Consider the following 57671-nt stretch of genomic DNA (forward strand, 5'->3'; position numbering starts at 1 on the left):
GGCGATGGTACTGCACTCGAGAGGGTGTGGGAGAGTAGCACGCCGCCGCTTCACATGTTGGGCCTCCCGGTCGAGCCTTTGGCTCCCGGGAGGCCCCTTTTTTTATGCTCTCTTTTCGGGGTTCCCGGCGGGCGTCGCTCCGGGAACCCCCATTTTTTATCCCTGAACACAAGTAGAGCTCAAGCGTTTTATCGCAATGGGTTTATAGACTGGGCAACTATGCATTACTTCGTACCCAAACGTTGCACCGAGTCGAACAAGATTATGTATCACGACAAGGCAACGGCTCAGCAGGCCGCCGACCAGAGTTGGCGCGAACGCGGCACTGAGCTTTGGGTATACCGTTGCGATTTCTGCGGTACTTGGCATCTCACGCATCGCGATCCACAATCCAGCTACATGCATGTTCCGCTTAACCAGCAGCTCAAGCCACATTCCCGCAAGAAGGGCTACAAGCCCCGCAGAAGGTAATAGCAGAGCAATAGCAGGGCATAACAGGACAATACCGAGAATAAGGCAACATATAAAACCAAGGCCCGGCGGATTCATTGCAATCCACCGGGCCTTGCTGTATCAACCTCAAAGATACGTGTATACGGTCTACCGCTCCAAACGGAAGCCCTGTCGCTTCGCCTGCACGGCAACGGCCTTGGCGTTCACGCCCTCGTCGATCGCATTTGCCGCAATCTGGTCGCTGAACGCGTCCACCGGCCGTTCGGTATCGCGCAAATCGTAATACTTGTGCACTTCGGCGTCGAACGAATCCAAGCCGGACAGCAGCTTCTCATCGCTACTTGGATACTCGTTCTCGAAGAACTGCATGGAACGCGGCATACGCGGCTTGACGGCCGGCTCCTGATCGGGCTTGCCGATCGCAATGCCCAGCACCGGGTACGTGTATTCGGGCAGATTCAGTAGGTCGATCAGCGCGGGAACATCGTTGAGCAGCGAGCCGAGAATCACGCAACCCAAGCCGAGCGAGTACGCGGCCGTCTCCATCGCGTGCAGTGCCAGAACCGCGTCGTTCTGCGCCTGCGTGAAACGATAGCTGCCATTGAGCGTGAACGCGTCGGACGCCACTTCCACGCCCTTACGTGCGGCGATCGCGGCATTGCGATGCTCGTCCAGCACGAACACGTACAGCAGCGGCGCGGTCGCGATATACGGCTGCCCGCCGATTTCGGCGAGGCGCTTCTTGGCGGCTGGCTCGGTGACGCGGATGGCGGACCAGTCGTTCAGGAACTGGCTGCTCGCCGCATGCTGCGCCACGGTCTCCAACGTTTCGACGACGTCGTCCGGCAGCGGCTTCGGCTTGAATTTACGGATGGAACGACGCTCCAGCAGAGTGTCGACGGTTGCGTTATGAAGAATGTTGCTCATACCGCCATTGTTGTCCGCGCGGCGCGATTTTGCAAGGGAATCGGGCTAAATCCGTCTCCCTGTGAGAACATATCTACTTGAGACTGCTTTGCGATATTTGCGACGTATTTACTTGCGATGCGCCTGCCGTGCGTGCCGCCTGTCCACAATCGCCTTCGACCCGCGGCCGGACAGTTGCGATACGAGCGCGCCGAAACCGGCGGAAACCACGGCGAATACGATGCCGAGCGCCGCTTCCGCAGCCTCGTTCTTGGTACCGTCGGCACGGACGGCCTTGCGGCCGACGCTTTTCTTCCACACCATCTCGAACGCCTTGCCGAGCACCAGTCCGGCCAACGTGGGCACGACGGACTTGAAAATCTTATCGCCAAATGAATCGGGATCGTTCAGTCTCTGGTCGCGCATCGCATTCACCTTCTCGTCGACGGTGTGCAGGGCCGCCACCACGCGGTCCGCACTGGATTCCATATTCGGCATTTCACTCATGAAACCAGTGTAACGCGTCGGAAAACATGCCGGAATATGTGCGGGACACGTGGCGGAATGGGATGAAAACGCAGCTTGCGTCGGCTAGAGTAGAGACATGACTGAAACTCAACTGGGAGGCAATGCCGCTTCCGCAATCACCCCCGGCCGCTTGGTGCTGCTGCGTCACGGGCAGACCGTGTGGAGCGAATCCGGACAGCACACCGGCCGCACCAATATTCCGTTGACTGACATTGGCTGCGATCAGGCTCGTGCCGCCGGCGAACGGTTGCGTGAGGCGTTTCCCCAGGGTTTCGCGCAGGGGTGCATGTTCGCCAGTCCGTTGCGCAGAGCCCAGCAGACGGCGCAGCTGGCCGGATATGGCGATTTCGATGTGCTCCCTGAAATCGCGGAATGGGATTACGGCCGTGCCGAAGGGCGTACGCGCCAGGAAGTGAGTGCGGTGGGCGGTTTCGCTTGGGATGTGTGGCGCGACGGTCCGCAGGCACTTCCCGAATCGTTGGAAGGCGATTGGATTGAAACTTTGCCGAACGGCGAGCAGGTGCCCGTGCACAACGGTCCGGGTGAGACGGTGGAGGAAGCTGCGGCGCGCACACGTGAGGCGATCGCCACGGTCAAACCGTTGCTCGACGCTGGAAACGATGTGCTGCTGGTGGCGCATGCGCACGTTCTTCGTATCTTGACGTCGCAATGGCTCGGTGTTGATCCGCATTTCGCGCGGTTGCTGCGATTGGACACTGCGCATTATTGTGTATTAAGCCAATATAAAGGTGACAATGTCATCGAACATTGGAATTGCTGAATTATTGAACGGAACTATTTGATATCGCTGAATATTATGGCGGTCCCTCCTTGGAACCGCCTCTTTATTGCATGCATGACTTGCCACTTTGCTGCGGCGTGTCGCAAACGCTTGCATAAAAGTATGCTCTCTAAAAGTATTGAAAATAAATGATTTTCGGGATTTCTTTCGATGGTATGACGTCTGACTTTTGAATTCATTTTGCCTACGTTTGCAAAAATCGGGGGAATGCGGCATAATAGTGGTTGTTAGGAATCGTGATGACGCGATACCGCAAATTGTTTCCCAACGAGAAGCTGGGAACAGGAATGGAAGAGAAAGGTTCGATGATGAATCGTACTATTAAGGCAGCAGTTGGAATGGTCGCTATCGCGGCAATGTCTGTTGGCACGTTGGCTGCTTGCGGTGGTTCTAGCTCAAGTTCCGATAACGGCAAGGGCAAGGTGTACTTCCTTAACTTCAAGCCGGAATCCAGCGACGAATGGAAGAAGCTGGCCAAGGATTACACCAAGGAAACCGGTGTCGAGGTCAAGGTCCAGACCGCTGCTTCCGGTACATACGAACAGACTTTGAAGTCCGAGATCGCCAAGTCCGAGGCTCCGACCTTGTTCCAGGTCAACGGCCCTGTCGGCTACCAGAACTGGTCGTCCTACACCGAAGACATGTCCGATACTGAGCCGTACAAGCAGCTTATCAACAAGGATGTCGCCCTCAAGGATGGGGATAAGGTCGTCGGTGTTCCGTATGCCATGGAGACTTATGGCCTGATCTACAACAAGGATCTGCTGGCCAAGTACATTGCCACTGACGGCGCCAAGATCAAGAGCGTCGATGACATCGACAACTTCGATACCTTGAAGGCCGTGGCCGATGACATCCAGGCTAAGAAGGACCAGCTTGGTGTCAAGGGCGCGTTCACCTCCGCCGGTTTCGATTCCAGCTCCGACTGGCGTTTCAAGACCCATTTGGCTAACCTGCCGCTTTACTATGAGTTCAAGGATGACAACGTCACCAAGCAGCCGGAGACCATCAAGGGCACCTATCTGCCGGAATATAAGAACATCTTCGATTTGTATCTGAAGGACTCCACCACCGAGCCGACCCAGCTGAGCTCCAAGACCGGTGATGATTCTACCTCCGAGTTCTCCCTCGGCGAGGCTGCGTTCTATCAGAACGGCACTTGGGCATGGACCGATCTGCAGAAGGCTGGCATGAAGGCCGACTCCCTCGGCATGCTCCCGATTTACATCGGCGTCAAGGGCGAAGAGAAGCAGGGTCTGGCCACCGGTTCCGAGAACTACTGGTGCATTAACTCCAAGGCTTCCGACGCGGATAAGAAGGCCACCAAGGACTTCCTGAAGTGGGTCGTCACCAGCAAGACTGGCATCAAGTCTCTGTCCAGCGACATGGGCTTCACCACTCCGTTCAAGTCCTTCAGCGATGTCAAGTCCGACAATCCGCTGGTGCAGGCCGCTGTTGAAGATCAGAACTCCGGCAAGACTGCAGTCTCTTGGAACTTCACCATGATGCCGTCCGAAGAGTGGAAGAACAAGCTTGGTTCCGCCCTCCTTGAGTACGCTCAGGGCACCGGCGACTGGAACGCAGTCAAGAAGGCGTTCGTGGACGGTTGGAAGACCGAGTACGACGCTGTTCACTGATCACCGCTTGATCAAACCAATAACTGAATAGAACAACTGCGGCCGAGAGTTTTTCCTTTCCTTCTCTCGGCCGCAGTTGGTTGTGACGACATACACGAAGGGCCGTCATCGTAATTACTTGCGATGACGGCCCTTCGTGTATGTCGCTACGTTCGCTGTATGTTGCCGGAAAATCAGCTATGCAGACGAGCGGTGGTCGAACGGACGATCAGCTGCGCGGGGAACGTCTTGAACGGTTCGTCGAGCGGCTGCTTCTCGATTAGCGCGAGTGTCATGCGGGCCGCTTCGCGGGCCATCTCGACAGGGGTCTGACGGATGGTGGTCAGGCCGAGGTCGCGCGCGTAGACGCTGTCGTCGTAACCGATGATGGAGATGTCGTTCGGCACGGTGAAACCGTTGCGTTCCAGCTGGAACAGCAGCGGCACCGCGATGCCATCCTCCTGGCAGGCGATGGCCGTCGGCATGTGGTCGAGGCTGAGCAGCTGCGTCACGACCTTGCTGATCCTGTTCCTGCCAGCGTCGGTGACAAGCACGCGCGGTTCGACGCCGTTGGCCTGGCAGCATGCCATGAACGATTCGTAACGGCCCTGCACGCTGAAGTGCAGCGTCACTTCGCGGTCGGAACGGATGTAGACGATGTCGCGGTGGCCAAGCGTCATCAGATGGCGTGCGGCGAGTTCCGAACCCTGCTTGTCGTCGATGCGGACGGCGGCGTTGAAGCCGCGTTCTTCCGGCAGGCTTGAGTTGATGCCGATGATCGGCACGTCGATCGACCTGAGCTGTTCGATTTCGTTGCTGGCGATGTCGAAGGAAATGACGATCACGGCGTCGACGTTGCGGCGCACCGGCAGCATGTCGAAGAACTCGCTGCGTTCCTCGGTGCTGGACATCTGGTAGATGGAGATGTCGTAGCCCTCATCGTGGAAGACCTCGTTCAGACCTTCGATGATGGAGGAGCTGAACCATAGGTTGAGCCGGCCTGAGACGAGTACCGCGATACGCAGCGCACGGCCGGTTTTCAAGGCCGCGGCAGAACGCGAGATGGAGAAATTCAGCTTGTCCGCGGCCTTCATCACCTTGTCTCTGGTGGCTTTCGACACCAGGTCAGGGCGCGTGAAGGAACGAGAGACGGTGGAAATGGACACGTGCGCGAGTTGCGCAACATCCTGAATGCTACTGCTTTTCATCGAGTCCCCTGTACAGTGATTGCTTGAATAATGTAATGCTACCTCCCCTCACCATTAAGACCGTGTTCTTGTCCAATTTGCAACTTATTCATTACAAACGTTTTCATAAAGCGGTGGTAGTTGGGCATTGCGTGGAATATAAGCGTTCTCTAGAGATGGTTTTGGTGACAACGTTTCATATTTTGCCGTGCGTGACATACGAAAATGACAACGTTTGACATTTGCAGTCATGCCGTTTATCATGACTGATGTAAGCACTGGAGAAACAGGAAACAATGCTGTGGATGGTTCCTCTGGGGAATGGAATTCCCGCCCGCGTTGACGCGGTACGCGGAATGGAGAAGGAAAGAAAGCAGGCAGGCTATGATCAGCATGGCTGGCAAGGCGATACGAAAGTGGTGGGCGCTCTTCGCGCTGCCAACGTTCGCCGCGTTCATCATCGGGTTTGTGATCCCGTTCATCATGGGTGTGTATCTGAGCTTCTGCAAGTTCACCACCGTCACCGACGCCGAATTCGTCGGTCTGAAAAACTACAAGAGGGCTTTTGCCGATAAGGAGTTCCTGCACGCGCTGGGCTTCTCGACGGCACTGACCATCATCACGACGATCGTGATCAACGTAGTCGCGTTCGCCATCGCATACATGCTGACCAAGGCCATCAAGGGCTCCAACATCTTCCGTTCGGTGTTCTTCATGCCGAACCTCATCGGTGGCATTATCCTGGGCTACATCTGGATGCTGCTGCTCAACGGCATTCTCGCTCACTGGGGCCGCGCGTTGACGTATAGCGCAACCTACGGCTTCTGGGGCTTGGTCATCTTGGTGTGCTGGCAGCAGATCGGCTATATGATGATTATCTACATCGCAGGCATGCAGTCGCTGCCGACCGACGTGCTCGAAGCGGCTTCCGTGGACGGCGCAAACGGCACCCAGACCATGTTCAAGATCATCATTCCGCTGATGATGCCGTCGATCACCGTATGCTCGTTCCTGTGCGTCACCAACGGCTTCAAGCTGTACGATCAGAACCTTGCATTGACCAACGGCGCTCCGTCGAACATGTCTGAAGGTCTGGCAATGAACATTACCCGCACGTTCTATGGCCGTATGGGCTGGGAAGGCGTCGGCCAAGCGAAGGCAGTGCTGTTCTTCATTCTGGTGGCCATCGTGGCGCTCATCCAGAACAAGCTCACCACGAGCAAGGAGGTGGAGGCATGAACTCCGGAGAAAAAGTCAAGCACGGCGCACTGTGGTCCGTACTGTTCGCGGTGGTTTCGCTGGCGTGGATCTTCCCGATCGTGCTGGTGATCATCAACTCTTTCAAGCAGAAGGCGTATATTTCTCGTAACGCGTTCTCCCTGCCGACCGGTAAGGCGTTCGTTGGACTTGAAAACTATACGCGTGGCCTCGAAACCACGAACTTCTTCGCCAGCTTCGGCTGGACCCTGCTCATCACTGTCGGTTCCGTGGCGCTGATTCTGGTGTGCACTTCGATGTGCGCATGGTGGATCGTCCGCGTGAACAACTGGGCTGCAAAGCTGCTGTACACGTTGTTCCTGTTCAACATGATTGTACCGTTCCAGATGGTCATGTTCACCCTCTCCAAGCTGGCCGATATGCTCAAGCTCAACACCCCGTGGGGTCTGTGCTTCGTGTATCTGGGCTTCGGCGCTGGTCTGGCCGTGTTCATCTTCACCGGTGTGGTTAAGGGCATTCCGGAATCGCTGGAAGAATCCGCCATGATCGACGGCGCTTCCGTGCCGCGCATCTTCTTCCAGATCGTGGTGCCGATCATGAAGCCGTCCATTGTGTCCGTGGCTATTCTGCAGGCCATGTGGATTTGGAACGACTACCTGCTGCCGTACCTGACGCTCGATTTGAGCAAGTACAAGACCATTTCCGTGGCGGTGCAGTATCTGAAGGGCGGCTATGGTTCCGTGGATATGGGCGCCATGATGGCATGCCTAGTTATGGCCATCATCCCGATCATCATCTTCTACCTGATCTGCCAGAAGTACATCGTGAAGGGTGTTATGGCTGGAGCCGTTAAGGGCTGATCTTCGATCAGCCCTTAGGGAACAGCGCAGTGCGCTGTTCCCAGGCTCCAGCCCGAGCGGCTATGCCGCGAGGGTAACGTTGAGCCCGCGCGTAGCGCGGTCCTTAATTGCAGGGCCGAAGGCGGCGCGGTGAAGGGCTGATTTTCACCCAGAAAAATTTAAGGGACTGATGCGAATCAGTCCCTTTTTTCGTGCCTAATTACTTGCTGATGTACTTGCGGAAGACATGCTCGAGAATCGGCGAATGCAGCATCAGCATCGTGCCATACCCCAGTATGAGCAGCAGGAACAGGCCCTGCGGCATGTAAACCCAGCTGGCCACGAGCAGCGCCACGTACACCGCGTCGATCGCAACCAATGCCAACGTGTGGCCGATGTTGCTCACGCCGAACACAAAAGCGTTGCCAAGCGTGCGCCAAAACGAGTTCTCGAACCGTGCCTGCAACGCCCACACCCATTCAAAACCGATGAGCCACACAATCGTCAACGCGAATTTCGGAATGAGCAGCGGCGTGATCTGCAGCACGATCCACGAGTAGACGCACAGCGTGCCGGTCGTGCCGAAAATCAGCCAATAGCCGGTCGATTTCGCAAAATTCGAACGGAACGACTTGAAATAATTGCGCGTCGCCGTGCCTTCGCCGGACAGCGTGCGACGGACGGCGTCGTGGCCGGCGGTCAGTGCCGCGCCGATCGTGATGATCGGAATGCTGGTGACGAGCATCAGAATGTTGATCCAGATCACGTCGACGGCGTCGCTCAGGCCGCGCATAAAGCCGGAATCGGGGGAGAGGAACTTCATAATCGCCTTTCGTATGGCATCCGTATAGCAACGTATGCAAGTCGGATCTTCTTGCGATTCTACTCGACGCACGCCATCTTGCGATTGGCCGGTTTGCGCCGTGCGGTCGATCGTGTGGTCGGTCGGTTTGTGCGGCGCGTTCGGCTGTACGAACGGCGATGCGGCTGACCGGTTTGTGTGGCGCGGTCGGTCGTGCGGTCGGCGACACGATCTGATGGTTTGCGCAGCGCGAACGACGGCACGAACGATCGCACCGCCGGCCGGTCTGCGCAAACGGAAACGCGATTGCCCGCGCGCCCCCGCAGCAGACGCCCTGCAATGCTATCGTTGTCAGCGGTACAACGGTTGCAGGCACAGACGAAAGGGGCATAATGACCGCGAACAACATGCGTGACGATTGGTGGAAGCAAGCCGTCGTCTACCAGATCTACCCGCGCAGCTTCAAAGACGTGAACGGCGACGGGTTGGGAGACATCGCCGGCGTCACCGAGAAAATGGATTACCTGAAGAATCTCGGCATCGACGCGATCTGGCTGAGCCCGTTCTACCCGTCCGACCTGGCCGACGGCGGCTACGACGTGATCGACTACCGCAACGTGGACCCGCGCCTCGGCACCATGGCCGATTTCGACGCGATGGCCGCCGCCGCGCATGAAGCCGGCATCAAGGTGATCGTCGACATCGTGCCGAACCACACGTCCAACAAGCACAAGATGTTCATCGAGGCGCTCGCCGCCGGCCGAGGTTCGGCCGCACGCGACCGCTACATCTTCCGCGAAGGCCGCGGCGAGCACGGCGAGCTGCCGCCGAACGACTGGCAGTCGCTGTTCGGCGGCCCGGCGTGGCAGCAGGTCGATGACGGACAGTGGTACCTGCACATGTTCGCCAAGGAGCAGCCGGATCTGAATTGGAAGAATCCGGACGTGCACGAGGAATTCAAGAAAACGTTGAGATTCTGGTCCGACCACGGCACCGACGGCTTCCGCATCGACGTGGCGCACGGCTTGGCCAAGGACCTCGATTCCGTGCCGCTGGCCGACATGGATCCGGCCGCGGTGCAGCATGTGCTGCCGGCGGACGGCGCGTTCAGCCCGCTGTGGGATCGTCCGGAAGTGCACGACATCTACCGCGAATGGCGTCAGGTGTTCAACGAGTACAATCCGCCGCGTTTCGCCGTCGGCGAGGCGTGGGTGAAGGCCGAATCGCAGCATCTGTACGCGTCCACCGACGAGCTCGGCCAGGTGTTCAATTTCGAGTTCGCCGAAGCCAACTGGTTCGCCGACGAGTTCCGTACGGCCATTGCTGACGGCTTGCGCGCCGCCGAGGAAACGCACGGTTCCACCACGACGTGGGTTATGAACAACCACGATGTGCCGCGCAGTCCGTCGCGTTTCGGTCTGCCGCAGGTGAAGGATGCTCCGTACCACCAGCTGGCGCACGATTGGCTGTTGCGTGACGGAGAGACCTACCGCGAGAATCGTGAGCTCGGCACCCGTCGCGCCCGCGCAGCCGCGCTGATGGAACTGGGCCTGCCGGGTTCCGCCTACGTGTATCAGGGCGAGGAACTGGGCCTGTTCGAAGTGGCGAACATTCCGTGGGATCGTCTTGAGGATCCGACGCCGTTCAACACCCGTCGCAACTTCACCGACAAGGGTCGTGACGGGTGCCGTGTGCCGATGCCGTGGAAGGCTGCCGATTGCGGCGAACCGGCTTCGTGGAGCCCGGACTTCATCACCGGCGGCACGTTCGGTTTCGGCCCGGAGCAGGGCGATTCCGCCGACGCGCACCTGCCGCAGCCGGCCTGGTTCAAGGATTTCGCGGCCGACGTCGAGGCCGATGACAACGGTTCCATGCTGCACTTGTACCGCAAGCTGTTGCAGTTGCGACAGACGGTGCTGACGGCAACCGGAGACACGTCCGCCGACCTGCTGGACATGGGCGATACGGTGGTCGCCTACTCGCGTCCGGCCACGGAAGGCCGTCGATTCCTGTCCGTCACCAATTTCGGCGACGAGCCGATCGCCCTGCCGGACGATGCGGTCGCCATCGCCAATTCCGTGCCGTTGACGGACGATGGCAAGCTGGATAGCGACGCCTCAGTCTGGCTGCTGCTGGGCTGATCGACCGCTGAACCTGGCCGCTCCCAAATCGCCTTGCATATATGAAAAATTCCGGCCCTCCACAAGGAGGACCGGAATTTTGGTTTGTAAGGAAAGGGGAATGGTAAGTCTAAACGCTACTTCTCGCCGTTCATGATGGCGGCAAGCGATTGCACACGCGGCAGATCGAACACCTCATCGGTGTGCACCACCTTGAGGTCCGGGCCTGCCAGCGGCACACGCCAGTTGGAGTATTCACTGGACGTGCCCGGCTGGTTCTGCGTGCGCGTCTCGCCCACGCCATCCACCAGCGCGGCCTGCAGCAGCACGGACGGCGACTTGAGCAGCATCTTGTGCATCGCCTCGACGATTTCCTGGATGTGGCCTTCCACATCGCCCGCCACTTCCGGCGTGATCAGGCCGGACTCCACGAGACGGTCCATCATCGCGTCGCGTTCGTCGGTGGCGGAAGCCTGGAACTCCTCGACCGGGCCGGACAGCAGGTGCAGCTGTTCGCGCAGCTTGACGTGCTCGAACTGCAGGTAGCCGGCGGTCGGCGGCAGGTCGTGCGTGGTGACGGAAGCCAGCGCGTACTTGCGGTACGTGGACGGATCGGCGTACGGGTCGCCGGCGTTGGGGGAGTCGTCCACGCGGGCGAACCATTCCACCATGCAGCCCAGCAGGCCGTGCTCGCCGAGTACCGTGCGTACGTAATCAGGCACGGTGCCCAGATCCTCGCCGACCACCAAACCGTTCACGCGGGACGCTTCAATGGTCAGGATCGCGATCATCGCCTCATAGTCGTACGTAACGTACGCGCCACCGCGCGCGCCTTCGCCCTGCGGAATCCACCACAGACGGAATAGGCCGAGTACATGGTCGATGCGCACCGCGCCCGCGTGCGAGAACATGTTGTGCACCATCTCGCGGTACACGCCATAACCAGTTTTGGCCAGATAATTCGGATTGAACGGCGGCTGGCCCCAATCCTGACCCTGCTGGTTGTAGAAGTCCGGTGGGCAGCCCACGGTTACGCTGCCTACTGCGAAACGTTCCGGATTCCACCACACGTCCGCGCCGAGCGAGTGCACGCCCACGGCCATATCCTGCATGAGGCCGAGTGCCATACCGCTGTCACGGGCGGCGTTCTGCGCGGCTGTCACCTGCTCGTCGGCGATCCACTGCAGCCAGCATTCGAAATCGACCATATCGGCGTGCTCGCGCATGAGCTCCACCACTTCAGGCGAATCGCGGTTCGTGTCCTTGAACCACGTGCCTTCCCACGGCGCGCCCCACACCTGGAACGCCACCGACCATGCGGCGAACGCGCGCAGATCCGGACCCGCGGCCTCCTTGAACGCGTCGAACGCGGCCTGACGCTCGACGGAACGCGGCACGTTGTACACAAGCTGCAGCGCCTGGCGCTTGTGCCACCAAGCGGAATTGATGTCGAGCGGCTCGATACTGTCGTTGGCTGGCGAGACTTCCGCGTGCAGACGCGCCACTTCGGCCTGGTCCGCCTCGTTGAGTTCCGCATATTCAGCGATATCCTGCGGACGGATGTACGTCACATTGAGAAAACGACGCGATTCGGGAAGATACGGCGACGGCTCCAGCGGCGGCACCGGCGCGGTGGCGTGAATCGGGTTGATAAGCATGAAATCGGCATGCGATTTCGTTGCCGCGTCGGACAGCAGCAGCTTCAGATCGCCATAGTCGCCCACGCCCCAGGATTCAGCGGAACGGATGGAATACATCTGTGCCATCCAGCCCCAACGTTGCTTTTCCGCTACTGCTGGCGGCAGTTCGATGCGTGCCGGTGCGCAGATCAGCGCGGCTTCGGCGTGCAGCGGGCCGGCATCGACGGCCAGCGTGTGGTAGCCGGCGGGAATATCGTCCGGCAGCGTCAGTTGCAGCGAGCCGTCATCTGCGTTCGAGCCCGTCAGATACGCGGTCAGATCGCCCGCATATTCCGTGCCGTCTTCCAACGTCAGCTTCAGCGCCACGTCGTTTCCTTTCGCGCGGATTGGCGTGACGGCTTCCTTGCCGATGAACTTCACGACGGTCGGCTCAACAAGTGTGTCTGCGATGCGCTGCTGGGTCGCCGCATAGGAGGCGGTGATCGCTTCGTCGCTGGATGCGTCCACGCCGAGTGCGGCCAATACGGAGACGAGCACTTCGTCGCGGATTTCCACATAGGTGCCGAGCTGGTCGATATACGACGTGGAAATGCCATTGAGCTTGGCGAGCTGGATAAGAGGCCGTGCGATGCGTTCTGCGCTTTCGGTCTGCTGGGTCTGTGTCATAGGTCCCTTCTTTCCGCGCCGTTTGTGACGGCTGACATGCTACATTGCTTGCGATTGCCGCAGCTTCGATGCTGGTGGCATTCGCACCAAAGATAACTATATCACGGTATGATATCGTTTTCAAAGCGTGTTTTGCGGTAAGAGAGTGTTGCTATATTGCGATTTTGCTCTAATTTCAGGAATATAGATAACCGGAATTGTTTTTCCATATTGACTATCGTTTGCAATACGAAGGCGCAGCGCTCCGCATTGCAAACGATTATTCCAACGGGGCATTGCTCGTCTGCTACTCGGCTTCGAGAATTGCAAAGCTTTGCAGACCTAGACGCAGCGAAGTGCCGCTAATTTCGTTTTCGCCGATGCTGAAAATCGTCCGATAACTACCATCTGGTAACTGCAAAGCTTTGCAATCGCGGCTTGGATTGACGGCTATGATCAGCTTCTGCAGGTGGGTGGAACGCTCGAAAACGAACACTCTATCGCGTTCGATTGCATGGAACGTAGCCCCCGACCGTAAGGCGTCGCATTCCCCCTTGACGTGGAGTATGGAGCGCACCGTATGCCACAGTGATTCGGCGTCGGCCTGCTGTGCGGCGACGGTCGGGGCGTCGGCGGACGGGTCGGCGGGCAGGTAGCTGCCACCGGTCACATCGCCAGCCCGAGTGTCCGATTCTGCAGAATCGGACACGTGAAGTGCTCCGGATGCGTCGTTCGCACCCCACTGCATCGGTGTGCGCGAACCGGTGCGCACGTAGCCGCCTTCTTTGCCGGGCAGTGCGCGGTATCGCATGCCGATTTCGTCGCCGTAATACAGGAACGGCACGCCCGGCATCGCGAACAGCGTGCAGTATGCCAGGGCGATTTCGCGCTGCGACAGTCGCGGCGCCACGCGTGCGGTGTCGTGGTTGCAGGTGATGAAATTAAAATTTCCGTCGGCCGTTTCCGCTTCGCGCAGACGCGGCTCGTACTCGTCCAGGAATTCGCTGATCGGCGTGCCGGAATCGGCGTTGAAATAGCTCTTGTCGCCCTTGCGGCTCAACGGGTCGTCCACGTTGCGCAACAGCATGTTGTAGCCGTTGGGAACGCCGTCCCAACGCCAATCGAGATAGAAATCCATGTCGAAGCCGGCGGCCATCGACTCCTCTGGCCGTCCCCATTCCGAAACGAACGCGGCTTCGGGGAAGGCCGGGCGGATCCGGGCGAACATGTACTGCCAGGTGCGGATGGTGTAAGGCTTGCCCTCATCGTCCTTTTTGACGAGGCTGTCGGCCATATCCACGCGGAAGCCGTCTGCGCCACGGGAAAGCCAGAACCGCATGACGTCCACCATCGCGTCGCAAGTGGCCTTCGCGTCCGGACCAAGGGCTGGCTTCTGCCAGCTACGTTCGGGGTGCGCGAAACCGTAGTTGAGCGCCGGCTGGCATTTGAAGAAGTTCAAGATGTAGGTACCGTTGCGGGGCGATTCGCCGCCGATGAATGGCAGTCCGTCGCCACCGGAGATCCATGAGTCTGTCCAGATGTAGCGGTCGGAATAATTGTTTCGCTCGACCTTGCAACTGCGGTGGAACCACTCGTGTTCCTCGCTGGTGTGGCCTGGCACGAGATCGAGGATCACGTGCATGTCGCGCCGGTGGGCGGCGTCGAACAACGCAATGAGATCGTCGTTGGTGCCGTAGCGTGATGCCACCTTTTTGTAGTCGCGCACGTCGTAGCCGGCGTCTTTGAATGGCGAGTCGAAACAGGGATTGAGCCAGATCGCGTTGCATCCGAGATCCTTGATGTATTCCAGTTTTAAAGTGATTCCGGGGATGTCTCCGATGCCGTCGCCATTGGAGTCGACGAAGGACTGTGGATAGATTTCATAAAAAATTGCGTCGGCAAGCCATTTGGGGTGGGGGTGTTTCGCGGGGGGAAGCATGAGGGTGTGTCTCCTTGATATTTCGCGGTTTGCGGTGTTTCTTTGAAACAATCATAACGCTGAATTGCAAACGTTGGCAGAAACGTGCTACACTAACAATCACTGATACATTTTTGGTGGCCCCAGTGTTGTTGGTAATCATCCAAGAACGATGATGTGAACGTATGCAGGGTTTTGGTCCGTACCATTTAACCGGAGATGTTGAGGAACACAAGGTTATGTGAGGAAAGGAAGATCAATGAAGATCGATTGGAAGAAGGCAATCGGACTTACTGCTGCCGTTTCTATGCTGGTTCCGCTCGCTGCGTGCGGTGGCTCCTCCGACGGTGGCGATAAGAACGCTTCCGGCTCCACCGAGGCCGTCACGCTGAGCGTGTGGGCCCCGCAGGAAGACCAGGCCAAGGACACCAACTGGCTGGGCAAGGTCGAAGAGAACTTCGCCAAGGCGCATCCGGAATACAATATCACGTGGAAGAATGACGTGGTCTCCGAAGGCGATGCTTCCAAGCAGGTCAGCACTGATCCGTCCGCGGCGGCCGATGTCTATATGTTCGCTTCCGATCAGTTGGGTGTTCTAATGGACGCCAAGGCCATTGGCCAGCTGGGCACCGACGCTGAGAAGCAGGTGAAGGAACAGAACGGCGACCTCGAAGTCAACTCCGTCACCGGCACCGATGGCAAGCTCTATGGCGTGCCGTACACCGACAACACGTGGTTCATGTACTACAACAAGTCCAAGATCACCGAGGATGAGGCCAAGGACTTCGATACCATCCTTTCCAAGGCCAAGGTCGCGTTCTCCCTGCAGAATTCTTGGTACATCAACGGCTTCTATGATGGCCTGAGCCTGTTCGGCGAGAAGGGCAATGATGCTGACGCAGGCATGGTCTTCCCGAAGGACGGCGCCGATATCACCTCTTATCTGGTTGATGTGGTCGCCAACCCGAACTTCTCCAACGACGATGGCGCTTCCGGCCTCGCAGCCATCAAGGATGGCTCCGCCGACGTGCTGTTCTCCGGTACCTGGTCCGCTAAGGACGTGAAGGAGGCCCTGGGTGACAACTACGCCGCCACCTCTCTGCCGACCTTCACCGTGAACGGCCAGAAGAAGCAGATGAAGTCCTTCGCCGCCACCAAGGCCGCTGCTTACAACCCGAACGCCAAGAACCCGAAGGCCGCCGCTCAGTTCGCGGCTTACCTCGGCTCCACCGAAGCTCAGAAGCTGCACTACGAGATGCGCGCCATCCCGCCGACCGACAAGTCCCTGTCTGATCTGACCACCGACGACGTCGCAGCCAAGGCCCAGGCCGACACCATGGCCAACACCGCCCTCCTGCAGTCCGGTCTGTCTGGCATGAACGATTGGTGGACTCCGGCCGAAACCTTCGGCAAGGCCCTGGTCAACAAGGAAATCACCAAGGACAACGCTGCCGCCAAGTACCAGGATTGGGTCAAGCAGGCCGGTGGCAAGATCGCTGAGTGAAATCAGTAATTCTAAAAATCCAATAACTGAAGAATGCAGGTGGTTGGCACTGCCAAATCCCCCCAGCCATCCTGCAGCTTTGAGAGACGCTTCGAGTCGCGGTGTCTCTCTCCACTTTGCATAGTGGCTCACTCCTCCTCCGAGCTTTGCATTCCCGGGCAAGGTTTTTAAATTCTCCTTCCCCTTGTCCGGGAGCAAAGCTTTTTTTATCTTTCAATATCCATATGAGAGGGCAGTCGAAATGACAGCAACAACTCTTTCCCCGCGGGAGATGAAGCGCCTTCGGAAGCAGGGTGCTGATTATGTTTCTCCGTCGCCTTACACGGTAAGGGCGGCGTTCCGGCGTGGTGACCTGTTCACTAAGCTTTCCGCAGTGGTGTTTGGTCTTGGCGATATCGTGCGCAAGCAGTATGTCAAGGGCATTGCCATGCTGGCGCTGGAAATCGCATACTTCGTGTTCATGGCAATCAATGGTGTGGACTATCTTTCCAAGTTGCCGACCTTGGGCACCAATGCAGGCGGCAAGAAGCTGGTCGACGGCTTCTGGGTCTACACCGAACCTGACCGTTCCGTGGTCATCCTGTTGTACGGTGTCGCCACTCTGGTTATCACCGCTGCCTTCATCGGCCTGTGGGTCATGTCCGTGCGCTCTGCATACAAGTCCCAGGTGCTGCTCGAGGAGAACGGCAAGGCTCCGAGCTTCATGGACGATGTCCGCGAGCTGCTCGATGCCAAGGCTCACGTCCTGCTGATGTTCCTGCCCACGCTGGGCATTGCCGTGTTCACTGTGCTTCCGTTGATCTTCATGATTTCCATGGCATTCACCAGCTATGACCACAAGCACCTCGTGCTGTTCCACTGGGTCGGCTTTGAGAACTTCGCCAAGGTCTTCTCCAACAGCGGCGGCACCGTTAACGCCGCACTGTTCGGACGCGTGCTGGTGTGGACCTTGGTCTGGGCCTTCTTCGCCACCTTCCTGAACTTCTTCTTCGGCATGTTCGTGGCCATGATCATCAACCGCAAGACCACCCATTTCAAGGGTTTCTGGCGTGCCTGCTTCTCCATGTCCATCGCCGTTCCGCAGTTCGTGTCCCTGCTGGTCATGCACACCATGCTCCAGCCGCAGGGTGCGGTGAACCGCATGCTGCAGACGTGGGGTTGGATTGACGGCCCGCTGCCGTTCTTCACCGACGCCACTTGGGCCCGTGTCACCGTAATCGTCATCAACCTGTGGGTCGGTATTCCGTACACCATCATGCAGATCACTGGTATTCTGCAGAACATTCCGGCCGATCAGTATGAGGCGGCGAAGATCGACGGTGCCAACTGGTGGCAGATCTTTACTAAGATCACCATGCCGTACATTATCTTCGTGCTCACCCCGTATCTGATCACCACCTTCACGGGCAATGTGAACAACTTCAACGTCATTTACCTGCTGTCCGGCGGCGATCCTACGCCATTGGGCGATTCCGCAGGCTCCACTGATTTGCTTATCACCTGGCTGTACAAGCTGACCGTGGACAAGCAGGATTACAATCTCGGTGCCGTGATCGGCATCATGACCTTCGTCGTGTTGGCCATCGTTTCGCTGATCACCTACCGCAATTCCGGCTCCTATAAGAATGAGGAGGCATTCCGATGAGCAACAAGCATTCCGCAACCAAAGTGGAAAGCCACGGCCTTCTGCACGACCAGAAGATCCGCCGTATCACCGGCGACGTGTTCGCCCACTTGTTCCTGGCCATTCTGGCCGTCATCTGGCTCGTCCCAATCGTATGGGTGTTCGCGGAGTCGTTCAATAAGAACACCGCCCCGTACACCAGCTCCTTCTTCCCGAAGGAGTGGACTCTGGACAACTATAGGGTGCTGTTCACCGACCGCAACGTGTTGGACTTCCCGAAGATGTTCGGCACCACGTTCATCATCGCCTGCTTCACCTGTGCGATTTCTCTGATCTTCGTGCTCTCCGTGGCATACTGCATGAGCCGTATGCGTTTCCGTGTGCGCAAGACTTTCATGAACGTTGTGCTGATTCTTGGCATGTTCCCGGGTATCATGGCCGTCACCGCCATCTACTTCATCTTGAAGGCCTTGGGCCTGTCAAGCGGCACCATGACTACCGTGGCGTTGATTCTCGTGTACTCCGCCGGTTCCGGCGCTGGCTTCTACGTGATGAAGGGCTATATGGACACCATTCCGACCTCGCTGGACGAAGCCGCCCTGCTCGACGGTTGCACCCGTTTCCAGGTGTTCCATAAGATCATCATCCCGATCTGCAAGCCCATGATCGTCTACCAGGCCATCATCGGCTTCCTGACCCCGTGGCTCGACTTTGTCATGGCCAAGGTGATCTGCCGTACGCAATCCAACTACACCGTGGCATTGGGCCTGTGGCTCATGCTGCAGAAGGAATATATCCAGAACTGGTTTGCCCGCTTCGCCGCGGCCGCGGTCGTGATCTCCGTTCCGATCGCCATCCTGTTCATTGTGATGCAGCGCTTCTATCAGGAGTCCATGTCGGGCTCCGTGAAGGGCTAAAGAAAGGCAAAGGATATGACGCTCGTAGACAGCTTCGCACAGCCGAACACGAGCGTCGCCGAACCGTTCCCGCTGTGTCTGGAACGGCCGCTGGGTGCCGTTGTTACTGAAACCGGCACCCAGTTCGCTCTCTGGGCTCCTTCCGCACAGAAGGTGACCCTGAGACTGTTCTCGCGTGGCTCCATGGGGGAAAGCGGCGACGCTCTGATTGGACAGTACACGATGCGTCCGGAATCCGATGGTTCCTGGACGTACGATTTCGCCGACAACATGCACGGCGTGTATTACGACTTTTTGATCGAACGCGATTGCGGTTCCGTCGACCGCATCGCCGACCCGTGGGCGCGCGGGGCCGGTGTGAACGGCCGGCGCAGCATGGTCGTGGACTTCAGCCGCACCAATCCGGATGGTTGGTACCGCGACCATATGCCGGACGTGCCGCTTGCGCAGACGGTGGTCTGGGAAACCCATGTGGGCGATTTCAGCAATGATCCCGCCGGCGGTTTCCCCGAATCGCATCGGGGCAAGTATCTGGCGTTCACCGACGACGGTACGTCTCTGGACGGGCATCCCGACTTTCCCACGGGCATCGCATATCTCAAGAAACTTGGCGTCACCGCGGTGCAGCTCATGCCGATTTACGATTTCGGTTCCGTGGACGAAGAGACCTGCGATCGCTACAACTGGGGGTACGATCCGGTCAATTACAACGTGCCGGAAGGCTCGTATTCCACCAATCCGTTCGACGGGTCGGTGCGCATCCGCGAAGTGAAGCAGATGGTGCAGGCGCTGCACAACGCCGGCATCAAAGTGATCATGGACGTGGTCTACAACCACATGTTCTCGCCCGATAATTGGTTTGAGCGGTCGGTGCCGGACTATTTCCTGCGCCGTAAGCCCAACGGCGCGCTGGCCAACGGATCCGGCTGCGGCTGCGATATGGCCACCGAACGCAAGATGTTCCGCCGGTTCATCGTGGAATCCGTGACGTTCTGGGCGCGCGAATACCACATGGACGGCTTCCGTTTCGACCTGATGGGTCTGATCGACGTGGACACCATGAATGCCGTGCGTGCTGCTCTGGATGAGATTCCCGGCCGTGGACGCGACATTCTCATGTACGGCGAACCGTGGTCCGCGGGCGCCACCGCGCCGCTGCCCAGCGACACCGTGCTGGCTGACAAGTCAGGCCTGTCGAAGCTTGACAGTCGCATCGGCCACTTCTGCGACACCACGCGAGACACCATCAAGGGCCATGTGTTCTTCTCGGACCGCCCGGGTTATGTGAACGGTGGCATGCACGAGAACGTAGCGGCTGCGCGTGAGGCCGTGGACGCGTGGCGTCGCGGCAAACATTCGGAAGGAGTGGCAGGCCAGGTCATTCAATACGTGTCCGCGCACGACGACCTCACGCTGTGGGACAAGTTGTGCGCGAGCTTTGCGGCTGGTTCGTTGGGCAGCACCGTGGCCGAAGGCGTTAACGAAAACACCGTGGATGTGCCAAAAGTCATGTATGACGCCGATTTCTCGGCGGAAGGGCTGGCCGGTGTCGGTCCGCAGATTGCGGCCGCGCTGACCGACGTGATGGACGCCAACAAGCTGGCTGTGGGTATCACGCTTACCTCCGCTGGCATCCCGTTCATGCTGTCCGGCGAGGAGTTCGCGCGTACCAAATTCGGCAGCTCTGATTCTTACGATTCCGCCAAAGAGCTTAACTGGCTCGATTGGAACCGTGCATGGCAGAAGCGCGATTTGATTGAGTATTACGCGAAGTTGATTGCATTGCGCAAGTCTGATCCACAGTGGTTCGACGGCAATCGCAATATCGTCGATACGGAAGGCGACGAACTCGTGTTCCGCGTCGGCGATTATCTGATGGCCGCCAATCCAGGCAGACACGTCGGCGTTATTGACGTGGCCGTAACGGGTTTGGAACCGATTGGCGGAATACGGAGATACTGGTGTGGTCTCGGCTCGTCCGTCAGTCCGGTGGAAGGCAATGTGAGCGCAGGTGATGGCGATTATTTGATTGTTCCACCGCATACGTTTGCAATCTGGCGGTTGCAGTAATACTCTCAGTAGGGAAGCTACAAAACGGCGACCGCAAAGCTGCGGTTGCCGTAACAGATACGGCAATGGGGCAGGAAAACCAGAAAGGATACGACAGTGGGAATCGGAGCGCGCAATCCGCGGTACGAGGTGGTGTTTTTCGACCTGTACGGAACGCTGATCGACATTCGTACCGATGAGCAGAGCGAGGCCGCATGGCAGGCGCTGTACGATTGCGTGACCGAATTGGGCGCGCAGTACGAATCCGTCGACGTGATGCGCGACCAGTTCGAAAAGCTCGAAGCCCGCGAAATGGTCCACCAAGCCGACCGTGCAATCGTTCGCAACGGGTGGGACGAATTCGACATCCTGCCGGTCTACCGGTCCCTGCTCATGAATCGCAGCGAGGAAGCGGAAAAGAAACTCGCGCTACCGCAGGCCGCGCTGAAAGCCGCATGGGCGTTCCGCCAAGGCAGCACCAGCCTGTTCCGGCTGTACCCCGGCGCGCTCGACATGATCGAACAACTGCAGGACGCCGGCATGGTCGTGGCGCTGCTGAGCAACGCGCAAGCCTGCTACACACGCCCCGAACTGGAAGAGACCGGCCTTGCCAGCATACTGGACGACGTGATCATCTCCAGTGAAGAGAAAATCCGCAAGCCCGCACGCGACCTGTACATGCTGGCGCTCGACCGTGAATTCGTCACCGCCAAGCACGCGCTCATGGTCGGCAACGACGAGCGCAACGACATCATCGGCGCCAATTCCGCCGGCCTCGACGCGGCATACTTCCGCACGGAAATTTCACCGGCGGACGACCCGGACGTTTCGGCACATGCGGTATGTTCGTTTACCGGAGCCGACTACGACGGGCTGCTGAAATTCGTGCTGGACGCATAAGGCGCGCGGTGGGCGCTGAGCTTAAATCGCATGGGACGTGCGGGAAGCCGCTGTGGCGTGCGGGAAAGTCGCAAGTCGTAAAAGGCATACGTGCGTAAGGCGTGCGTAAGGTGCACGTGCCACGTGCGACGCGCGGAAAAATCGCAATAGGAGGACATATGGAAGGCTATGCCGAGCAGGGAGCTCGAACCGATTCGACCGACCAAATCGGATTCGGCGGCGCTCGCCGCAACAGGAAAAAACGTCGCGGACTGACGGTGTTCCAACTTAAGGTCATCGGCGCGGTGGCGTTGGCCTTGTCCGCCGGCAGCACCACCATCGTGCCGCTGTTCTTCGGCTCCGATACCAACAATATGACGTCGCTGACGGCGATGGTCCTGAGCGAAGTGGTGTCCTGGTTCGCCATTCCGATCTACGCGTGGCTGCTGGTGCAGGGTTTCCGTGAAACGCACAGCCGGGTCGCGTACGGCCTGCAGCTGTTCATTCTCGCCGTGGTGTGCGAGGTGCCGTACGACCTCGCCACATCGCATAAGGCTTTCGACCTGGGCTCGCAGAATCCCGTTTTCGGCCTGTTCGTTGCGTTTGTTGTGCTTGCCGCGCTCGACTGGGTGGCGTCGCGCTATCAGAAGGCCATGAAGGTGCTGTTGTCGGTCGGACTGGTGGTGATTGGTCTGCTGTGGGACCTGCTGCTGCGTATCGGCCTACGCCAGCACATGATGAGCATCGGTTCGGTGACGCTTGGCTTCGTGCTGATTTTCGCTCTGATGCGCCAGTATGAGAATTCGATGATGTTCACAGCCGGCCTGTTCGGCGCCGTGATGATGATCGCGCCGGGCGTGGGCGTGGCGTTCGTGCACTACTACAACGGCAAGCTGGGCTATAAGCATCAGTGGACGAAATGGGCTTTTTACGCGGTTTACCCGGTTATTTTGATAATTTGTGCGATTTGTGCAACACTGGCGTGATTTTTGACAACGTTCGCAGTATGATAGAAACAGATTGAGAGAGCATCGCCGCTCAAGCGAGTGTTTCCAAGGCTGGGAACGTTTGTGATTATGATGCAGAAACCGCAAAGGGGTTGAGAGATGGATAGAGCAGGCATTCGCGAGGTGGCCAAGGCCGCGGGTGTGTCGATTTCCACGGTATCGCGCGCGTTCACGCGGCCGGAACTGGTGTCCGAACGTACGCGCCGCAAGGTGCTGGAAACGGCGGACAAGCTTGATTTCAACATCTCACGTTCCGCGACATCGTTGAAATCGGGTCAATCGTACCGTGTGGCGATGCTGATGAATGAAGAGATCACTAGCTGGTTCAATACGGAAGTGTTCGCTGGAATCGAATCCGTCATGCATAATGCCGGGTATGACGTATCGCTGTTCCAGCACGTCGACACCGCCGAAAACCGCCGCGACTTCTTCACGAATCTGCCGGTCCGCCGCAACGTGGACGCAGTATTCGTGACATCGTTCGGCGTGGAGCCGAAGGAAATCCAGCAGCTCAAGCGCATCCACGTACCGATTATTGGCATCAATATGCCGACGCAAAACGGCTTCGACGCCACCATCTCCATCGACGATGAGGACGGCATGTTCACCGCCGCCCAGCATCTGATCAATCTGGGGCACAAGAATATCGTGTACGTGTGCTCCGATGCGGTCGATTCCATTAATTCCTCCATCGATGCGCGAGGACAGGGCTTCATCCGCGCCTGCAAGACGATGGGGGCCTCCCATGACTTCAAGTGGCGCGTCGTCTCTGTGCCGCGTGGCAAGACCTTCGCCGACTCGGCGTTGACCGCGCTGCTTGCGTTGGACGAGTTCCCGGACGCGATCTGCTGCCAGATGGATATGATGGCGATTCCGCTGGTGTTGCGTTTGGAACGTTACGGCCACCACACGCCGAGTGACTATTCGATTATCGGCTTCGACGATTCGCCGTACGCCGACACTGTGAACCTGACCACCATGCGCCAGGATCCGTATGCGATGGGTCGCGCGGCCGCACAAAAGGCCATGAAGCTTATCGAAGGCAAGCCGCTTGAGAACGCGCATGAGATTGTGCGCGCCCAGCTCGTACTACGCGGCACCGATTCCGTGTACGGCACTGGCCGCTGAGAGCCGAGTCTCATTACCCTTCCGCAGCCCGTCAATGCCGACGGGCTGATTGTGATGGCCTGGGGTGGATTGATAAGGGATACCCCCACTGTAGTCACGGTGTGTGGCATACGTTTTCAGGAAAAAAAATGAAACAATTTGCAGTGATGTGTTTCATGACACGCCAATCGGGGGCTGATGAATGATGAATTTCATTCAATGATCAGCATGTGTTTTTTGATTTTGCAATCGTTGACAAACCGTTGAATATCAGGCTTTAAAGCGTTGTCCCCGTGAGAGGGGACGAAAAAACGTATCGGGGGAGGGGGTGTGGGTTCTTTCTGTTTCATTTTGTTTTCATAACTGCAAAGGTTATCATAGTAAACCGTAGGTCAGAGAAAAAGGGAAAACAGAGGTTTCCGGCTGTGTTGCCGGAGATGGGAACAGCGCAGAAGCTATACGTAAAACAGAAGTGATAACGGCATTATGCAAAGGATATCAACCCTCGAGTTGAGGGACTCAGAAGGGTGAACACTTTGCGGATAGGGGACAAGATGAGGCAATGGCGTAATGGTGTCGGCAACGCACCACGACACTATGCAGGAACGCGATCGGCAACCGGTCGCGTGCTTTCGCGTACCCGCTCCCTGACCGCCGCCGCCATAGCGGTAGCCATGATGGCCACCGTAGCAGTAACTTCCCTCCTCCCCACCTACAATGCCAAAGCTGACGAAAGTCGCAATGACGGCGCAATCTGCACACCTACCACAGAACCGTTAGGCGATCAGACCTCCGGCAGCGGTAACGATGAAGGTATCGCTACTTTCGTTGGCGGTGACATGTATGTAGGTGGCAAGAAGTCGGGCATTACTTCTGCCAATAACAACAATGCGCCTGAGGGTTCTTACGCTGTTGAGGCCGAAGGCTTGACCGCTGTGAACGGAAAGCTTTTGCTTCATCCAATGAAGCAGGCTTGGAACATCTGGAATAAGGATGGCTCATTCAATCGTTCGCGTGGTTTTCGTTGGGGCATCGTCGGTTTTGGTTCGCAGTTCCGTCCGAAGGGCGGTTCGACTGTGCTTTCGGTTGGCGGCAATAGCACCAATTCCGAGTTGAATTGGTTCGGTGGTGCTCAGGGCTGGACGGATGACGCTAATCAGGGATCCAGCTGGCTTGGAACCGGAGCGGGGAATGGCGCTACCGGCGAGACGAATGACCATAACTTTAACGCGAACATTGCTGGTAATCAGACCACAGTGCAAAGCCGCAACACTTGGAAGAACGGTGAACAGTATTCCGTGTACGACATGGGCGGCAACGGCAAAGTCAACTGGAATCAGAGCAACACCGTTATTTCCGGAGTGAAGAACCCCTCGACGGGTTCGGATTACACATATTCCGAATATAAGAATTATGTGACTACGCTGTCTGGCAAGCTCGCGAAGATTTCCTCCAGCAACACTGTTACGAAGGGCAATGAGGATAATTACACAGGCAAACGTTATTCATACAGCTACAACACTTACGCAAACAACGTTTACCGGTTCGATATTGAGAACAACTCCCGTCAGACGGAAATCACGCTGACCGGCGATGGCAAAGACGAGTTGCAGGTGTTCAATTTAGACGCATCAAAGCTGAATAGCATTGGTGATGCCGGCGTGGTGTTCAACTTCAAGAACATCTCCGACAATGCTTCGGTCGCCATCAACATCAACGGTAATGGCAATGATGTGAAGTTCCGTAATGGCTGGCAGTTCAAGTGGAACGACGTTGATATCTCCGACGGCTACGTCATGATGAATTCGACGGGCACAAACCGCTACAACAATACGCATGGGCAGGAGTACGTCAAGCGCGCAAGCCAGCTGATGTGGAACTTCTATAACACCAATACCCTTACGATTCTTGGTGGTAAGGGGTCGGGGCGCATCAACACCGGCTGGTACAAGGATCAGAAGCATGGCGACAAGGAAGACTGGTATGGCGTCAATGTAACTGATGATCCGTCTGCCGCATGGATGGGTTCCGTTATGGTAACGGGCAATGATTTTGGTGCCAAGGGCAATTTCCAGTCGCATGTCTCCACTAATGGTCGTGTGTGGACTACTGGCGATTTTGAAATGTACAACAAGGATGTCGTTACCACAAACAGCGGCAATTTCGTCAACGCCGAAGGCAAATATTCCACCTCTGCAGTGGATATGGATCAGGAACGTCATAACCTGTCTTGGTATGGGCAGATGACCACCTCCTGCGCCGCAATCAAGTGGGATAAGGTCGATGCCGAGGGCAAAGCCCTGAAAGGTACTTCGTGGACGGTGTACGGCACGAGGGATAATGCCGTGAATGGCACGAACTCCATCACCACGGTTGCTGATGGCGGCTGGAATGATGCGGATGATGCGGATAACGGTAGCGTCACCCTGGGTAGCTTGGCGAAGAACGCCACATATTATGTGAGGGAAAGCGGCACTGGCAGCAGCCAGTATGCGTTGAACACGAACATCTATCGCATCGTCACGCACGACAGTACGGATACTGTTTCAACCATCGACAAGGTGTACGATGCCGACGGCACTGAAATCACCGATGACACCGCCAAGCAGCTGAACAATGGCGCTATTGTCAACAAGAATTCAGGTACGTCCATCGCATGGTCGAAGGTCGATGGCACTGACGGAAGCACGTTGCTCGCGGGTTCCACTTGGGAATTGACCAAGAAGGGCGATCCCGACCAGTCGTGGACCATTACGGACGATGATTCAGGCAGCGAGGTTGCGGGCATCAAGGTCACGGTTAATGGGCAGGAAGTCACTTCGTGGCGCTTTACCAATTCGACTCCTGCAAGCATCACCTACGTTGCCGTGGATGGCAAGGAGCTCGCCACGAAGGTGCAGTGGAGGTCCGAGGATCCGGCCATTGCCACCATTGCCAATAATGGCACGCAGCTGCAGCCGAACAGCAGCGGCTTCACGAACATCGTGTTCACGGCAGGCGACAAGACCGTGACATTCCCCGTTACGGTAAGCGGTGTAACCGTGGAAAGCTCCGTGAGCATCGGTAACTATACCGAAGGCCAGAAAATCAGCCTGGAACAAGGTAAGACCATGACGCTGACGGCTACCGTGGCACCTGAAGGCAACACGGTGAACTGGTCTTCGAGCAATACGGATGAGGTTTCCGTAACTCCTACGATCGGCACCATTGTCAAGGTGACCGCCAATCGGGTGACCTCGGGCTATGTGAACATTACCGCCACCGAACAGTGTAACCAGAACACAGCCACTGTGAAGATCAAGGTGACGGAGCCAATGGTCTCTGTGTACTTCAAGAAGTCGAATGCGTCTTGGAACGAATACTGGCTGAAATATAAGAAGAGCACGGACAGCAATAACTGGAGCGGCGATGTGCAAAGTTCCAGTGTATGCGGTGACTACGTGCGTTTCCAGCTACCGAAGAGCTCGGTTACTGCCAATTACGAGTTCTATCTTGGCAAGCGTCAGGGGCTGGATCTGAAATCGTCTGAAATATTCCAAGCAACGAATGGATCGAACTTCACATTCACGGGGAACTCCGTACAGGTAGTGGAAGCATATAACAACTACCGTGGTTCGGCTGTTCCCTCCGGTTGCACGGTGACTAGCGCATACGTGGAGAATCGTTCCCATCGTTCCGCGGTGAAGAATGCAGTGTTCTATGACCAACCGGTGGTGCGCACTATTACCAACACGACTGCTAAGGCAGCCAATACACTGGCGGACGAAGACCCGAAGGCCGGTAAGTTCAAGGTGTCCGACCTTACTAACGGCGCCTACGAGCTGAAAGAGACTGGCGCGCCGAACGGTTTCGATGTCAGTAAGACGAAGACTTACACCATCGTTATTGAGAATGGGCAAGTCACGAGTTCCGGTCTTCCTAGCGCGGGCAACATTGAGAACTCGCGTCTTACCGGTACGGTGAACTGGAAGAAAACCGACGAGACTGACACCAGCAAGCTGCTGGCCGGTTCCGAATGGAAGCTGTACAAGACTAGGAACTTCTCGTGGGATAACGGCAACGCGGTTTATACCGAGACCGGCAGTACTGATCCGGTCGCAACCATCAAGGATTGCGTGAACAGCAGCGAGAAGACCTGCTCCGCGCAGACGGGACAGTACACGGATCGTGACGGCGAAGCCGGCAAGTTCTCCATCGTCGGCCTTGAGTGGGGCGAATACCAGTTGGTCGAGTCCAAGGCTCCTGACGGGTACAACATCGATACGACTCCGCACGTGTTCCGCATCGGGCCGGCCGAAGGCGCGAACGTGAAGGGCGAGTGGTATACGTCTTCCGGTTTCAAGCCGGAGACTACCGCCGGCTATCAGAAGTCTGCCGCATTCACCGTTGACGGTGGTTCCATTACCAACACCCCCGGCGTCGTTCTGCCTGGTACAGGCGGCGAGGGAGTAAACAAGATGTACGCTGCGGGATTCCTCGCAGTGGCGATTGCCGTGGTCGGTCTGGCCTTGAGCCTCAGGAGGCGGCAATGATGGAAGCGTCTAGGAGAAGGGGGAGTGGTCCGTAGCGTAGCGAACTCGCTGCCCTCTAGGCAATAACTGAATACGAATAACTCAAGATTCCAAAAATTTCAAACAAGAAAGAAAGGGAGAACAATGAACAAGGTTCTCAAAGGCCTCGTAGCCGTGGCAGCCACCGCGGCAATGGCCGTCGCCGGTTTCGCCGGTGCCTCCACCGCCATGGCAGCAGATGGAAATACCGTTAATGTGACGGTTCCAGGTGCCGACTCGAAACTGAACAGTCACGCTTACACCGCATACCAGATTCTTTTTGGTACTCAGGCCACGTCCGGTGGCGCGCTTGGCGATGCTGAATGGGGTTCTGGTATTAATGACGCTGCCTTCCTGGAAGCGTTGAAGGCTGATATTACTATCGGCCAATATTTCGAGAATGTGACCGACGCCAAGGGCTTCGCGGAGGCGCTTAGCAACATCGACAACTTCCCAGCTGATGGTGCTAATACTCGTCTCGTTGCCAAGATTGCCATGAAGAACAAGCAGGGCAACGGCACCGCTCTTGCTGCTGGCAACAGCACTCAACTGGACAAGGGCTATTACCTGATTGTTGATTCGACTGCTACTGGTCAGACCGTGTACAACCCGGCTGTGCTCGCCATCACCAGCGACATCGAAATTGAGGACAAGACTGACGTTCCGACCCTTGAGAAGAAGGTCCAGGAGAACAAGAAGGATGCCACTGGCGATGCCGCTTATGGCTCCAAGTTCAACGATGTGGCCGACTACAACATCGGCGACGACGTTCCGTTCCACCTGATCGGCTCCGTGCCGGACATGAGCCAGTACGAGACCTACACCTACAAGTTCACCGATACCTTCGATAAGGGCTTCGATGCAGTGAATACCTCTAATGTCAAGGTCTATCTGTCCAACGATAAGAAGCTTGATCTTGAAGGCGAAAGCATAGATACAGATATCACTTCGTACTTCTCCGATACAAACGGCAGCATCCAGTACACCCCTGCTACTGAGGCACAGGGGGAGACTGCGGGAACCAAGGCAACTCTGACGGTCTCTACCAAGGACTTGAAGAAGGCAGCCACCTACAGCAAGGAACAGCCACAGTATGTGATTGTGTCCTACACCGCCAAGCTGAACGCAAAAGCTGAGATTGGCCTTCCTGGCAACGTGAACACTGCAAAGCTTACCTACTCCAACAATCCTGATCAGTCCGGCCAGGGCGAGAATCAGCCCACCCACGACACCCCGGAAGACAAGGTCATCGTCTTCACTTACGGTCTCGACGTCACCAAGGTTGATTCCAAGAATGACAAAACGAAGCTGAAGGACGCCGAGTTCAAGCTGAAGAATTCCGATGGCAAGTGGGCCACCATTACGGATGGAAAGGTCACTGGCTGGACAGCTACTGAGAATGATGGTGCTGTTCTGAAGTCTGATGCAGAAGGCAACTTCAAGGTTACCGGTCTCGACAATGGTACGTACACCCTTGTGGAAACCAAGGCTCCGGCAGGCTACAACCTCCCGGCCAATGGCTTCTCCGTTACGCTGGAGGCAACTACTAAGAACAACCAAACTTGGAATGGAACTGCTAGCACAGCTCTGACCGACCTTGTCGTCAAGGTCGATCAGACTAATGGCACTGGCAACGTCGACACTGGTCTTGGTGCAATCACCATCAAGAACACTCAGGGCTCCTCCCTCCCGTCCACCGGTGGCATGGGCACTGTGCTGCTGTACGTGGCTGGCATCGCCGTGTTCGTGCTTGCTGGCGCGACCCTGGTGATGGCTTTGCGTCGCCGCAACGCCTGATCCTCCGGATTCCATAAGAATCTGAAGTAACCATGCGAAACCCGTGAGCCGCGTTGACGCAAGTCAGCAGCGGCTTACGGGAATCGCAATACATAATTTAAAAACTAAAAATTAAATAATAACTGAACCCACATATGCTGGGCTGGACCACCTCAATCCCTTGTACACTGCCTAATTTTCTTGAGTATCCAGCCTGGCTCCATATATTTTCCGGTTTGCCGTTGGGGGCGAATCAAACATGCTTACTTTCCAATCCACAGAAGAGGGGTCGGCAATGAAGGAACGCACGATCGCAAGCCGCGTCATCGCCGCATGCTGCGCAATCGCCGCCACATTCGCCGCGGCAGCCTGTGCATTCACTACTCGCGATGCCGTCGCGGCGCCAACAACAGACTCTGCCAGCGGCAGCATCGCCATTTCTTACCAACATAAAAGCTCGGACTCCGAAACTGGCGACGATTCTACCAACTTCGTCATTTCGGACGCCAGCTTCAACCTCTACAAAGTCGGGCAGATCCCGGCAAGCGGCGGCGCCACCTTCGAACCCGTCGCACCGTTCACCGACTCCACCGCCTACCCCGTCGACTGGTCGAAGATGACCGGCAAGGACGCGCAAGTGTGGCGAGACATGGCCAACACGCTCGCCGGACTCATCGCGGTGAACCAACCCGACGCCACGGCAACCGGTGTCACCAACGCCTCCGGGCATCTGACCTTCACCGGACTGTCCGACGGCCTGTACTTGGCCGTGTCCGACAGCGTTGACGTGAAGGTCGCCAACGCCTCCGGAAAGAACCAGACATGGACGTGCTCTTCCGGCAGTATGCTCGTCGCAGTGCCCGAAGACGGCGTCTCCGGCGGGTCGCGTGTGCTGAGTATCGAACCGAAAACCGAATGTGTGGCGCAACCGCCGAAAACAGTGGAACGCACCGTGCGCAAAATCTGGAATGACCGGAACAATTCTGACGGCAAGCGCCCCGAATCCATCACCGTGAAACTCCTGCGCGACGGCGAGCCCGTGGAAAACGTGAAGCTGAACGAGTCCAACAAGTGGACGCACACGTGGACGGATCTCGATGCAGACCACGAATGGACCGTGGTCGAAGCGGCGGTGCCCGACGGCTACACCACCATCTCCGATGTGGAAGGCGACTCCACTGAAATCACCAACACGCACACGCCACCCACCACGCCGGACCAGCCGCACACCGGCGCCGACGTGCAGCAGGCCGCTTGGATTGCCGTGGCCATCTTGGGCGCGGGCTTGGTGCTGCTGATCGTTGCCAAGACGGCTTTGCGGAAGCGGGCGTAGCATAAATAACGTGACGGATGAATCGGACGCCAAGCCAGCTGCGCAAGTCGAATTGGGTGCGCAGGTTAAACCGGGTGCGCAGGTTAAACCGGCTGCCAAGCATAAGAAATCGAATGCGCTGCTCAATGTGATGATTGCCATCTCCGCAATCGCCATGATCGGTGCGCTGGGTCTCATCGCGTATCCGACATTCAGCGACTGGTGGAACCGCATGCACCAGTCATACGCCGTAGCAGGCTACGTGGAACAAACCAAAGACATGTCCGGCGCCGAACGCAAGGCCATGCTCGACGCGGCACACACCTACAACGAACGGCTCGTCACCAACAGCGACCGCTGGCACATGACCGACGCGCAGAAGCGCGAATATGATGAAACGCTCGACGTGACCGGCACCGGCATCATGGGATACGTGACCATCCCGCGCATCAAAGTGAAACTGCCCGTCTATCACGGCACAAGTGACGGCGTATTGCAGATCGCCGCCGGACATTTGGCCGGCACATCGCTGCCCGTAGGCGGAGCGACCACGCACGCGGTGGTCTCCGGGCACACCGGCCTGCCGTCCGCCCGGTTGCTGACCGGCTTGGACGAGCTGCAAAAAGGCGATACCTTCGCATTCCACGTGCTCGACGAAACCTACACGTACCAAGTGGACCAGATCTCAGTGGTGCTGCCGAGCGAAATCAGCAAGCTGAATATTGAGCAGGGGCGCGACTACGCGACGCTGATCACGTGCACGCCGTACGGTGTCAACTCACACAGGCTGCTCGTGCGAGGGCACCGAATTCCGAATCCGAAAGTGCCTGATTCCACGCAGTATGACGAGCCGGGGGAGATGACGGCTGTGGCGGCTGCGGTGGTCGGACTGCTCGTGTTTGTGGCTGGCTGCGCTTTTGTGGGGCTCGCGCGGCTATGGCGACGCTCCTGGATTGTGCGGCACGGGTTGTGCGCCGGGGCCGGCGCGCGCCATTCGTCTGGTGTTCGGGGGTAGTGTCTAGCCTAGCGCCGCCGCAGGCCGGTGACATCGCTTCTCCGGTGTGCGGGGGTGTGCGTCTGGTCGTGCTCGGTATGTGGTGCGTGGTGTTTGTGTGCTTGTGGTACGTGTTGCGTTTCAGTGTGTGTACTTGTGTTTGCGTGCGTGTGCATGTCTGATGTTGCGCAGGGGTGTTGTTGCGGTGCGCATATGGCCTGAATCGTGCTGAAGCATGGGTTGTGAGCGGATGGGGGTATTATTCGGCCTGTTTCGGACGCTTTTGATGCCCCTTTTGCTCATGACTTGCGATTTTGACGGTTTTGGCGCGGTTGTGAGCGGATGGGGGTACGATTCTGGATGTTTCGGGCTGTTTTGATGTTGGGTGGCCTCCCTTTTTGCTCACGACTTGCGATTTTGCCGGTCCGCGCGCGGTCGTGTGCGTACGGGGGTGTGTGCAATGGGTCTTGCGTGGGTGTAGGCGCGCGGGTGTGCCGGTGTAGGCGTGCGGTCGTGGTTTTGGCTGGATATCTGGCTTATAGATGGCGGATTTGGCCGGGCGTCCGGTGGTATCTCGCTTATAGGTGGCGGGTCGGTTTGGGCAATAGGTCGTTAGGGGGTAGCATGCATACCCCCTAGATGTCTTGTTTCCGCAAGGGGCCGCCATCTATAAGCGAGATACCATCCGTCGATCCCGCGAATCCGCCATCTATAAGCGAGAAAGCGCGTGAACCGGGCGCTGCGGCGGCGAAATCGCAAAATTATGGAATCAGCTGATTGCTGCGCGCGGCAGGTGGGTAGTATCGGGCGCGGAAGACGTGGAAGGAGCTGCCATGTGTGATGAAGGGGAAACTGCGGATCGGGCGGATGCCGTACGAACGGAATCGCAAAAGATGGAATCGCGAGCGGGGGAGACGGCGCTTGATGGGTCGGCGCGCAGCATCATCGTGCTGATTGTGGTCGGCATGCTGGTGGGTGTGCTGTCGGGCACGTTCGGCATCGGCGGCGGCACGGTGATCGTGCCCGCGCTCGTCTGGCTGGGGCTATCTCAACGCAACGCGGCCGCCACGTCCACGCTGGCGATCGTGCCGACCTCCATTTCCGGCGTTGTTTCGTACGCGACCGGCGGACATGTCGACTGGCTCGCCGCGGTCCTGCTGTTCTGCGGTATGTTCGTCGGCGGGCAGATTGGCAGCTGGCTGCTGTCGCGGCTGCCGGAACTGGTGCTGCGGTGGATTTTCGTGGCGTTTCTCGTGTTCGTGGTGATCAATCAGGTGAGTTTTGTGCCGTCGCGCGACCACCAGATCGTCATGACGGTGGTGACCGGCATTGGCTTGGCGTTGCTGGGTGTGGTCATCGGCACGCTGGCGGGGCTGCTGGGCATTGGGGGTGGTGCGCTTGCGGTGCCGTCGCTGTCGATGCTGTTTGGCGCGTCCGACCTGGTTGCGCGCGGCACTTCGCTGTTGGCAATGTTTCCGAATTCGATCACGACCAGCGCGGCGAACTTGAAGCGCAGGCTAGCGCATGTGAAAACCGCGCTGATTATTGGTGTGACGGCGGCTGTGACCGCGCCGCTCGGCACGTGGATTGCGGGGGAGGTTTCGCCACGAGTTGGGGCGATTATGTTCGCCTGCTATCTGTGCGTGCTGCTGGTGCGGTCCGTGTTCGTGGCCGTAAAGGCCACGCGCGCGGCGCGGGTTGCGCGGGGCTGAGTGGCGCGGGCATTTTTCCCAGTGGCTGGATGATTTAGTCGCGTGAGTGGTGCGTCAGAGGTGGTTTTTATCCAGTCACTGGGATTTTTGGCGTGTGAGTGGGGTCTGAGAGGTTGGATTTATCCAGCCAGTGGGGGATTTTGGCTTGTGGGGTGCGGTGGGGGTGTTGTTTGACGGAATATGGCGATTTTATTGGCCGTATTCCCCCTGTTCATGCGGTGGATATGTTGCGGTCATCATATGGCGATGAGTGTTCATCTGCCGTTCTTCTGTAGTGCGGTGTGCGTTGGCTTGCGGCGCATAGCGTGGGCGGTGGCATCGAAAGATCCAAGCAATGCAGCCGCGGAAAGGTTCCGCGCAGCCGGAAAACATGGTCGAAACGGGCGTTACCTAACGGGCGCAACCGAAACGGCAGGTTGGACGGCACGGAAGAAACTGCATGGAAGAAAGAAGAAACATGAGCAAGCACAAAGCTTTGAAGGGCGCGATCGCAGCGGTCGCATCCGTAGCGACGCTCGGCGCGCTCGCCGCACCGGCGCTCGCGGCCGACACCACCTACAGCCCCAACGGCAAGTCCGTTGCGGAACTGGCGCAACACGGCGGCGCGCAGCGCATCGCAGCTATCGGCAACAAAAAAGCCAAGAATGTGGTGCTGTTCATCGGCGACGGCATGGGCGATTCGGAAATCACCGTCGCCCGTGACTATCTGAAGGGCGCCAACGGCCACTTCGACGGACTTGACGCGGTCGGCCAGCCGAGCGCGCTTGGTGACGTGCAGGCTGGTACTGGCCAGTACACCACCTTCTCGGTCGGCAACGGCAGCAAGGACAGCGCTGTCGGCAAGGATGGCGACGGCAAGCTGGTCGCCAACCCCAATCCGGGCAAGCTTACCCCCGTAACCGATTCCTCCGCATCCGGTTCCGCATGGGTCACCGGCACCAAGACCTACAACAACGCCGTTGACGTTGATATTTACGGCAATCCGCAGCTGAACCTCTTCGAGCTGGCCAAGGCGGCCGGCAAAGCCACCGGCAATGTGACCACCGCCGAAATCCAGGATGCTACCCCGGCCGTGCTGGAATCGCATTCGTCCGAACGTGCCTGCTACGGCCCACAGGGCAAGACCGACGGCACGTCCAACAATGCCTCCAAGCAGTGCCTCATCAACCAGCTTAAGGAAAACGGCGGCATCGGCTCCATCTCCGAGCAGCTGCTCGACACCCGCGCTGACGTAACCATCGGCGGTGGTTCCAAGTACTTCCGTCAGACCGTGCAGGGTGGTGAATACAAGGGCAAGACCGTGTGGGAACAGGCCAAGGAAATGGGCTTCCAGACCGTCGAGAACGATCCGGCCGCGATGAACGCCCTGCAGTACAAGGACAACCAGCCGGTGCTCGCTCTGATGAGCGACGGCAACATGCCGACCAAGTTCGACCCGTCCAAGGCCACCGCCAAGGATCCGGCCAAGGACGCCAACCCGACCGTGTGCACGCCGAACGCCAATTGGCTCGGCAACCAGGGCTCCTCGCTCAAGGACATGACCAAGAAGGCGCTCGATTTGCTGAACGACAACCCGAACGGCCAGAAGAACGGCTTCTTCCTGCAGGTCGAGGGCGCCTCGATCGATAAGCAGGACCACGCAGGCAATGCCTGCGGCCAGATTGGCGAGACCGACGACTTCGACCAGGCCATTGCCTACGCCATGCAGAACGTGGACCTCACGAACACGCTGGTGATCGTCACCGCCGACCACGCGCACACCTCCCAGATCCTCAACGCCCAGCCGGCTTACGCACTGTCCACCGTGCTGAAGACCGCTGATGGCAACAACATGGTCGTCTCCTACGGCACCGCCCAGGACGATTCTCGCGATGCAGACGGCGGCTACAACGGCGGCGACATGGAGCACACCGGCACCCAGCTGCGTATCGCCGCTTCCGGCCCTGGCGCGCAGCGCGTCATCGGCCTGACCGACCAGACCGACAACTTCTACACGATCGCCGGCGCTCTGGGACTGGCCACTTCCACCGAATCGCAGAAGGCACTGTCTGACAACGGCACTGTGAAGGTCTCTGCTGCCGACGGCAAGTTCACCGCGGACGTCGACGGCTTCAACGGTGACGCTGTGCTCAGCTACGAGCTGAAGGACAAGAACGACAAGACCGTGGCCGCGTCCGATTCCTCCACTCCGCTCTCCGGCGTGCGCGTCAAGACCGCACAGACCACTCCGATCGCGCTGGACGGCGTCACCGAAAGCTCCGAATACAAGCTCACCGTCACCGGCCGCCAGTCCGGCAAGGCCGTGACCGTCGACTTCCAGGCTCCGGCCGCCAACTCCGCTGACAAGAACAACGGCAAGCCGGGCGCTGGCAACGCTGACAAGAACGGCGTGATCGCTTCCGGCAAGGTCAACAACGATACGAAGGCCGGCCCGTTTGGCGCCGCACTGCTCGGCAAGACCGGCACCGCGGTGCTGGCTGCGGCTGTTGCGATCGCCATGCTGGTTGCCGTCGCGATGCTCATCAAGACCGTGAAGGCCGCCAAGAACGACCGCTGATTGGCTGAATAACCTCCGATGATCCCCAAAACCGCCGCCGCTGAGATGCTCTCCAGCGCCGGCGGTTTTGGGTTTTGCGCAAAGTTGAGTGAGGTGTGCTCAAGAATTTTTGCGATTTTGGGAATAATAACTTGCGATTCAAAGTTGAGTGGTGTAGGCTCAAGTTTTGGAAAGCATGAGAGACGGCAATCCGGAAACGGCGATCCGAAACTCGAGCGAAGAACGAAAAGAACGTATAGCGAACCTATTGCAAAGGAGACCAAATATGGGACGCGCAGTTGGCATCGATCTGGGTACTACCAATTCCTGCATCGCAACTCTTGAAGGTGGCCAGCCCACCGTTATCGTGAACGCCGAAGGCGCTCGCACCACGCCGTCGGTCGTGGCTTTCAGCAAGTCCGGCGAGATTCTGGTCGGCGAAGTCGCCAAGCGCCAGGCCGTCACCAACGTCGACCGCACCATCAGCTCCGTCAAGCGCCACATGGGCACCGACTGGACCGTTGAGATCGACGGCAAGAAGTGGACGCCGCAGGAGATTTCCGCGCAGGTTCTGATGAAGCTGAAGCGCGACGCCGAAGCCTACCTCGGCGAACCGGTCACCGACGCCGTCATCACCTGCCCGGCATACTTCAACGACGCCCAGCGTCAGGCCACCAAGGACGCCGGCACCATCGCGGGCCTGAACGTCCTGCGTATCATCAACGAGCCGACCGCAGCCGCACTGGCCTACGGCCTTGAAAAGGGCAAGGAAGACGAGCGCATCCTGGTCTTCGATCTCGGTGGCGGCACCTTCGATGTGTCCCTGCTGGAAATCGGCAAGGACGACGACGGCTTCTCCACCATCCAGGTGCAGGCCACCAACGGCGACAACCACCTGGGCGGCGACGATTGGGATCAGAAGATCATCGACTGGCTCGTCGGCGAAGTCAAGAACAAGTACGGCGTTGACCTGAGCAAGGACAAGATCGCCCTGCAGCGTCTGAAGGAAGCTGCTGAGCAGGCCAAGAAGGAACTGTCCAGCTCCACCAGCACCTCCATCTCCATGCAGTACCTGGCCATGACCCCTGACGGTACCCCGGTGCATCTGGACGAGACCCTGACCCGTGCGCACTTCGAGGAAATGACCTCCGATCTGCTGGGTCGTTGCCGCACCCCGTTCAACAACGTGCTGCGCGATGCGGGCATCGGTGTCTCCGACATCGACCACGTGGTCCTCGTCGGTGGCTCCACCCGTATGCCGGCCGTCAAGGAGCTCGTCAAGGAACTCACCGGCGGTAAGGAAGCCAACCAGTCCGTGAACCCGGATGAAGTCGTGGCCGTCGGCGCTGCCGTGCAGTCCGGCGTCATCAAGGGCGACCGTAAGGACGTCCTGCTTATCGACGTGACCCCGCTGTCCCTCGGCATCGAAACCAAGGGTGGCATCATGACCAAGCTGATCGAGCGCAACACCGCCATCCCGACCAAGCGTTCCGAAGTCTTCTCCACCGCTGAAGACAACCAGCCGTCCGTGCTCATCCAGGTCTACCAGGGCGAGCGTGAGTTCGCTCGCGACAACAAGCCGCTGGGCACCTTCGAACTGACCGGCATCGCTCCGGCTCCGCGTGGCGTCCCGCAGATCGAAGTCACCTTCGACATCGACGCCAACGGCATCGTGCACGTGTCCGCCAAGGACAAGGGCACCGGCAAGGAACAGTCCATGACCATCACCGGTGGTTCCGGCCTGCCGAAGGACGAGATCGACCGCATGGTCAAGGAAGCCGAAGCCCACGAGGCCGAGGACAAGAAGCGCAAGGAAGACGCCGAGACCCGCAACCAGGCCGAGTCCTTCGCCTACCAGACCGAGAAGCTCGTCAACGACAACAAGGACAAGCTCTCCGACGACGTGGCCAAGGAAGTCACCGACAAGGTCAACGAGCTCAAGGAAGCCCTGAAGGGTGAGGACATTGAGAAGATCAAGTCCGCCCAGACCGAGCTGATGACCTCCGCCCAGAAGATCGGCCAGGCCCTCTACGCACAGCAGGGCGCCGCCGACGCCGCCGGTGCGGCCGGCGCTGCTGGCGCAGGCGCTGCCGGCTCCGCTTCCAACGGCTCCGACGACGACGTGGTTGACGCCGAAGTCGTGGACGACGACAAGGACAACAAGTAATCATGTCCGATTTCAACAAGGACGAGTACCTGAACGACCTGCCCGACATGGATGACCTGTCCGGGCAGGCCGCCCCGGCCGCCGCTTCCGCTGCTGGCGGCGCTGCCGCCGCTGGCGCAACGCAGGAAGGTGCAGCTCAGCCGGCTGCCGCGCAATCGCAAGAAAATGGCGATTCCGCTGCCGCTGACGGTGCTGACAAGGCAGGCGCTGCCGACGGCAAGGCCGACGATACGCTGACCCCCCTTGGCCAGGCCAAGAAGGAAGCCGCCGAATATCTGGAGGCGCTGCAGCGCGAACGCGCGGAGTTCATCAACTTCCGCAACCGCGCGCAGAAGGAGCAGGAACGCTTCCGTCAGCACGGCATCATCGACGTGCTGACCGCCCTGCTGCCGGCCCTCGACGACATCGACCGCATTCGCGAACACAGCGAAATGGACGATTCGTTCAAGGCCGTCGCCAACAAGATCGACAAGGCGTTCGAGAAGTTCGGCGTTGAGAAGTTCGGCGAAAAGGGCGAGGATTTCGACCCGACGAAGCATGACGCGATCCTGCACAAGCCGGATCCGAATGCCGAGAAGGAAACCGTCGACACCGTGGTGGAAGCCGGCTACCGCATCGGCGACCGCGTGATCCGCGCGGCCCGTGTGGTCGTGGCTTCTCCGCAGAACTGATCGCGCATTCGCACAATCCGCGTATCCGCGCGAAACGCATGTGACGAGTAATCGGGCCCCTCTGAAAAACGAGGGGCCTTCGATTACCTGAAACAACGGTTCAACGACAACTGTTTGAAAGTTTGAAAAACTGTACTTTTTACTGCATGAAAACCTCACGAAAGGAGGCACATCATGGCTGAGAATGAATGGCTGAGCAAGGATTTCTATAAGGTCCTCGGTGTCTCCAAAGACGCCACCGACGCCGAAATCACCAAAGCGTACCGCAAGCTGGCGCGCAAATACCATCCCGACCTGAACAAGACGAAGGAAGCGGAGGAGAAGTTCAAGGACATCTCCGAAGCGTACGACGTGCTGAGCAACAAGGAGAATCGTCAGAAATACGATGCGATCCGCCAGTTCGGCATGGGCGGCGCGCGTTTCGCCGGCGGTTCCGGCCAGGGCGGCTTCGACGCGGGCGCGTTCTCCGACATCTTCGGCTCGATGTTCGGCGGCGGCGCAGGCATGGGCGGCAACGGCTCGCGTATCCGCTTCCAGACCAATGGCGGCGGCAATCCGAACCTCAACGACATCTTCTCGATGTTCGGCGGCGGTGCGGGCGGCCCGGGCGCAGGCTCCGCCTACGAACGCTACGGCGCTGACGATTACGAGCAGCCGCAGCCGGAAAACGGCGAGGACCGCAACTCCAAGATTCGTCTGACCTTCCGCCAGGCCGTCAAGGGAGCCACGGTTTCGCTGTCCACGGACGGCAAGAAGTTCAAGACGCACATCCCCGCCGGCGTGCACGACGGGCAGAAGATCCGTCTCACCGGTAAGGGCAAGCCGGGCCGCAATGGCGGCAAAAACGGCGATCTGTACCTGCATATCACCGTCGCCGAAGACCCGAAATTCACCCTGCGCGGACGTGACATCATCATGCCGCTGCCCATCACCGTCAGCCAAGCCGTGAACGGCGCGAAAGTGACGGCGAAGGACATCGACGGCAACGAAATCACCTTCAAAGTGCCCGCCGGCTCGTCCAGCGGCGCGGAAGTGCGCATCGCAGGCAAGGGCGTGGCCAATCCGCACGAGAACGGCGATTTGGTCGGCCGTGTGGAGATCCGCGTTCCGGAGCATCCGAACCTCGTTGCCAAGCATGCCGCGAAGGAATTCGACAAGGCGTGCGGTGACTTCGCCGACGAGCTCGTTCGGGAGCGCTGACCGCCATGGCACGCTCATCGCGGACTTCCCAAGCCTCCCAAGCGCGCGCCGCACGGCAGATCAAGCGGCTGTATGAAATGTGCGCCATGGCGATCGTGGCCGGCCGGGCCGACCTGGACGGTGCCGCCGAAGTCGGTTTCGACATCGAGCTGCCCGTCTTCTCGGTCGGTGCGGCCGGCGAGCTCGCCAACGTGCATCCGCAGACGCTGCGCCAGTATGATCGCCTTGGCTTGGTCGTACCGCAACGTACGGAAGGTGGCGCGCGACGCTATTCGCTGCGCGACATCTCCCGCCTCGCGCAAGCGCAGCAACTCAGCCAGGAGGAAGGCATCAACCTGGCTGGAATCACGCGCATCCTCGAACTTGAGGAAGAGAACCGCGAGCTGCGCCGCCAAGTGGAGCGGCTGCGCAAGCCGGCCGGTTCCAGCGTGTTCGCCGCGGACGCGGACGGTGGCATCGTGGAAGTCGAGCGGTCCCAGCGCGCGCGCATGTGGCGCAGGCAGCTGCGAGCCGATGCACGGCAGCTTCCGTCGCGCGAATCCGTACGGGCGGAACGTGCGGAAGAGGGGGACGATATGGGCTCCAGGTCAGTGGTAGTTTGGGGAATTCGCTGACAGCCCATTCGCTGACTTTCCTGAAAAGCGCTGGAAAACCCTAAAAAAATCTAAAAAAACAGCAAAATCGGGCATATATCGCGGGGGTATGCCCGATTTTTGGTATGCAACTACTCATAACGCCGCATCTGTCTCGCAATGATGTCTCTATTGTGAGGAATAATATTACGTATCCGCGTTGAAGTTCGTATTTCTTCCGGCTGGCCTACAGCTTCGATGAAATATGACTGCTTATTTCCGCGAAGAATCGGGGGTGGGCATGCGGTGGATACAGAAAGGTTAGGAGCGTACAGTGCCAAGAGTTGCGTTCACCGCAAAGACCCGCAAATACCTGGGGTCTCTCGATGCTGTGGAATCAGTCACTCAGTATCGAATTTGCTATTCCAAGGAATTCCGTGACGACTGCATGCGCAGGTATGCCGAGGGTGGCTCGCCTGCCGCGATTTTCCGCGAGGCCGGCTTGGATCCGAAGATCATCGGCTACAAGCGCGTCGAGCGTTGCATCGCCCGCTGGAAGGCGGAGAATGCCGAGAAGGCCGCTCAGGAGCAGGAGGCTCAGGAGTAGTCGCACGCAAGTCTTGCGATTCGTCTAAAAGGGGTCTATGACGGATTGCTGCGATTGCGGCCGACCGATTTCGTCGGATGCGTTGTTCGTTGCGGAGGCACTTGGGGGATTTCCAAGTGCCTCCGTTGCTATGGGTTGGTTGCTGCGTTGGCTTGCGCGAATTGGCTTGTGCATGAGTCGGTTTGCGTGAACCGATTGGTGCGAGCCGATTGGTATGAACCGATTGGCGGACCGGCTTGATGGAACCGTCCTGTTTTTTCTGCGCGCTGAAGCGCTTCCGTCGTGCCGCTCTGCTGAAATGGTCGTAGCTGACGAAGAATGTAGCTATCGGAGAACGAAGCGTAACGATTGCGAGGAAACGTAATGACCGAGCTGAACAACGGTATCCAGAACGGCGCCCAGGAAGTTTCGAAGCTGATGCTCAAAGCCGTGTTCTGGGACATGGACGGCACGCTGATCGATTCCGAACCGTATTGGCATGAAGGCGAGCTGAAAATCGCAGCCGACCACGGCGGATACTGGGATGAGGACCTCGCTTGGCAGGGTTCCGGCACGCCGGTTCCGGACGTGGCCCGCCGCATGGTGGAGCACGGCTGCAAGCTGTCGATCGAAGAAATCGGCAAAGGCATGATCGATTACGTGGCGCAGAAGGAATTCGAACGCATTCCGTGGATCGATGGCGTCGAAGACGTGCTGCTGTCGCTGAAGGAGGCGGGCGTGCCGTCGATGCTTGTCACCACATCGCCGCGTCATCTGGCGGAAAACCTGATCGCGCAGGCGCTGGACGGCACGTTCGCCGGTTACGTGTGCGGCGATGACGATGTCGAGAAGAAGCCGTCGCCCGCACCGTATCTTGCGGCGGGCCGCAAGCTTGGCATCGCGCCCGAAGACATGAAGTATTGCATCGCGGTGGAGGATTCCATGTCCGGCCTGCGCTCCGCGGCCGCATCCGGTGCCACCACGCTTGGCCAGACCGGCTTCATGCGCATCGACAATTCCAACGGCCCGCAATTCGCCTCAATCAACGGCTACGATGGCATCACCGCCGCCACGCTCGACGCCTACGTACGTAGCCGCAACGCCTGACGCCTCCGCAATGCGTGTGGTGCGTCTGCACAACCGGCGCGCCACACGACATAATCGCCATTATTAATGTTTAATCGAAGTCGATATCGCCGTCGTTTTGCAGAAATTCCATGAGATTGAGGTGACGTACGCCGTCGCGCTGCAATGGTAGCGGATCCAATGTGAACAGGTATTTCGGATACCCGTCCGCCAATTTGCTGAACGGGCGATATTCGCGTTCCTCGACCTGCGGATCCTGAACGCTCATAGACACTTGGATATAGGCGTACTGGTTGCGCTTTCGGACAATGAAGTCACATTCAAGTTTGCCGATGGTGCCGACGCTGACGTCATAGCCTTTCGACCGCAGATGCGTATATAGCGCGTTCTCCAGTGACGGACCGTAGCTGACTCGCGTATCGGTATTACGGGCGAACCGGATACCGGGATCGGCAAGATAGTATTTTTCCCCGCCCCTGAGCGACTTGCGGGATTTCAGATCGAAGCGAGGACACTTGTAGAGGATTTTGGCGCTTTCCAGCAGACGGACGTAGCTGGAAAGCGTTTCGCGTTTGATGCTGATGCCTTCGCTGTGTTTCAGATACGCGATAATGCCGGAAAGATTTGTGGGCGCTGCGAAATTATTGATGAGATAGTCCTGCACACGGGTGAAAGTATCGCGATTGCGTACTTTTTTGTGGGCGGTGATGTCCTTGTTGAAGATCTGCCCGATGACGTCTTGAATATATGCGGCTTTTTCGTCGGGATCGTCATATTCCAGCGATTTCGGGAACCCGCCGTATGTGAGATAGTCGCGGAAGGCTTGCGATACCGGAATTTCCGGTTTGTTTAGGAAATTCCGCATGCCGAGGTATTCCTGAAAGGAAAGGGTGAACATTTCCAGCTTGATATAGCGGCCGGTAAGTTTCGTGGCAAGCTCTCCGGACAGCAGATAGGAATTTGAGCCAGTGATGAAAATGGAGCAATTACCTTCCTCCCGCCAGCCGTTGATGACGGTTTCGAAGCCTTTCACGTTCTGTACTTCATCGATGAACAGATAACGCAGTCCTGCACCGTAGGCATTCGACATGGCTTGTTCGATGAGTTGATCGAGTTGGTCCGGAGTGGTCACGTTACGGTATTCGCGGCGATCGAGGTTGAGGTAGATGAGATTGGTTTCAGGGATTCCCTGCTCAAAGAGCTCGTTGAGAACTGTGATGAGCAGGCTGGATTTGCCGCATCTGCGGATGCCGGTGATTACTTTGATGAGACCGGAATCGTTGTAGAAAGGACGGAGCTTGGCCAAATAGTGCTCTCTGCGATAGGTGCTCATGTGGTGCTCCTTGTGACTTTTTAGATACCGATAATCCCTGAGATGTGGTTTAACGGGGTCAAAATTGCGAAAACTGCAAAAATAACCCCGTTAAAACGCTAGTTTAACGTATTTTTGGGTTTGTGTGGACTGTTTGACGTGGACTATCGTACGGGTTTTGCGAAAAATGCGATTTTAACGGGGTTAAAATCGTAAAAATCGCGAAAATGACCCCGTTAAATGGCTTTTTAGAAGTCGGCATGTATGGCGATTCGGCTGGGTTGCGTTTGCGTGGCCGGTGCGGACGGCGCGGTGCGTGCGTGCGGACGGGCGTATGCACGGTGCGAAGAGCGCTGGAAAGTGCGTATGGGAATCGCAAGAAATGCCGGAAACGGCGGAAAACAAAAGAAAAAGCCCGCTGCGGTGGAATGAATGCAGCGGGCTTCGTGGAGCTGACGGTAGTCGAAACCGCGACCTCTTCGATGCGAACGAAGCGCTCTACCAACTGAGCTACAGCCCCATGTGCGTCACCTTGTTTAGCAAGACAACTCTCGAAATATTAGTACGGAGTGTGGAAAAATGCAATTCCACACTCCGCGTGTTGTGCTTGCGTTGTATTCGCCGATATTTTTACGACGATTGAACGCTGCTTATTCGGCGTCGGCGGTTTCCGCAGTGTCCTCGGCAGCCGGCTTCTTCTTGCCGAACTTGGCCTTGAGCAGACCAACGATTGTCGGAATCAGCGACAGCACCAGAATTGCGATGATCACCAGTTCGAAGTGCTTCTGCACCGCCGGAATGCCGCCGAAGAAATAGCCGAGCAGCGTGAACAGCGTGGACCAGCACAGGCCGCCGAGCACGGAGAACGGCGTGAAGCGGCTCCAGCGCATGCCGGAAATGCCGGAGATGAACGGCATGAACGTGCGGATGAACGGGAAGAAACGGCCCAGGAACACGGCCAGCGGACCCCACTTCTCGATCATCTTCTCAGTCTTCTCGATGCGCTCCGGAGTCATGGCCTTGACCTTGCCGGATTCGAGGATGCGACGGCCGAAGAAGTGGCCGATCCAGTAATTGCACTGGTCGCCGATGATCGGCGCGCACCAGACCACCGGCAGTAGCGCGAACAGCGGCAGCGCGGACACGCCGGTCTTCGCGTCGGGCGCGGCGAAGAAGCCGGCCGCGAACAGCAGGGAATCGCCCGGCAGGAACGGGAAGAAGACCACACCGGTCTCGATGAAGACGATGAGGAAGATGAAGCCGAGGGTCGGGGCGACGCCCATCGCGATCCAGCTGGCGATCGCGGTACGGGGGTCCTTGATGAGGTTGACGAAGAAATTGATGATATTCATAGGTCTCTCTGTGTGGTTTTGCGCGCGGACGCGCGGTTCTGCTTATATGGCTCGCTTTTCCATCATTCGTGATTGGTTTGCCACGTAAACCAATCACAGATTACCAACGGGTCTGCGCAGGCGACGGGGTGACGCGGCTACGGGTGGCAAATCTGCACAAATCGTCAATATGTGCCTATGGGCGCGTGCTTGTTGGTGGTGTTCGGCCGGTGTGCCCGGTGGTTGTTCAATGGTTGTCCGGCAGCTGTCCAGCGTGCTCAGCGGCTGTCCGGTGCGTCCGGCGCGTCCGGCGTCCGCGTGGGGCACGCCGGCGAATCCTGGCCTGAACTCGTTGTATTACGGCGATCGTCAGATGGTGCACGAGTCGCGTCCCATCTGATTTTGGCGATTAGGTGGCGCAAAACGTCGCACGTCTTTGATTTTTGGCGGTTATTTTCAAGTCGTGCGACGCCGAATACCCCCTAAGTGTCGTTTTCGACCGGAAAATGCCGGTTAGGGGGTATTTTTACTCGATTAAATGTCGCACGACTTGATTTTTTGGTCCGAAAAGCGAAGTCGTGCGACAAAAAAGACGTGAAAAGACGCAGAAAAAAACGCAGGAATGGCGATTATTCGGCAATCGCGTCGGCTGTGGCAGAGCCGGTCGTGGCAGCGTCGGTATCCGCAAATGTACGACGCATCCACGCAATCGCAAGTTTCGGCCAGACCTGCACGCACGGTTCGATGCCGTTGACCCCCTGCCATGCGGTTTCGGCGGTGCCGAGTGACAGACCGTGGCCGCCGTTGGGGAACAGGTGCGCCTCGACACTCACGCCCGCCTTCTTGCAGGCGTCGACGAGCATCAGCGTGTTCTCGTACGGCACGCAATCGTCAGGAACGGTATGCCAGACGAACACCGGCGGCGTCTTCGCATCGATATGCTTTTCGATCGAAACGGCGTCGAGCGCTTCCGGATCGGCCTTGCGGTCGCCGAGCAGCGCATCGAAACTGCCACGGTGGGCGAGCGGGCCGGACGTGACCACAGGGTAGGCGAGCATCAGGCCGTTCGGGCGCACCGCATCCGCATCGTAACCATGTGCCGCGAGCACGTCGTCGCTGGCGGAAGTCGCAAGATTGGCGGCAAGGTGACCGCCGGCGGAGAAGCCGATCACCGCGATCGCGTCGGCATCGCAATGCCATTCGTCGGCATGCGTACGAATCCGCCGCATCGCTTCAGCCGCTTCCAGCAACGCGACCGGGAAGATGGACGGTTTCACGGAATAGCGCAGCACGAACGCGTTGAAGCCGGCTGCAAGGAATTGCATGGCGATTGGTTCGGCTTCGCGGTCGGACGTCATTTCGTAGCCGCCGCCGGGAATCACCAGCACGGACGGACGCTTGCGATTCGGGTTGATTTCGCTGCTGTTGTCAAGGCAGTAGCCGACGAACGTGGCCGTGCTGCCGTCGATTCCGGAAATTTCATCTTCAAAATAACGCATGATTCCATGCTATCGATGGCATGTCCAAAGTTGTGTTGAATCGCCGTCTCACCCCCGTCTGAGAAAATCCGAATCCTACGCAAAGGAAAATCCGAATGTCGTACGAAGAAAAATCCGAATGCGTGGCGGGCGGAAACCCGGATGTGTGAGGGGTGCATTTTGATTTACCGGTGAGGACGTGTGGCGTCGTCGGTGGTTTGGTCGGGTTTCGATTGGTCGGTTGCGAAAGGCGGAGAAATGGCGGGGGTTGATGGTTTGGGGACGCTGTGGGCGATACTGGAAATATGGAGAACTTGAGCGAACAGACTGATTCCGAGAAGGCTGGTAACGCCGTGAAACAAACCGTGAAAACAAATATTGGTCAGATTGCCGAAATCGGCGAGAACGCGGAAAATGCCGAGAAAACCGCGCAAGCCACGGAACGTGCCGAATTCGGGCTCGACGGACTGGTCGCCGACGTCAACATTCCGCGCGGAACGGTCGTGCTCGCCGCCACGCCGATCGGCAACACCGGCGACGCGTCCGCCCGCCTGATCGCCCTCATGGAAGGCGCCGACATCGTGGCAGCCGAGGATACGCGCCGCCTATACGCGCTCGCGAACCGCCTTGGCATCCGCGTGCCCGGCCGCGTCGTCGCCTACCACGACCACAACGAACGCGACAAGGCCGACGGTCTGCTCGACCAGGTCGAACAAGGCGCCACCGTGCTCGTCGTATCCGACGCGGGCATGCCCACCATCAACGATCCGGGACTGGCGATCGTCCGCCGCGCCATCGAACGCGGCCTGCCCGTCACCTGCGCTCCCGGCCCGTCCGCCGTGCTCGACGCGCTGTGCCTGTCCGGCCTGCCGACCGACCGCTTCTGCTACGAAGGCTTCCTGCCGCGCAAGCACAGCGAACGTGTGCAGCACCTGCGCGCGCTCAAATCGGAACGTCGCACCATCGTCTTCTACGAAACCCTGCACCGCATCGACGAATCCATGGCCGACCTGCTTGACGTGCTCGGACCGAATCGCAAAATGGCGTTGTGTCGCGAGCTGACCAAGGATTACGAGCAGATCCGCCGTGGCACCATCGCCGAAATCCGCCAAAGCGTCGTCGACGATCCGCCGCGTGGCGAAATGGTGCTCGTCATCGCCGGCGCTTCCGAAGAGGAGGCCGACGCGGCCGCGCCCGCAACGCTGTCCATCGAGGATCTGGCGGTGCTGTCAGTCGACCGCGCGCAGGAAGACAACCTGCGTATCAAGGACGCGATTTCACAGGTTGTCGCCGAACATCCGCTGTCCGACGGCTCGCTCGCCAATCGCAAGCAGGTCTACAATGCCGTGCTTGCGATGAAGGGCTGATCGCTTCCGGAACCGTTCATTTCCAACGATTTCAGCAATATCCGCAGCGCTTCGGGAACACCTGGCCCGCCGACCTGCGCAAGATATTCCAGCATTGCAGGCGTCGCCGAAGGATTGGCGACCAGCCATTTGCGCAATCGCGGCGCATATTCCGCGATATGCCACAGCACATCTTGCGCGGTGTCGGCGTTGCACGCCACCAACGGCGTCAATTCGATCGGCGGCGCAGGCGGTTCGACCAATGCCCGCTGCCGCGCGTGCGGCTGATATTTCGGCGGCGCGCGACGTCGTTCGTGGCGTTTGCCATGGTGCCCATGCTGTTCATGTCGTTGCCCATGACGTTTGCTACGTTTCGCGCGCTCTTCATATCTCTTGCTTGCCGTGCGCCGCGACTGTGCCGACGCTTGCCGCGTCTGTCTCGTCTGCCGTGGTTTTTCCGACGGCCGTTGCGATTCGCGCATATCCGTCACTGCTTTCCGTCAATCGTCCGGAAAAACTGGCGTGCCCGTGGCGCGTTGCGAATATGGGTGGCCTCCTGCATGACCTGCAGGCAATCGTCGGGGCGGAACCGGAATTCCTGCATGAGCATGCATACGATTTCCGTGACCGGCGACTGCGTTTCCGGAGTGCAGTTCATGGCAAGGTCGCATGCGGTTCGTGTGGGCGTGGTGACGGTGATCGGGCCGACGTCGGTGACATGCTCGTCGGGCGCCTGTCGGTTGAAAACGCTGACTTTGCGACCGTACCTCGCCGTTCGGTAATGCGCTTTTGAAATGATGTCGATCGTGTTGGGAAACATGCCACCCAACCACACCCACGCAGCGGTGCCGGCGCACGCCACGGAACGGCTCGGCATCAGCGTTGAGATGATGCTGGCGCGGCCGTACAGCGTGCGCGAATCGTGATACGAGTAGGCGTTGTCGTTGTCAAGTTTGCATACCACGCCTAGGGAATGCAAACGATTCAAACAAATGGGGCCGGGCAGGTCGGCGTCGCCCAAAAGGGGAGGGGAGGTATCCATGCGGGGTACCGTAGCTGATACGGAAAGCGGCGTGCCACCGGCTTCGCGAAAAAAGTGGATAAGTGGACGATGATTGTTGCGTGATACAACAATGTGGATAACCTTGTGGACTACCGTAGCCTGACGCAGGCCGGTCTGCGAGAACGTCATCGACCCCATCCGCCCGTCTTCCGCCAATCGGAATGCGCCGAAAACACGGGATATGGCGCTTTGTATAATCGGGCACCATGAGTCATATTTTGGTGAATGTTGCATGGCCGTATGCCAACGGCCCCCGTCATATCGGCCACGTCGCCGGCTTCGGCGTGCCGTCCGACGTGTACGCGCGCTACGAGCGCATGAAGGGCAATGACGTGCTGATGGTGTCCGGCACCGACGAGCACGGCACCCCAATCCTGGTGGAAGCCGACAAGGAAGGCGTGAGCGCGCAGGAGCTCGCCAACCGCTACAACCGCGTGATCGCCAAGGACCTATGCGATCTCGGCCTGAGCTACGATCTGTTCACCCGCACCACCACCGGCAACCACGAAAAGGTCGTGCAGGAACTGTTCACGCAGTGCCTCGAAAACGGCTACATCTACAAGGGCACCCAGAAAGTCGCCATCTCCCCGTCCACCGGACGCACCCTGCCGGACCGCTACATCGAAGGCACCTGCCCGATCTGCGGCGCCGACGGAGCCCGTGGCGACCAGTGCGACGCCTGCGGCAACGAACTCGACCCGGACGAGCTGCTCAACCCCGTATCCAAGATCAACGGCGAAACCCCGCGCTTCGAGGAAACCGAACACTTCTTCCTCGACCTGCCGGCGCTCGCCGAAGCCAATCTCGCGTGGCTCAAGACCCGCGAAGGCTGGCGCACCAACGTCATCAACTTCTCCATCGGCCTGTTCAAGGAAGTCAAGCCGCGCGCCATCACGCGTGACATCGACTGGGGCATTCCGGTGCCGGTCAAGGGCTGGATCGACAACCCGAACAAGAAGCTGTACGTGTGGTTCGACGCTGTGATCGGCTACTTGTCCGCATCCATCGAATGGGCCCGCCGCAAGGGCGACCCGGAGGCATGGCGCGCATGGTGGAACGATCCGACCACCCCGGGCTACTACTTCATGGGCAAGGACAACATCACGTTCCACTCCCAGATCTGGCCGTCCGAAATGCTGGCCTACAACGGCCAGGGCTCCAAGGGCGGCGAAACCGGCAAGCTCGGCCCGCTGAACATGCCGGAGCAGGTCGTGGCCTCCGAGTTCATGACCATGGAAGGCAAGAAGTTCTCGTCCTCCCGCGGCATCGTCATCTACGTGAAGGACATCCTCGCCCGCTATCCCGTGGACGCCGTGCGTTACTACATCTCCGTGGCCGGTCCGGAAAGCTCCGATTCCGACTTCACTTGGGCCGAGTTCGTGCGCCACAACAATGAGGAGCTCGCCGCATCCTGGGGCAACCTGGTGAACCGCGTGGCCAACCTCATCAACAAGAACTTCGGCGAGATTCCGGCGTTCGACGAGGCTTCCGCCACCGACGAGGACCGTGCGCTGCTGGCCGAAACCAAGGCCGCGTTCGAAACCGTCGGCGGACTCATCGAAAACCACCGCCAGAAGAACGCGCTGTCCGAAGCGATGCGCGTGGTCGGCGACATCAACAAGTACATCTCCGCCACCGAACCGTGGAAGATCAAGGACAATCCGGCCCGCCTCGGCACCGTGCTGCACACCGCCGCCCAGGCCGTGTCCGACGCCAACCACCTGCTGGCCCCGTTCCTGCCGCACTCCGCACAGAAGGTGTGGGAGGCCCTCGGCGGAACCGGCGTCTTCTCGCCGCTGCCTCATCTGGAAGAGGTTGAGGATCTCGACAAGCCGGGCTTCACCTACCCGATCATCACCGGCGACTACGAGCTCGGCAAGACCGTGCATCCGTGGCAGTCCGAGCCGATCGTGGCCGGAACTCCGGTGCCGAAGCCGCATCCGATCTTCGCGAAGATTCCGCCGGAGGCCGTCGAAGAGGAGCTCGCCCGCTTCGATACCGAGCTGAAGGCCCGCCGCGAAGCCGAGGCCGCCCGTCTCGCCGCCGAAAAGGCCAAGCTCGAAGGCTGATTCCGTCGCATAACCCCCGTACGCGTCGCACGACTTTGATTTTTGGACGATTTCTTCAAGTCGTGCAACAGCTGCGGTGCGATAAGTGCCCCCTAACTGCTGTTTTTAGGTCAAAGTGACCGGAAAATGGCGGTTAGGGGGTATTTGTTTTGATTGCCGTGTCGCACGACTTGAAAAAAAGTGCCGAAAAATCGAAGTCGTGCGACATTTTGTGCCGTTTCAGCGTCTCATTCCCGTATCACGTTTCCACATGTGCGGCGTTTTGTGCGATTGGCGGGCCCGGCGGCCGGTCGAGGTATGCGTTGACGGCACACTCAAGGCCGTTCGGCCAAGCCTATGGCCTTACAACGCATATACGACCGACCGCATCCTTTTCGTAGGTATGTTCCGGTTGCTTTCGCATTGTTTTGGGTAGAAATGCGTGCGATTTTTCAGCTGGTCTTGGCGGGGTGTCGCAAGACGGTACTTCAAACCGCGGTACGAATCGTTAAAAAACGCAAGCCGTTCAGTACAATAAAACGCAGAGACGTGCAAAGCTGCAGGAAGGGGCTCTCCATGCTGGATATCAAACGCGTACTGAAGGCCGCTCCTACGAAAATGCGTTCCCGTGAGCCGCTGCAGCAGTTGTGGACACCGTGGGGTGAACGAATCGACCATGAATGGCTGTCCGCGCGCGCCGGCAACAAGGCGTTCAATCCCGCCGAGGAAGGCGAACGCACGCTGGACGAGGGTCGTACCCCCATACTCGGCGAGCACCCGCGCCCGACCATGGTACGCGACAACTGCACCATGCTCAATGGCTGGTGGGATTACGCGATCGCGTCCATTCCGGAAGATGAGACCGCGCCGAAATGGCGCAAAACGGCGGCGATGCTGACCCGCGACGAAGCGGTCCGCGCAGTCAAGGAAACCGCCATTCCGCAAACGTTCGACGGCAAGATCCTCGTACCGTTCTCGCCGGAATCCGCGCTGTCCGGCGTGCACCAGACCATTTACCCCGACAACCTGCTGTGGTACCGCACCGTCGTGCATCCCGTCACGCTCGGCGGAGAGGAAACGGTCCGGCAGATCGGCGACGCGAATCGCCTCATCCTGCATTTCGAAGCGGTCGATTATGTCTGCGCCTGCTATGTCAACGGCCAGCTCGCGGGCACGCACGTCGGCGGCTACCTGCCGTTCGACGTCGATATTTCGGCATTTATCGACCCTGATGACGCGTTTGAAATCGCGCTGTGCGTCTACGATCCGAACGATTCGGGCACGCAGTTGCGCGGCAAGCAGAAAATCGAGCGCGAAGGCATCTGGTACACCGCGCAAAGCGGCATTTGGCAAAGCGTCTGGCTGGAAATCGTGCCGGAAGCCTACCTGCGCACGCTGACACTCAAGGGGGCATCCGACGGCAAGTTGTTCGTCCGTGCGGAAATCGGCGGCGACAAGCCGAACGCGAAACTGCACATCGTCGTCACCGACCCTGCGGACGGCACGGTGGTGGCGGATGAGACGCTGCCGGCGGGCGTGCGCAAGGTGCGTGCGGAAATCGCAACAGCTGCCGAACATCTGTGGTCGCCGGCCGATCCGTATCTGTATGACGTGCGGGCCGAATTGCGATACGGGTCGGCGAAACCCGCGGAAACGGCGGGTGATGCGGCGGTCGCGCAATCGCAGCCGATGGATGTCGTAAGTTCCTACTGCGCGTTCCGTTCCGTCGAAATCAAACCGGATACGAAGGGGGTGGCGCGCTTCCATCTCAACGGCAAGCCGCTCTTCGTCAAAGGCGTGCTCGACCAAGGCTACTGGCCGGACGGCCTCATGACCGCGCCCGACGACGAGGCGCTGACGCATGACATCACGGCCATGAAAAACGCCGGCTTCAACATGCTGCGCAAGCACATCAAAATCGAGTCGGCCCGCTGGTACTACCATTGCGACCGCCTCGGCATGCTCGTCTGGCAGGACGCGGTGTCCGGCGGCGGCACGGACGGCGAATACAATGCGTGGACCACGAATCGCAAGCCGACGCTCATCCGCTCCACATGGAACAAATTCCGCGACGACACCGCCAAACATTTCACGGCGCTCGGCGCGGACGACCCGATCTACCGGCGCGACTGGTCGCGTACGTGCGACGCGATGGTGCACATGCTCGGCGGGCACCCCTCCATCGTGACGTGGACGCTGTTCAACGAAGGCTGGGGCCAATTCGACGCGTGCGATGCAGCCGAACGCATCCACGCGCTCGATCCGACCCGTCCGATCGACGCGACGAGCGGCTGGTACGACCAGCATTGCGGCGACTTCCATAGCGTGCACAACTATTTCCGGCCGCTGGAAATCTACCCGGACAAGGGTCCGTTGCGCGGATACGTGGCCGAATTCGAGAAGAAGCACCGCCGTCGCCGCAGGGCCGCGCATTACGTGGTGCTGCCGGTCGCACGGCACGGCGTACGCGCGTTCGTGATTTCGGAATTCGGCGGATTGGCGCAGCTCGTACCGGAGCATGCGGCGGTGTCGCGCGCCTACGGTTACGGTGAATACGATTCGATCGACGATTGGCGGGCCGCCGTGCGTTCCGTGCTCGCCTCCGCGGCCGCACTGGAATCGCGCGGACTTGCGGGATACGTGTATACGCAGGTTTCCGACGTGGAGGAGGAGCTCAACGGCCTGCTGACCTACGATCGCCGCGTCGACAAATTCGCCGAGTGAGATGCGCGATTGCGTGTGAGTGCACGGCGTCGTTGAGCGGCGGTGTTGTATAGCGGCGTTTCATGACGGTGTCGGCAGATGCCGTGCAATCGTCTGTTGCCGCGCTGAACAAGCTGCAGGAAGGCCGTTGGGGCGATATTCAGTGGGATAAACCCCCGAATTCGCACCGTCGTGACATTTCCGCTACGAAATTCTCAGGGAATTGACAGGAACACACATCGTTCCTCCAAGGGTCGGGCGGTTATATAGAACATGTCAACGGTTACGGCTGTTGGCGAGGTTCTTTCAAGAATCCCATAACTGAACCCTTCTTCTCTCTTCTCTCTCAGCCGGCGGCCTTCTCTCCGCCGGCTTTCTTTTTGCCGGCTTGCTTGTGGATGGTTTGACGGCTTGATTCGGTCCGCTTGCTCGTGGATATCCGAGGAGGCTCTCCGCACGAGGGAAAAGCATGTGCCGCTGGCCTGTGCTTCACGCTTTCCTGCACTGAAAAATAACCGGTAAACGTTTTCTAAAAAATCGGAGTGTCGCATGTCGCCATGACCTACACTTGAATGCAATATACGCAGCATACAAGCGCGGCAGGGTTGCTACTCAATGCGAGGCAAGACCTGGAACGACGTCACTATACGTCGTTCCAGGTCTTTTTTGTTTGCTGCGATTGCTGCATCTCATATCGATGAGGATCGATGGGAATGGAAGGTGGAATCATGACTGCGGTGCAGACGTCCAATCCAGTACACGACGCCGAAGGTGCGGTGGAAGCCGGCATCCATGAGGTCGGCGCGACGATCGACGCCGTCGAGCGGGAGGTGGGGCGTGGCGTTTCCACACGTTTCCCGCTCAACAGCGCGTTCATCTTCACGTTCGGCGCGCTGGGAGGCATGCTGTTCGGCTTCGACACCGGCATCATCTCCGGAGCCTCGCCGCTCATCGAATCCGATTTCGGCCTGTCCGTGGCTCAGACCGGGTTCATCACATCATCCGTGTTGATCGGTTCCTGCGCGGGAGCCCTGTCCATCGGCGCGCTGTCCGATCGTTTCGGCCGCAAGAAGCTGCTGATTCTGGCGGCGATACTGTTCCTGCTCGGTTCGGGCATGTGCGCGGGATCCACGGGATTCCTGATGATGGTCGTGGCCCGCATCATCCTCGGTCTCGCCGTCGGCGCGGCCTCCTCGCTGACTCCGGCATATCTTGCCGAGCTTGCGCCGAAGGAACGTCGTGGATCGCTGTCCACGCTATTCCAGCTGATGATCACTTTCGGCATCCTGCTGGCATACGCGTCCAATCTCGGCTTCCTCGGCCACAATATCGCCGGCATCCGCGATTGGCGGTGGATGCTGGGGTCGGCGCTCGTGCCGGCGGCCCTGCTGCTGATCGGCGGCCTGCTGCTGCCGGAATCGCCGCGATATCTGGTGAGTCGAGGCAAGGATCGTGAGGCGTTCAAAGTACTTACCCTTATTCGCAAGGACGTCGATCAGACGCAGGTGCAGCTCGAGCTCGACGAGATCAAGGCCGTCGCCGCGCAGAACACCAAGGGCGGTGTCCGCGAGCTGTTCCGTATCGCCCGTCCTGCGCTCGTCGCCGCGATCGGCATCATGCTGTTCCAGCAGCTCGTCGGCATCAACTCCGTGATCTATTTCCTGCCGCAGGTGTTCATCAAAGGCTTCGGATTCCCCGAAAACCATGCCATCTGGGTGTCGGTCGGCATTGGCGTGGTCAACTTCGTGGCCACTATCGCGGCCACGCTTATCATGGACAAATTCCCCCGCAAGAAGCTGCTGATCTTCGGATCGGTGACGATGACCATCGCCCTCGCGGTGCTGGCCGTGCTTAACTTCACCGGCGATGTGGCCACGCTGGCCGTGCCGACCATGGTGCTGATCGCCTGCTATATCCTCGGCTTCGCGCTGTCATGGGGTCCGATCGCATGGGTGCTCATCGGCGAGATCTTCCCGTTGAGCGTGCGCGGCATCGGCAGCTCCTTCGGTTCCGCTGCCAACTGGCTGGGCAATTTCGTGGTCTCCCAGTTCTTCCTCATGCTGCTGGCCATGTTCGGCAACAACGTCGGCGGCCCGTTCACCATCTTTGGCGTGTTCTCCGCGCTGTCCATCCCGTTCGTGCTGCGTTTCGTGCCTGAGACCAAGGGCAAGTCGCTCGAACAGATCGAAGAGGAAATGGTCCGCCGCTGATACGGCGTCGCGGCATCGACGGCCATTGAATGGGGCGGGCACTCCGGAGGAGTATTCACCCCATTCACGTTATTCAACAGCGTTCGTATGAGAAGCGGCGGATTCGATCAAGGCATTCCCGGCTTTCCTCAAGCCATGGCATGCCGATGACGAACACATGCCCCAACGTCTCATGGCGGCGCGGCTTCGGGTCGAACAATTCAAAATCGGCGCCTTTGCGCGACAAGGCGGCGGCCAACGCCAGATTGTCGGCTTCAAGGAAATCGTCGCCGCAGGTGATGATGAGCAAGGGTGGCAGATCGACGTTGAACGCCAGACCCTCAGCGGTGAGGAACTTCGGATCGGCGGCTTCGAGCCCCGCAAAGAAATCGACGCCCAACATCTGCTCAAGACCGATACGGCGGTTCGGGTCATACCCGACCGTCAGCTTGCGGCCCATGGTCTCCAACGACGCCGAACTGTACGCGCCGCACACCGGAGCGGCACCCGCGAATCGGATGCCGGACGGCTTGTCGACGCCAAACGCAGCCGCGGCTTCCGCATTGTTTTCAATGGCCAAGGTCAGTAGCGTCAACGCGCCACCTGCGGAATCGCCGGTGAGGAACACCGCGTTCGGATTGACCGGATAATCGGCCATATGGGCTGCGATCCAACGCAATGCCGCCTGGATATCGGCCAATTGCCCACGCAAGTCGGTCTGCGGCGCCGGACGATAGTTCAATGAAAACACCGCGAAGCCCTGTTCCGCGAGATGCACGTTGAAATTCCGGTTCAGCTCCTTGTATCCGTAAGTGAATCCGCCGCCATGGATATCGATGTACACCGGCAGGGTGTGCCCACCGCGCAATACCGCGTCATGCGGCAGATACAGGTCGAGCAAATGGCCGCGGCACGCTCCCGCGGCCGTATCGTACCCGCCATCCGGCAGGTAGGCGAGGTCGGCGATTACATCGATGTCTTCCGGCGTGCTCCAGCGTTCGGAACGCGGCGTATCGATGGCGATCGCGCCAAATCGCATTCCCAGAATGCCCGGCAGCAGGTTCTCGGGAACCCCTTCGAGGTCGCCCGTGGTCTCCGTCCAACGTTCCGCGTTCCTGAGCATGTCCTCCGACAGGCCATATTCCGCAGCGAACTTCGCGCGGATGTGCTCCAAGTCCGTCATCCTTGCCGTCCTTTCCTCGACGTGCGTCGCCGATGCTCGTATCGATAGTTCGAGCTTGATTCCATTATCGTGCGATGTTCCGATGCGATGCTCCG

General features: G+C 58.7%; 44 protein-coding genes and 1 tRNA gene. 31 read left to right on the forward strand and 14 right to left on the reverse strand.

Going from position 1 to position 57671, the window contains the following annotated elements:
• Nucleotides 1-219 precede the first annotated feature (219 nt).
• Nucleotides 220-471 (forward strand): hypothetical protein, encoded by a 252-nt coding sequence (locus tag KSX58_RS09110; RefSeq protein ID WP_003811303.1) that lies wholly within the window; start codon nucleotides 220-222, stop codon nucleotides 469-471.
• Between the two features lie 129 nt (nucleotides 472-600).
• On the opposite strand, the gene KSX58_RS09115 is transcribed toward KSX58_RS09110, so the two are convergent.
• The gene (locus KSX58_RS09115) at nucleotides 601-1380 is read right to left on the reverse strand and encodes a nitroreductase family protein (protein WP_011743864.1); all 780 of its coding nucleotides are present in this window, start codon (nucleotides 1378-1380) and stop codon (nucleotides 601-603) included.
• 108 nt (nucleotides 1381-1488) lie between these two features.
• Nucleotides 1489-1866: a DUF4235 domain-containing protein gene (locus KSX58_RS09120; RefSeq protein ID WP_003811300.1), complete on the reverse strand. Its 378-nt coding sequence runs from the start codon at nucleotides 1864-1866 to the stop codon at nucleotides 1489-1491.
• A 97-nt stretch (nucleotides 1867-1963) separates the two neighbouring features.
• Between KSX58_RS09120 and KSX58_RS09125 the strand changes: the two genes are divergently transcribed.
• Both KSX58_RS09125 and KSX58_RS09130 read left to right on the forward strand, forming a co-directional pair.
• Nucleotides 1964-2668, forward strand: coding sequence for a histidine phosphatase family protein (locus tag KSX58_RS09125; protein ID WP_035011415.1), 705 nt, complete (start codon nucleotides 1964-1966; stop codon nucleotides 2666-2668).
• A 308-nt stretch (nucleotides 2669-2976) separates the two neighbouring features.
• Nucleotides 2977-4326: an ABC transporter substrate-binding protein gene (locus KSX58_RS09130; RefSeq protein ID WP_042990041.1), complete on the forward strand. Its 1350-nt coding sequence runs from the start codon at nucleotides 2977-2979 to the stop codon at nucleotides 4324-4326.
• Between the two features lie 173 nt (nucleotides 4327-4499).
• Here KSX58_RS09130 and KSX58_RS09135 read toward each other — a convergent pair whose 3' ends face one another.
• On the reverse strand, nucleotides 4500-5513 hold the full coding sequence (locus KSX58_RS09135) for a LacI family DNA-binding transcriptional regulator (protein WP_151912123.1): 1014 nt from the start codon (nucleotides 5511-5513) through the stop codon (nucleotides 4500-4502).
• A 363-nt stretch (nucleotides 5514-5876) separates the two neighbouring features.
• On the opposite strand from KSX58_RS09135, the gene KSX58_RS09140 reads away from it, so the two are divergent.
• Nucleotides 5877-6731, forward strand: coding sequence for a carbohydrate ABC transporter permease (locus tag KSX58_RS09140; protein WP_021912815.1), 855 nt, complete (start codon nucleotides 5877-5879; stop codon nucleotides 6729-6731).
• Nucleotides 6728-7570: a carbohydrate ABC transporter permease gene (locus KSX58_RS09145; RefSeq protein ID WP_011743860.1), complete on the forward strand. Its 843-nt coding sequence runs from the start codon at nucleotides 6728-6730 to the stop codon at nucleotides 7568-7570. Before KSX58_RS09140 ends, KSX58_RS09145 begins: the two co-directional genes overlap by 4 nt.
• Before the next feature lie 199 nt (nucleotides 7571-7769).
• Here the strand turns inward: KSX58_RS09145 and KSX58_RS09150 are convergent, their stop codons facing one another.
• Nucleotides 7770-8372 carry a YesL family protein gene (locus tag KSX58_RS09150; RefSeq protein ID WP_195394413.1) on the reverse strand — a complete coding sequence of 201 codons (603 nt, stop codon included), beginning with the start codon at nucleotides 8370-8372 and terminating at the stop codon, nucleotides 7770-7772.
• 371 nt (nucleotides 8373-8743) lie between these two features.
• On the opposite strand from KSX58_RS09150, the gene KSX58_RS09155 reads away from it, so the two are divergent.
• On the forward strand, nucleotides 8744-10492 hold the full coding sequence (locus KSX58_RS09155) for an alpha-amylase family glycosyl hydrolase (RefSeq protein ID WP_038444982.1): 1749 nt from the start codon (nucleotides 8744-8746) through the stop codon (nucleotides 10490-10492).
• Nucleotides 10493-10608: 116 nt separating this feature from the next.
• Here KSX58_RS09155 and malQ read toward each other — a convergent pair whose 3' ends face one another.
• Both malQ and KSX58_RS09165 read right to left on the reverse strand, forming a co-directional pair.
• The gene (malQ, locus tag KSX58_RS09160) at nucleotides 10609-12777 is read right to left on the reverse strand and encodes a 4-alpha-glucanotransferase (protein WP_217736198.1); all 2169 of its coding nucleotides are present in this window, start codon (nucleotides 12775-12777) and stop codon (nucleotides 10609-10611) included.
• Nucleotides 12778-13063: 286 nt separating this feature from the next.
• Nucleotides 13064-14695 (reverse strand): alpha-amylase family glycosyl hydrolase, encoded by a 1632-nt coding sequence (locus KSX58_RS09165; RefSeq protein ID WP_217736199.1) that lies wholly within the window; start codon nucleotides 14693-14695, stop codon nucleotides 13064-13066.
• Between the two features lie 238 nt (nucleotides 14696-14933).
• Here KSX58_RS09165 and KSX58_RS09170 point away from each other — a divergent pair, with 238 nt between their 5' ends.
• The 7 genes from KSX58_RS09170 (at nucleotide 14934) to KSX58_RS09200 (ending at nucleotide 23782) form a co-directional block, all read left to right on the forward strand.
• Nucleotides 14934-16178, forward strand: coding sequence for an extracellular solute-binding protein (locus tag KSX58_RS09170; protein ID WP_042989992.1), 1245 nt, complete (start codon nucleotides 14934-14936; stop codon nucleotides 16176-16178).
• 271 nt (nucleotides 16179-16449) lie between these two features.
• Complete coding sequence (locus KSX58_RS09175) at nucleotides 16450-17823, forward strand: carbohydrate ABC transporter permease (protein ID WP_134817020.1); 1374 nt, start codon at nucleotides 16450-16452, stop codon at nucleotides 17821-17823.
• Nucleotides 17820-18719 carry a sugar ABC transporter permease gene (locus KSX58_RS09180; protein WP_003811270.1) on the forward strand — a complete coding sequence of 300 codons (900 nt, stop codon included), beginning with the start codon at nucleotides 17820-17822 and terminating at the stop codon, nucleotides 18717-18719. Before KSX58_RS09175 ends, KSX58_RS09180 begins: the two co-directional genes overlap by 4 nt.
• Before the next feature lie 15 nt (nucleotides 18720-18734).
• On the forward strand, nucleotides 18735-20789 hold the full coding sequence (locus KSX58_RS09185) for an alpha-amylase family glycosyl hydrolase (RefSeq protein ID WP_003811268.1): 2055 nt from the start codon (nucleotides 18735-18737) through the stop codon (nucleotides 20787-20789).
• 96 nt (nucleotides 20790-20885) lie between these two features.
• Nucleotides 20886-21668 carry an HAD family hydrolase gene (locus tag KSX58_RS09190; protein ID WP_117838831.1) on the forward strand — a complete coding sequence of 261 codons (783 nt, stop codon included), beginning with the start codon at nucleotides 20886-20888 and terminating at the stop codon, nucleotides 21666-21668.
• A gap of 158 nt (nucleotides 21669-21826) precedes the next feature.
• The gene (locus KSX58_RS09195; RefSeq protein WP_039775962.1) at nucleotides 21827-22633 is read left to right on the forward strand and encodes a TraX family protein; all 807 of its coding nucleotides are present in this window, start codon (nucleotides 21827-21829) and stop codon (nucleotides 22631-22633) included.
• A 120-nt stretch (nucleotides 22634-22753) separates the two neighbouring features.
• The gene (locus KSX58_RS09200; RefSeq protein WP_217752080.1) at nucleotides 22754-23782 is read left to right on the forward strand and encodes a LacI family DNA-binding transcriptional regulator; all 1029 of its coding nucleotides are present in this window, start codon (nucleotides 22754-22756) and stop codon (nucleotides 23780-23782) included.
• 755 nt (nucleotides 23783-24537) lie between these two features.
• Here the strand turns inward: KSX58_RS09200 and KSX58_RS09205 are convergent.
• Entirely contained in the window at nucleotides 24538-24720 is a 183-nt protein-coding gene (locus KSX58_RS09205) for a hypothetical protein (RefSeq protein ID WP_130082293.1), read from the reverse strand.
• A gap of 3 nt (nucleotides 24721-24723) precedes the next feature.
• Between KSX58_RS09205 and KSX58_RS09210 the strand changes: the two genes are divergently transcribed.
• From KSX58_RS09210 to KSX58_RS09265, 12 genes are all read left to right on the forward strand, one after another.
• Nucleotides 24724-28293 carry a SpaA isopeptide-forming pilin-related protein gene (locus KSX58_RS09210; protein WP_217736200.1) on the forward strand — a complete coding sequence of 1190 codons (3570 nt, stop codon included), beginning with the start codon at nucleotides 24724-24726 and terminating at the stop codon, nucleotides 28291-28293.
• Nucleotides 28294-28416: 123 nt separating this feature from the next.
• Nucleotides 28417-30108 carry a SpaH/EbpB family LPXTG-anchored major pilin gene (locus KSX58_RS09215; protein ID WP_217752081.1) on the forward strand — a complete coding sequence of 564 codons (1692 nt, stop codon included), beginning with the start codon at nucleotides 28417-28419 and terminating at the stop codon, nucleotides 30106-30108.
• Between the two features lie 274 nt (nucleotides 30109-30382).
• Nucleotides 30383-31420: a Cna B-type domain-containing protein gene (locus KSX58_RS09220; protein ID WP_237976484.1), complete on the forward strand. Its 1038-nt coding sequence runs from the start codon at nucleotides 30383-30385 to the stop codon at nucleotides 31418-31420.
• Between the two features lie 130 nt (nucleotides 31421-31550).
• Nucleotides 31551-32414, forward strand: a complete 864-nt coding sequence (locus tag KSX58_RS09225) for a class C sortase (RefSeq protein WP_237976488.1) — start codon at nucleotides 31551-31553, stop codon at nucleotides 32412-32414.
• A gap of 872 nt (nucleotides 32415-33286) precedes the next feature.
• Nucleotides 33287-34105 (forward strand): sulfite exporter TauE/SafE family protein, encoded by an 819-nt coding sequence (locus KSX58_RS09230; RefSeq protein ID WP_217736213.1) that lies wholly within the window; start codon nucleotides 33287-33289, stop codon nucleotides 34103-34105.
• A gap of 457 nt (nucleotides 34106-34562) precedes the next feature.
• The gene (gene phoA, locus KSX58_RS09235) at nucleotides 34563-36662 is read left to right on the forward strand and encodes an alkaline phosphatase (protein ID WP_217736205.1); all 2100 of its coding nucleotides are present in this window, start codon (nucleotides 34563-34565) and stop codon (nucleotides 36660-36662) included.
• A gap of 265 nt (nucleotides 36663-36927) precedes the next feature.
• Nucleotides 36928-38808, forward strand: coding sequence for a molecular chaperone DnaK (dnaK, locus tag KSX58_RS09240; protein ID WP_011743845.1), 1881 nt, complete (start codon nucleotides 36928-36930; stop codon nucleotides 38806-38808).
• 2 nt (nucleotides 38809-38810) lie between these two features.
• Nucleotides 38811-39479, forward strand: a complete 669-nt coding sequence (gene grpE, locus KSX58_RS09245) for a nucleotide exchange factor GrpE (RefSeq protein ID WP_217736207.1) — start codon at nucleotides 38811-38813, stop codon at nucleotides 39477-39479.
• 174 nt (nucleotides 39480-39653) lie between these two features.
• Complete coding sequence (locus tag KSX58_RS09250) at nucleotides 39654-40679, forward strand: DnaJ C-terminal domain-containing protein (RefSeq protein WP_003811241.1); 1026 nt, start codon at nucleotides 39654-39656, stop codon at nucleotides 40677-40679.
• 5 nt (nucleotides 40680-40684) lie between these two features.
• Nucleotides 40685-41293, forward strand: coding sequence for a heat shock protein transcriptional repressor HspR (locus KSX58_RS09255; RefSeq protein WP_003811239.1), 609 nt, complete (start codon nucleotides 40685-40687; stop codon nucleotides 41291-41293).
• 292 nt (nucleotides 41294-41585) lie between these two features.
• On the forward strand, nucleotides 41586-41858 hold the full coding sequence (locus KSX58_RS09260) for a hypothetical protein (RefSeq protein ID WP_021913177.1): 273 nt from the start codon (nucleotides 41586-41588) through the stop codon (nucleotides 41856-41858).
• A gap of 363 nt (nucleotides 41859-42221) precedes the next feature.
• Complete coding sequence (locus KSX58_RS09265) at nucleotides 42222-42944, forward strand: HAD family phosphatase (RefSeq protein ID WP_085393505.1); 723 nt, start codon at nucleotides 42222-42224, stop codon at nucleotides 42942-42944.
• A gap of 70 nt (nucleotides 42945-43014) precedes the next feature.
• On the opposite strand, the gene KSX58_RS09270 is transcribed toward KSX58_RS09265, so the two are convergent.
• From KSX58_RS09270 to KSX58_RS09280, 3 genes are all read right to left on the reverse strand, one after another.
• Nucleotides 43015-44256, reverse strand: a complete 1242-nt coding sequence (locus tag KSX58_RS09270) for an ATP-binding protein (RefSeq protein ID WP_085393504.1) — start codon at nucleotides 44254-44256, stop codon at nucleotides 43015-43017.
• A 426-nt stretch (nucleotides 44257-44682) separates the two neighbouring features.
• Nucleotides 44683-44755, reverse strand: a tRNA-Ala gene (locus KSX58_RS09275).
• A 130-nt stretch (nucleotides 44756-44885) separates the two neighbouring features.
• Nucleotides 44886-45587, reverse strand: a complete 702-nt coding sequence (locus KSX58_RS09280; protein WP_038445017.1) for a DedA family protein — start codon at nucleotides 45585-45587, stop codon at nucleotides 44886-44888.
• Between the two features lie 229 nt (nucleotides 45588-45816).
• Here KSX58_RS09280 and KSX58_RS09285 point away from each other — a divergent pair, with 229 nt between their 5' ends.
• A complete protein-coding gene (locus KSX58_RS09285; RefSeq protein WP_003811226.1) occupies nucleotides 45817-45966 on the forward strand; it encodes a hypothetical protein in 150 nt (49 codons plus the stop codon).
• Nucleotides 45967-46195: 229 nt separating this feature from the next.
• Here the strand turns inward: KSX58_RS09285 and KSX58_RS09290 are convergent, their stop codons facing one another.
• The gene (locus KSX58_RS09290) at nucleotides 46196-47065 is read right to left on the reverse strand and encodes an alpha/beta hydrolase (RefSeq protein ID WP_217736208.1); all 870 of its coding nucleotides are present in this window, start codon (nucleotides 47063-47065) and stop codon (nucleotides 46196-46198) included.
• A gap of 284 nt (nucleotides 47066-47349) precedes the next feature.
• Here KSX58_RS09290 and rsmI point away from each other — a divergent pair, with 284 nt between their 5' ends.
• On the forward strand, nucleotides 47350-48411 hold the full coding sequence (gene rsmI, locus KSX58_RS09295) for a 16S rRNA (cytidine(1402)-2'-O)-methyltransferase (protein ID WP_237976485.1): 1062 nt from the start codon (nucleotides 47350-47352) through the stop codon (nucleotides 48409-48411).
• Here the strand turns inward: rsmI and KSX58_RS09300 are convergent.
• Together KSX58_RS09300 and KSX58_RS09305 are read right to left on the reverse strand one after the other, a co-directional pair.
• Nucleotides 48381-48881, reverse strand: a complete 501-nt coding sequence (locus KSX58_RS09300; protein ID WP_195525581.1) for a hypothetical protein — start codon at nucleotides 48879-48881, stop codon at nucleotides 48381-48383. The two genes, rsmI and KSX58_RS09300, sit on opposite strands and share 31 nt — an antisense overlap.
• Nucleotides 48878-49354 carry a hypothetical protein gene (locus tag KSX58_RS09305; protein ID WP_229055834.1) on the reverse strand — a complete coding sequence of 159 codons (477 nt, stop codon included), beginning with the start codon at nucleotides 49352-49354 and terminating at the stop codon, nucleotides 48878-48880. Before KSX58_RS09305 ends, KSX58_RS09300 begins: the two co-directional genes overlap by 4 nt.
• Nucleotides 49355-49659: 305 nt before the next feature.
• Between KSX58_RS09305 and metG the strand changes: the two genes are divergently transcribed.
• The 4 genes from metG to KSX58_RS09325 all read left to right on the forward strand — a co-directional run bounded on the left by metG (nucleotide 49660) and on the right by KSX58_RS09325 (nucleotide 56414).
• The gene (gene metG / locus KSX58_RS09310; protein ID WP_070122895.1) at nucleotides 49660-51522 is read left to right on the forward strand and encodes a methionine--tRNA ligase; all 1863 of its coding nucleotides are present in this window, start codon (nucleotides 49660-49662) and stop codon (nucleotides 51520-51522) included.
• 555 nt (nucleotides 51523-52077) lie between these two features.
• Nucleotides 52078-54225, forward strand: coding sequence for a glycoside hydrolase family 2 protein (locus KSX58_RS09315; RefSeq protein WP_070122896.1), 2148 nt, complete (start codon nucleotides 52078-52080; stop codon nucleotides 54223-54225).
• Between the two features lie 62 nt (nucleotides 54226-54287).
• The gene (locus KSX58_RS09320; RefSeq protein ID WP_155272963.1) at nucleotides 54288-54431 is read left to right on the forward strand and encodes a hypothetical protein; all 144 of its coding nucleotides are present in this window, start codon (nucleotides 54288-54290) and stop codon (nucleotides 54429-54431) included.
• Between the two features lie 480 nt (nucleotides 54432-54911).
• Nucleotides 54912-56414 (forward strand): sugar porter family MFS transporter, encoded by a 1503-nt coding sequence (locus KSX58_RS09325; RefSeq protein WP_003811204.1) that lies wholly within the window; start codon nucleotides 54912-54914, stop codon nucleotides 56412-56414.
• A gap of 73 nt (nucleotides 56415-56487) precedes the next feature.
• Here the strand turns inward: KSX58_RS09325 and KSX58_RS09330 are convergent, their stop codons facing one another.
• The gene (locus KSX58_RS09330) at nucleotides 56488-57576 is read right to left on the reverse strand and encodes an alpha/beta hydrolase (protein WP_003811202.1); all 1089 of its coding nucleotides are present in this window, start codon (nucleotides 57574-57576) and stop codon (nucleotides 56488-56490) included.
• Nucleotides 57577-57671 lie beyond the last annotated feature (95 nt).

This window comes from Bifidobacterium sp. MSK.17.10 (genome assembly GCF_019129655.1).
GTDB lineage: Bacteria > Actinomycetota > Actinomycetes > Actinomycetales > Bifidobacteriaceae > Bifidobacterium > Bifidobacterium adolescentis.

Bases quoted from the DNA above. Each gene is read 5' to 3' on its own strand.
- KSX58_RS09110 (WP_003811303.1), top strand. From the start codon at position 220: ATGCATTACTTCGTACCCAAACGTTGCACCGAGTCGAACAAGATTATG.
- KSX58_RS09115 (WP_011743864.1), bottom strand. From the start codon at position 1,380: ATGAGCAACATTCTTCATAACGCAACCGTCGACACTCTGCTGGAGCGT.
- KSX58_RS09120 (WP_003811300.1), bottom strand. From the start codon at position 1,866: ATGAGTGAAATGCCGAATATGGAATCCAGTGCGGACCGCGTGGTGGCG.
- KSX58_RS09125 (WP_035011415.1), top strand. From the start codon at position 1,964: ATGACTGAAACTCAACTGGGAGGCAATGCCGCTTCCGCAATCACCCCC.
- KSX58_RS09130 (WP_042990041.1), top strand. From the start codon at position 2,977: ATGGAAGAGAAAGGTTCGATGATGAATCGTACTATTAAGGCAGCAGTT.
- KSX58_RS09135 (WP_151912123.1), bottom strand. From the start codon at position 5,513: ATGAAAAGCAGTAGCATTCAGGATGTTGCGCAACTCGCGCACGTGTCC.
- KSX58_RS09140 (WP_021912815.1), top strand. From the start codon at position 5,877: ATGATCAGCATGGCTGGCAAGGCGATACGAAAGTGGTGGGCGCTCTTC.
- KSX58_RS09145 (WP_011743860.1), top strand. From the start codon at position 6,728: ATGAACTCCGGAGAAAAAGTCAAGCACGGCGCACTGTGGTCCGTACTG.
- KSX58_RS09150 (WP_195394413.1), bottom strand. From the start codon at position 8,372: ATGAAGTTCCTCTCCCCCGATTCCGGCTTTATGCGCGGCCTGAGCGAC.
- KSX58_RS09155 (WP_038444982.1), top strand. From the start codon at position 8,744: ATGACCGCGAACAACATGCGTGACGATTGGTGGAAGCAAGCCGTCGTC.
- malQ (WP_217736198.1), bottom strand. From the start codon at position 12,777: ATGACACAGACCCAGCAGACCGAAAGCGCAGAACGCATCGCACGGCCT.
- KSX58_RS09165 (WP_217736199.1), bottom strand. From the start codon at position 14,695: ATGCTTCCCCCCGCGAAACACCCCCACCCCAAATGGCTTGCCGACGCA.
- KSX58_RS09170 (WP_042989992.1), top strand. From the start codon at position 14,934: ATGAAGATCGATTGGAAGAAGGCAATCGGACTTACTGCTGCCGTTTCT.
- KSX58_RS09175 (WP_134817020.1), top strand. From the start codon at position 16,450: ATGAAGCGCCTTCGGAAGCAGGGTGCTGATTATGTTTCTCCGTCGCCT.
- KSX58_RS09180 (WP_003811270.1), top strand. From the start codon at position 17,820: ATGAGCAACAAGCATTCCGCAACCAAAGTGGAAAGCCACGGCCTTCTG.
- KSX58_RS09185 (WP_003811268.1), top strand. From the start codon at position 18,735: ATGACGCTCGTAGACAGCTTCGCACAGCCGAACACGAGCGTCGCCGAA.
- KSX58_RS09195 (WP_039775962.1), top strand. From the start codon at position 21,827: ATGGAAGGCTATGCCGAGCAGGGAGCTCGAACCGATTCGACCGACCAA.
- KSX58_RS09200 (WP_217752080.1), top strand. From the start codon at position 22,754: ATGGATAGAGCAGGCATTCGCGAGGTGGCCAAGGCCGCGGGTGTGTCG.
- KSX58_RS09205 (WP_130082293.1), bottom strand. From the start codon at position 24,720: ATGAAGCAAAAGCTTTCCGTTCACAGCGGTCAAGCCTTCGGCCTCAAC.
- KSX58_RS09210 (WP_217736200.1), top strand. From the start codon at position 24,724: ATGAAGCAGGCTTGGAACATCTGGAATAAGGATGGCTCATTCAATCGT.
- KSX58_RS09215 (WP_217752081.1), top strand. From the start codon at position 28,417: ATGAACAAGGTTCTCAAAGGCCTCGTAGCCGTGGCAGCCACCGCGGCA.
- KSX58_RS09220 (WP_237976484.1), top strand. From the start codon at position 30,383: ATGAAGGAACGCACGATCGCAAGCCGCGTCATCGCCGCATGCTGCGCA.
- KSX58_RS09225 (WP_237976488.1), top strand. From the start codon at position 31,551: ATGATTGCCATCTCCGCAATCGCCATGATCGGTGCGCTGGGTCTCATC.
- KSX58_RS09230 (WP_217736213.1), top strand. From the start codon at position 33,287: ATGGAATCGCGAGCGGGGGAGACGGCGCTTGATGGGTCGGCGCGCAGC.
- phoA (WP_217736205.1), top strand. From the start codon at position 34,563: ATGAGCAAGCACAAAGCTTTGAAGGGCGCGATCGCAGCGGTCGCATCC.
- dnaK (WP_011743845.1), top strand. From the start codon at position 36,928: ATGGGACGCGCAGTTGGCATCGATCTGGGTACTACCAATTCCTGCATC.
- grpE (WP_217736207.1), top strand. From the start codon at position 38,811: ATGTCCGATTTCAACAAGGACGAGTACCTGAACGACCTGCCCGACATG.
- KSX58_RS09250 (WP_003811241.1), top strand. From the start codon at position 39,654: ATGGCTGAGAATGAATGGCTGAGCAAGGATTTCTATAAGGTCCTCGGT.
- KSX58_RS09255 (WP_003811239.1), top strand. From the start codon at position 40,685: ATGGCACGCTCATCGCGGACTTCCCAAGCCTCCCAAGCGCGCGCCGCA.
- KSX58_RS09265 (WP_085393505.1), top strand. From the start codon at position 42,222: ATGACCGAGCTGAACAACGGTATCCAGAACGGCGCCCAGGAAGTTTCG.
- KSX58_RS09270 (WP_085393504.1), bottom strand. From the start codon at position 44,256: ATGAGCACCTATCGCAGAGAGCACTATTTGGCCAAGCTCCGTCCTTTC.
- KSX58_RS09280 (WP_038445017.1), bottom strand. From the start codon at position 45,587: ATGAATATCATCAATTTCTTCGTCAACCTCATCAAGGACCCCCGTACC.
- KSX58_RS09285 (WP_003811226.1), top strand. From the start codon at position 45,817: ATGGTTGTCCGGCAGCTGTCCAGCGTGCTCAGCGGCTGTCCGGTGCGT.
- KSX58_RS09290 (WP_217736208.1), bottom strand. From the start codon at position 47,065: ATGCGTTATTTTGAAGATGAAATTTCCGGAATCGACGGCAGCACGGCC.
- rsmI (WP_237976485.1), top strand. From the start codon at position 47,350: ATGGAGAACTTGAGCGAACAGACTGATTCCGAGAAGGCTGGTAACGCC.
- metG (WP_070122895.1), top strand. From the start codon at position 49,660: ATGAGTCATATTTTGGTGAATGTTGCATGGCCGTATGCCAACGGCCCC.
- KSX58_RS09315 (WP_070122896.1), top strand. From the start codon at position 52,078: ATGCTGGATATCAAACGCGTACTGAAGGCCGCTCCTACGAAAATGCGT.
- KSX58_RS09320 (WP_155272963.1), top strand. From the start codon at position 54,288: ATGACGGTGTCGGCAGATGCCGTGCAATCGTCTGTTGCCGCGCTGAAC.
- KSX58_RS09325 (WP_003811204.1), top strand. From the start codon at position 54,912: ATGGGAATGGAAGGTGGAATCATGACTGCGGTGCAGACGTCCAATCCA.
- KSX58_RS09330 (WP_003811202.1), bottom strand. From the start codon at position 57,576: ATGACGGACTTGGAGCACATCCGCGCGAAGTTCGCTGCGGAATATGGC.